At 39.2% G+C, this 57,671-nt stretch carries 58 protein-coding genes and 6 tRNA genes (1 of these 64 running past the window's edge); 14 read left to right on the top strand and 50 right to left on the bottom strand.

Going from position 1 to position 57,671, the window contains the following annotated elements; translation table 11 throughout:
* Positions 1–223: 223 nt before the first annotated feature.
* The 5 genes from CVT14_RS08440 to mqnE are packed head-to-tail and all read right to left on the bottom strand — an operon-like array spanning position 224 to position 4,965.
* On the bottom strand, positions 224–913 hold the full coding sequence (locus tag CVT14_RS08440) for a Tfp pilus assembly protein FimT/FimU (protein ID WP_021090013.1): 690 nt from the start codon (positions 911–913) through the stop codon (positions 224–226).
* A gap of 3 nt (positions 914–916) precedes the next feature.
* The gene (locus tag CVT14_RS08445; RefSeq protein WP_107850115.1) at positions 917–2,134 is read right to left on the bottom strand and encodes an ArnT family glycosyltransferase; all 1,218 of its coding nucleotides are present in this window, start codon (positions 2,132–2,134) and stop codon (positions 917–919) included.
* A 9-nt stretch (positions 2,135–2,143) separates the two neighbouring features.
* On the bottom strand, positions 2,144–2,584 hold the full coding sequence (locus tag CVT14_RS08450; protein ID WP_012001533.1) for a phosphoribosyltransferase: 441 nt from the start codon (positions 2,582–2,584) through the stop codon (positions 2,144–2,146).
* A gap of 12 nt (positions 2,585–2,596) precedes the next feature.
* Positions 2,597–3,889 carry an NCS2 family permease gene (locus CVT14_RS08455; protein ID WP_107850116.1) on the bottom strand — a complete coding sequence of 431 codons (1,293 nt, stop codon included), beginning with the start codon at positions 3,887–3,889 and terminating at the stop codon, positions 2,597–2,599.
* Positions 3,890–3,900: 11 nt separating this feature from the next.
* On the bottom strand, positions 3,901–4,965 hold the full coding sequence (gene mqnE / locus CVT14_RS08460; protein WP_107850117.1) for an aminofutalosine synthase MqnE: 1,065 nt from the start codon (positions 4,963–4,965) through the stop codon (positions 3,901–3,903).
* Between the two features lie 110 nt (positions 4,966–5,075).
* Between mqnE and CVT14_RS08465 the strand changes: the two genes are divergently transcribed.
* The 8 genes from CVT14_RS08465 (at position 5,076) to CVT14_RS08495 (ending at position 11,612) form a co-directional block, all read left to right on the top strand.
* Complete coding sequence (locus CVT14_RS08465) at positions 5,076–7,574, top strand: HD domain-containing protein (protein ID WP_107850118.1); 2,499 nt, start codon at positions 5,076–5,078, stop codon at positions 7,572–7,574.
* A 3-nt stretch (positions 7,575–7,577) separates the two neighbouring features.
* The gene (glmS, locus tag CVT14_RS08470) at positions 7,578–9,389 is read left to right on the top strand and encodes a glutamine--fructose-6-phosphate transaminase (isomerizing) (RefSeq protein ID WP_107805617.1); all 1,812 of its coding nucleotides are present in this window, start codon (positions 7,578–7,580) and stop codon (positions 9,387–9,389) included.
* 128 nt (positions 9,390–9,517) lie between these two features.
* Complete coding sequence (locus tag CVT14_RS08475) at positions 9,518–10,312, top strand: CsgG/HfaB family protein (RefSeq protein WP_012001529.1); 795 nt, start codon at positions 9,518–9,520, stop codon at positions 10,310–10,312.
* 1 nt (position 10,313) lies between these two features.
* Positions 10,314–10,739, top strand: a complete 426-nt coding sequence (locus tag CVT14_RS08480; protein WP_107805616.1) for a gamma-glutamyl phosphate reductase — start codon at positions 10,314–10,316, stop codon at positions 10,737–10,739.
* A gap of 30 nt (positions 10,740–10,769) precedes the next feature.
* Positions 10,770–10,850, top strand: a complete 81-nt coding sequence (locus CVT14_RS11085) for a DUF4172 domain-containing protein (RefSeq protein ID WP_107805615.1) — start codon at positions 10,770–10,772, stop codon at positions 10,848–10,850.
* Positions 10,851–10,884: 34 nt separating this feature from the next.
* Positions 10,885–11,142, top strand: a complete 258-nt coding sequence (locus tag CVT14_RS11090) for a DUF4172 domain-containing protein (protein ID WP_413784380.1) — start codon at positions 10,885–10,887, stop codon at positions 11,140–11,142.
* Positions 11,143–11,151: 9 nt separating this feature from the next.
* On the top strand, positions 11,152–11,301 hold the full coding sequence (locus CVT14_RS10665; protein ID WP_155759004.1) for a hypothetical protein: 150 nt from the start codon (positions 11,152–11,154) through the stop codon (positions 11,299–11,301).
* 44 nt (positions 11,302–11,345) lie between these two features.
* Entirely contained in the window at positions 11,346–11,612 is a 267-nt protein-coding gene (locus tag CVT14_RS08495) for a Fic family protein (protein ID WP_048809787.1), read from the top strand.
* Between the two features lie 39 nt (positions 11,613–11,651).
* On the opposite strand, the gene CVT14_RS08500 is transcribed toward CVT14_RS08495, so the two are convergent.
* Both CVT14_RS08500 and CVT14_RS08505 read right to left on the bottom strand, forming a co-directional pair.
* Positions 11,652–12,146: a hypothetical protein gene (locus CVT14_RS08500; RefSeq protein WP_012001527.1), complete on the bottom strand. Its 495-nt coding sequence runs from the start codon at positions 12,144–12,146 to the stop codon at positions 11,652–11,654.
* Positions 12,147–12,157: 11 nt separating this feature from the next.
* Positions 12,158–13,357 carry a tetrahydrodipicolinate N-succinyltransferase N-terminal domain-containing protein gene (locus CVT14_RS08505; RefSeq protein ID WP_107850119.1) on the bottom strand — a complete coding sequence of 400 codons (1,200 nt, stop codon included), beginning with the start codon at positions 13,355–13,357 and terminating at the stop codon, positions 12,158–12,160.
* Between the two features lie 160 nt (positions 13,358–13,517).
* Between CVT14_RS08505 and CVT14_RS08510 the strand changes: the two genes are divergently transcribed.
* Positions 13,518–14,114: a YagU family protein gene (locus CVT14_RS08510; RefSeq protein WP_012001525.1), complete on the top strand. Its 597-nt coding sequence runs from the start codon at positions 13,518–13,520 to the stop codon at positions 14,112–14,114.
* A gap of 171 nt (positions 14,115–14,285) precedes the next feature.
* Here the strand turns inward: CVT14_RS08510 and CVT14_RS08515 are convergent, their stop codons facing one another.
* From CVT14_RS08515 to thiC, 7 genes are all read right to left on the bottom strand, one after another.
* The gene (locus CVT14_RS08515) at positions 14,286–14,738 is read right to left on the bottom strand and encodes a hypothetical protein (protein WP_012001524.1); all 453 of its coding nucleotides are present in this window, start codon (positions 14,736–14,738) and stop codon (positions 14,286–14,288) included.
* Between the two features lie 156 nt (positions 14,739–14,894).
* The gene (locus CVT14_RS08520) at positions 14,895–15,584 is read right to left on the bottom strand and encodes a hypothetical protein (RefSeq protein ID WP_021084217.1); all 690 of its coding nucleotides are present in this window, start codon (positions 15,582–15,584) and stop codon (positions 14,895–14,897) included.
* A 78-nt stretch (positions 15,585–15,662) separates the two neighbouring features.
* On the bottom strand, positions 15,663–16,070 hold the full coding sequence (locus CVT14_RS08525; RefSeq protein ID WP_021085916.1) for a hypothetical protein: 408 nt from the start codon (positions 16,068–16,070) through the stop codon (positions 15,663–15,665).
* A gap of 25 nt (positions 16,071–16,095) precedes the next feature.
* A complete protein-coding gene (locus CVT14_RS08530) occupies positions 16,096–17,433 on the bottom strand; it encodes a PFL family protein (RefSeq protein WP_107850120.1) in 1,338 nt (445 codons plus the stop codon).
* Positions 17,434–17,442: 9 nt separating this feature from the next.
* Positions 17,443–17,709: an ACT domain-containing protein gene (locus CVT14_RS08535; protein ID WP_002939508.1), complete on the bottom strand. Its 267-nt coding sequence runs from the start codon at positions 17,707–17,709 to the stop codon at positions 17,443–17,445.
* A gap of 147 nt (positions 17,710–17,856) precedes the next feature.
* A complete protein-coding gene (locus tag CVT14_RS08540) occupies positions 17,857–18,957 on the bottom strand; it encodes an Mrp/NBP35 family ATP-binding protein (RefSeq protein ID WP_103573471.1) in 1,101 nt (366 codons plus the stop codon).
* Complete coding sequence (thiC, locus tag CVT14_RS08545) at positions 18,951–20,246, bottom strand: phosphomethylpyrimidine synthase ThiC (protein WP_107850121.1); 1,296 nt, start codon at positions 20,244–20,246, stop codon at positions 18,951–18,953. The genes CVT14_RS08540 and thiC overlap by 7 nt, the downstream gene beginning before the upstream one ends.
* 146 nt (positions 20,247–20,392) lie before the next feature.
* On the opposite strand from thiC, the gene CVT14_RS08550 reads away from it, so the two are divergent.
* Genes CVT14_RS08550 through CVT14_RS08565 form a run of 4 tightly spaced genes read left to right on the top strand, consistent with a single transcriptional unit; the run spans position 20,393 to position 24,033 of the window.
* The gene (locus tag CVT14_RS08550; RefSeq protein WP_107850122.1) at positions 20,393–21,511 is read left to right on the top strand and encodes a bifunctional 2-C-methyl-D-erythritol 4-phosphate cytidylyltransferase/2-C-methyl-D-erythritol 2,4-cyclodiphosphate synthase; all 1,119 of its coding nucleotides are present in this window, start codon (positions 20,393–20,395) and stop codon (positions 21,509–21,511) included.
* Positions 21,508–22,398 carry a response regulator gene (locus CVT14_RS08555; RefSeq protein ID WP_107791672.1) on the top strand — a complete coding sequence of 297 codons (891 nt, stop codon included), beginning with the start codon at positions 21,508–21,510 and terminating at the stop codon, positions 22,396–22,398. The genes CVT14_RS08550 and CVT14_RS08555 overlap by 4 nt, the downstream gene beginning before the upstream one ends.
* Positions 22,376–23,557 (top strand): sulfate adenylyltransferase, encoded by a 1,182-nt coding sequence (locus tag CVT14_RS08560; protein ID WP_107850123.1) that lies wholly within the window; start codon positions 22,376–22,378, stop codon positions 23,555–23,557. The genes CVT14_RS08555 and CVT14_RS08560 overlap by 23 nt, the downstream gene beginning before the upstream one ends.
* 8 nt (positions 23,558–23,565) lie before the next feature.
* Positions 23,566–24,033, top strand: a complete 468-nt coding sequence (locus CVT14_RS08565) for a phosphatidylglycerophosphatase A (protein WP_107850124.1) — start codon at positions 23,566–23,568, stop codon at positions 24,031–24,033.
* Between the two features lie 34 nt (positions 24,034–24,067).
* On the opposite strand, the gene CVT14_RS08570 is transcribed toward CVT14_RS08565, so the two are convergent.
* The 31 genes from CVT14_RS08570 to CVT14_RS08720 form a co-directional block, all read right to left on the bottom strand.
* The gene (locus CVT14_RS08570) at positions 24,068–24,673 is read right to left on the bottom strand and encodes a hypothetical protein (RefSeq protein ID WP_107850125.1); all 606 of its coding nucleotides are present in this window, start codon (positions 24,671–24,673) and stop codon (positions 24,068–24,070) included.
* Positions 24,674–24,757: 84 nt separating this feature from the next.
* Positions 24,758–25,192, bottom strand: a complete 435-nt coding sequence (locus CVT14_RS08575) for a fatty-acid--CoA ligase (RefSeq protein ID WP_103617961.1) — start codon at positions 25,190–25,192, stop codon at positions 24,758–24,760.
* Complete coding sequence (gene ccsA / locus CVT14_RS08580; protein ID WP_107850126.1) at positions 25,193–28,288, bottom strand: cytochrome c biogenesis protein CcsA; 3,096 nt, start codon at positions 28,286–28,288, stop codon at positions 25,193–25,195.
* 45 nt (positions 28,289–28,333) lie between these two features.
* A complete protein-coding gene (locus CVT14_RS08585; protein WP_107850127.1) occupies positions 28,334–28,891 on the bottom strand; it encodes a c-type cytochrome in 558 nt (185 codons plus the stop codon).
* Between the two features lie 93 nt (positions 28,892–28,984).
* Positions 28,985–30,199 (bottom strand): OprD family outer membrane porin, encoded by a 1,215-nt coding sequence (locus CVT14_RS08590; protein ID WP_107850128.1) that lies wholly within the window; start codon positions 30,197–30,199, stop codon positions 28,985–28,987.
* A 267-nt stretch (positions 30,200–30,466) separates the two neighbouring features.
* A complete protein-coding gene (locus CVT14_RS08595; protein WP_107850129.1) occupies positions 30,467–30,904 on the bottom strand; it encodes a hypothetical protein in 438 nt (145 codons plus the stop codon).
* Positions 30,905–31,028: 124 nt separating this feature from the next.
* Positions 31,029–31,616 (bottom strand): hydrogenase-4 component G, encoded by a 588-nt coding sequence (locus tag CVT14_RS08600; RefSeq protein WP_107850130.1) that lies wholly within the window; start codon positions 31,614–31,616, stop codon positions 31,029–31,031.
* An 83-nt stretch (positions 31,617–31,699) separates the two neighbouring features.
* Complete coding sequence (locus CVT14_RS08605) at positions 31,700–32,134, bottom strand: Dps family protein (protein WP_107850131.1); 435 nt, start codon at positions 32,132–32,134, stop codon at positions 31,700–31,702.
* A 152-nt stretch (positions 32,135–32,286) separates the two neighbouring features.
* The gene (locus CVT14_RS08610) at positions 32,287–32,664 is read right to left on the bottom strand and encodes a rhodanese-like domain-containing protein (RefSeq protein ID WP_107850132.1); all 378 of its coding nucleotides are present in this window, start codon (positions 32,662–32,664) and stop codon (positions 32,287–32,289) included.
* Between the two features lie 223 nt (positions 32,665–32,887).
* Positions 32,888–32,964, bottom strand: a tRNA-Arg gene (locus CVT14_RS08615).
* A gap of 78 nt (positions 32,965–33,042) precedes the next feature.
* Positions 33,043–35,121, bottom strand: coding sequence for an elongation factor G (fusA, locus tag CVT14_RS08620; RefSeq protein WP_103572176.1), 2,079 nt, complete (start codon positions 35,119–35,121; stop codon positions 33,043–33,045).
* A 12-nt stretch (positions 35,122–35,133) separates the two neighbouring features.
* Positions 35,134–35,604 (bottom strand): 30S ribosomal protein S7, encoded by a 471-nt coding sequence (gene rpsG / locus CVT14_RS08625; RefSeq protein ID WP_002941142.1) that lies wholly within the window; start codon positions 35,602–35,604, stop codon positions 35,134–35,136.
* A gap of 78 nt (positions 35,605–35,682) precedes the next feature.
* Complete coding sequence (gene rpsL / locus CVT14_RS08630) at positions 35,683–36,078, bottom strand: 30S ribosomal protein S12 (protein ID WP_002941121.1); 396 nt, start codon at positions 36,076–36,078, stop codon at positions 35,683–35,685.
* A gap of 80 nt (positions 36,079–36,158) precedes the next feature.
* A complete protein-coding gene (gene iadA / locus CVT14_RS08635) occupies positions 36,159–37,292 on the bottom strand; it encodes a beta-aspartyl-peptidase (protein WP_107850133.1) in 1,134 nt (377 codons plus the stop codon).
* Positions 37,289–38,701 carry a Na+/H+ antiporter NhaC gene (nhaC, locus tag CVT14_RS08640; protein WP_021085501.1) on the bottom strand — a complete coding sequence of 471 codons (1,413 nt, stop codon included), beginning with the start codon at positions 38,699–38,701 and terminating at the stop codon, positions 37,289–37,291. Before nhaC ends, iadA begins: the two co-directional genes overlap by 4 nt.
* Before the next feature lie 135 nt (positions 38,702–38,836).
* Positions 38,837–39,226 carry a DoxX family protein gene (locus tag CVT14_RS08645; RefSeq protein WP_107850134.1) on the bottom strand — a complete coding sequence of 130 codons (390 nt, stop codon included), beginning with the start codon at positions 39,224–39,226 and terminating at the stop codon, positions 38,837–38,839.
* 133 nt (positions 39,227–39,359) lie between these two features.
* Positions 39,360–43,874, bottom strand: coding sequence for a DNA-directed RNA polymerase subunit beta' (gene rpoC, locus CVT14_RS08650; protein WP_107850135.1), 4,515 nt, complete (start codon positions 43,872–43,874; stop codon positions 39,360–39,362).
* The gene (gene rpoB, locus CVT14_RS08655; RefSeq protein WP_103608434.1) at positions 43,861–48,006 is read right to left on the bottom strand and encodes a DNA-directed RNA polymerase subunit beta; all 4,146 of its coding nucleotides are present in this window, start codon (positions 48,004–48,006) and stop codon (positions 43,861–43,863) included. Before rpoB ends, rpoC begins: the two co-directional genes overlap by 14 nt.
* A 117-nt stretch (positions 48,007–48,123) precedes the next feature.
* Positions 48,124–48,501 carry a 50S ribosomal protein L7/L12 gene (gene rplL / locus CVT14_RS08660; protein ID WP_012001504.1) on the bottom strand — a complete coding sequence of 126 codons (378 nt, stop codon included), beginning with the start codon at positions 48,499–48,501 and terminating at the stop codon, positions 48,124–48,126.
* Positions 48,502–48,529: 28 nt separating this feature from the next.
* Positions 48,530–49,015, bottom strand: a complete 486-nt coding sequence (gene rplJ, locus CVT14_RS08665; protein WP_009294520.1) for a 50S ribosomal protein L10 — start codon at positions 49,013–49,015, stop codon at positions 48,530–48,532.
* 103 nt (positions 49,016–49,118) lie between these two features.
* Entirely contained in the window at positions 49,119–49,820 is a 702-nt protein-coding gene (gene rplA, locus CVT14_RS08670) for a 50S ribosomal protein L1 (protein WP_002941167.1), read from the bottom strand.
* 59 nt (positions 49,821–49,879) lie between these two features.
* Complete coding sequence (gene rplK, locus CVT14_RS08675; protein ID WP_002941145.1) at positions 49,880–50,305, bottom strand: 50S ribosomal protein L11; 426 nt, start codon at positions 50,303–50,305, stop codon at positions 49,880–49,882.
* A gap of 10 nt (positions 50,306–50,315) precedes the next feature.
* On the bottom strand, positions 50,316–50,849 hold the full coding sequence (gene nusG, locus CVT14_RS08680) for a transcription termination/antitermination protein NusG (RefSeq protein ID WP_180385147.1): 534 nt from the start codon (positions 50,847–50,849) through the stop codon (positions 50,316–50,318).
* Positions 50,850–50,861: 12 nt separating this feature from the next.
* Positions 50,862–51,041: a preprotein translocase subunit SecE gene (gene secE / locus CVT14_RS08685; protein ID WP_002941070.1), complete on the bottom strand. Its 180-nt coding sequence runs from the start codon at positions 51,039–51,041 to the stop codon at positions 50,862–50,864.
* 17 nt (positions 51,042–51,058) lie between these two features.
* Positions 51,059–51,134: transfer RNA gene (locus CVT14_RS08690), tRNA-Trp, on the bottom strand.
* A 19-nt stretch (positions 51,135–51,153) separates the two neighbouring features.
* On the bottom strand, positions 51,154–51,312 hold the full coding sequence (gene rpmG, locus CVT14_RS08695) for a 50S ribosomal protein L33 (RefSeq protein ID WP_002941157.1): 159 nt from the start codon (positions 51,310–51,312) through the stop codon (positions 51,154–51,156).
* A gap of 53 nt (positions 51,313–51,365) precedes the next feature.
* The gene (tuf, locus tag CVT14_RS08700; protein ID WP_002941132.1) at positions 51,366–52,565 is read right to left on the bottom strand and encodes an elongation factor Tu; all 1,200 of its coding nucleotides are present in this window, start codon (positions 52,563–52,565) and stop codon (positions 51,366–51,368) included.
* 72 nt (positions 52,566–52,637) lie between these two features.
* Positions 52,638–52,712 (bottom strand) — tRNA-Thr (locus CVT14_RS08705).
* Between the two features lie 124 nt (positions 52,713–52,836).
* Positions 52,837–52,913 (bottom strand) — tRNA-Gly (locus CVT14_RS08710).
* 7 nt (positions 52,914–52,920) lie between these two features.
* Positions 52,921–53,005, bottom strand: a tRNA-Tyr gene (locus CVT14_RS08715).
* A 52-nt stretch (positions 53,006–53,057) separates the two neighbouring features.
* A tRNA-Thr gene (locus CVT14_RS08720) sits at positions 53,058–53,133 on the bottom strand.
* A gap of 257 nt (positions 53,134–53,390) precedes the next feature.
* Between CVT14_RS08720 and CVT14_RS08725 the strand changes: the two genes are divergently transcribed.
* Positions 53,391–53,639 (top strand): hypothetical protein, encoded by a 249-nt coding sequence (locus CVT14_RS08725; RefSeq protein WP_002941090.1) that lies wholly within the window; start codon positions 53,391–53,393, stop codon positions 53,637–53,639.
* On the opposite strand, the gene CVT14_RS08730 is transcribed toward CVT14_RS08725, so the two are convergent.
* The 5 genes from CVT14_RS08730 to CVT14_RS08750 form a co-directional block, all read right to left on the bottom strand.
* Positions 53,636–54,130, bottom strand: a complete 495-nt coding sequence (locus CVT14_RS08730; RefSeq protein ID WP_223227433.1) for a transglutaminase-like cysteine peptidase — start codon at positions 54,128–54,130, stop codon at positions 53,636–53,638. The two genes, CVT14_RS08725 and CVT14_RS08730, sit on opposite strands and share 4 nt — an antisense overlap.
* Positions 54,131–54,254: 124 nt before the next feature.
* Positions 54,255–54,890, bottom strand: coding sequence for a response regulator transcription factor (locus CVT14_RS08735; protein WP_107850137.1), 636 nt, complete (start codon positions 54,888–54,890; stop codon positions 54,255–54,257).
* A gap of 17 nt (positions 54,891–54,907) precedes the next feature.
* Complete coding sequence (locus CVT14_RS08740; RefSeq protein ID WP_107850138.1) at positions 54,908–55,405, bottom strand: DUF5416 family protein; 498 nt, start codon at positions 55,403–55,405, stop codon at positions 54,908–54,910.
* Positions 55,405–56,871 carry an HlyD family type I secretion periplasmic adaptor subunit gene (locus CVT14_RS08745; RefSeq protein WP_021092966.1) on the bottom strand — a complete coding sequence of 489 codons (1,467 nt, stop codon included), beginning with the start codon at positions 56,869–56,871 and terminating at the stop codon, positions 55,405–55,407. The genes CVT14_RS08740 and CVT14_RS08745 overlap by 1 nt, the downstream gene beginning before the upstream one ends.
* 2 nt (positions 56,872–56,873) lie before the next feature.
* On the bottom strand, positions 56,874–57,671 hold the end of the coding sequence (locus CVT14_RS08750) for a type I secretion system permease/ATPase (protein WP_107850139.1). Its footprint extends 1,341 nt past the window's final position; 798 of the gene's 2,139 nt are visible here — the last part of the coding sequence; the start codon falls outside the window, past its right edge; the stop codon is at positions 56,874–56,876.

Below are 57,671 nucleotides of genomic sequence, written 5' to 3' on the forward strand. Positions count from 1 at the left end.
ATAGACTGGCTCAATCGATCACTTGTTTAGATTTCAAAGATTGACTAATAGTTTTAACAATTGTAAGTTAAAAGAACAACGATAAGAAAAAGGCTTTATTAACGTTGAAGTTAAAGGTGGTTTCTCGTTTCGTGAGCTGGAATTATATATGAGGGATGCTTAAATGCAGATTAAAAAATAGCAGCTTTTTGAAAAAAATCAAAAGCTCAAAATTTAATCAAATTTAACTATTTTCTTTTATAGATGCAAAGCCACTTTCTTTTTCTATAGTAATGATTGTTTGATTGCCGCGTTTATCAGTTATTGTTATACTGCAATCTTTTTTAAGAAGTCTATCATAAGGACGCTTTGCTCCACCAGAAGTAGTACTTGCTACTCTCATAGGTCGGCCCATTTCATCAAAAATTATAGTTTGCATTCCACTACAACCATCTTTAAAATCAACTAATGTTATACCAAATCTTTTTCCTAAATTTAATTCCTTATTTATTTTTTTACAAGCATCTGTTGATATTCCACTCCAACCACCGCTAAGGAGCTTTCCACTTTTATAGATATCGTTTGCTACTTCTCTTTCTGAATTTACATTTCCATTTAAACTTTTATCAAAAAAGACACTATACTTCCAAGTCTTAACTCCTGGTTTATCTATAGAGCATTCCTTTAGACTAGTTTCATTAAATGTTATTCCCCATCTTAACTTAAACCATGGCTTAGACTGATTGCTAATAAAATTTTCATATTTATCATCCTGCATAGCGAGATGTTGAGTGTATCTTATATGAGTTAGGATCTGATTTGCAGCTTCTCTTGAGGCATTTCTGTTTAGTTTTGGGATCATAATGGCAGCTAAAATTCCAACAACAACAATAACAAAAATAAGCTCTATCATCGTAAAAGCTCTTTTTTTCATAGCTTATCGTTCCTTGATATTGAAATTTGCAACTACTTTTCCCATTTTTTCTATACTAAATTTTGACTTCTCATCTAAATCGGCACTTGCTAATAAATTTTTAGAGTAGCTTTTTGTTTTTATCCCATAAAATTTAAGCCTAAGCGCAAGCCTTGTATCTTCAGTCGTTATGTCCTGCACTCCAGCCTCTTTTAGCTTATCTGCCAGCTCTTTTGCTACATCAAATTTATAAGTGAGATGTTTTGTAGGATCGCTTAAAAAGAGATAAAAAATTTGATTAAAGATGATCGCTGACCAGTTAAATATCAAAAAAAGCATCACTAAGCTAGTGCAAATTTTATGACCTTTTCTAAATTTTGGCAGTCTCACACGATATGAGTTGAAAAAAACTCTAACCATAAGTGGCGTTGCTATCACGCAAAATGGCAAGAACTGCTCAAGCTCTAGCCTTTGGCGCACAGAGACTATCATACAAAAGCAAAATGAGCAAATGGCGATAAACCACAAAAGATCCTTCTTCTCCTTAACCCAAATTCTATAAATCGTATATACAAAAAAGATAAAGACAAATGGCGAAAATACAGCGGCAAATATGCCAAAAGTATCGATAAAGTGCCCGCTTGGTCTGCCATTTGTTTCAAAACCAAAAAAGTAAAGCGTCAGCAAAAATAAAATGGCACTTAGCCAAGCAAGTGGCGGCTTTCTTTTATAAAGTGCAAATATAAAAAATCCTGCATAAAATATCAAAAAATCACCATCTATGAAAAAGGCTAGGCAAAAAAAGAGGCTAAATAAAATTTTCTTTTTAATATGAAAAAGATATATACATAAAAGCGCCAGAGTTATGCAAATTCCAGCGTTATTTATGATAAGGGCTGAAGCTAGCGTGCCAGGAAGCAGCACAAAAAGTAGAACCGCTATGATCCTGTCAAACTCGAGCTTAATGTAAAACTTGCTCACCTTATACATCAAAACCACGCTTGCGATGTGAAAAAAGATCATCACGCCCCGCACAGCAAGATCATTTTGACCAAAAAAATGGGTGCTTAGTTTTAAGATGTAGCTTAAAAGGCTGCGCTTTTGAAAGAAAATTTCAGCCTCGTTGTAGCTTATACTAAGAGAATTTGCCGCATAAAGTAGAAAAACAAAATCAATCAAACATATCAAAAATACGCTAAAAGCGATGTGTCTGCTAGCAAATTCTCTAACTCTTTCTAACAAATTTAGCCCTTAAATATGTATATCCCAGAAAAACTCAACCCAGTCATGAGCCTCTTTTACCTTAAATTCAGGCAAAAGCAGAGCCTTCTCTTTATAAAATACAGTTGCTATCTTTATATCTAAATTTGGATAGCGTTTAAGCAGCTCTCTTTTTATCTCGACCATGCTCTCGCCGCTATCGATGATATCATCAACAAGCAAAATTTTAGTGTATTTGCTAAGATCTGGCACATTAAAAATTTGTATCGTATCAAGCTTGTTTGTATCCTCGTAGTGGATAGAATTTAAAGTAAATAAATTTCTATTTTCAAGCGCAACGGCTAGTGAGTGTCCAAGCGTTAGGCCACCTCTTGCCACAGCTAGTATCACCTCTGGATCAAACTCATCTTTTATCTGTTTTGCCATCTTTTTGGCATCAACGGCAAATTCATCGTAGCTATAAAATATCATCTTTAATCCTTATCAATGCACTAAAAATACGATAAAACTAATAAACGCTAGCACGACTACACCTAAATTTATATCGCTAAATTCTCTCTTTATGAGCTTAACTATGACGTATGACATAAAGCCAAATGCAAGGCCGTTTGTGATCGAGTAAGTAAGTGGGATGAGCACAACTATGAAAAATGTCGCAACGGCGATGGCTGGATCTTTAAAATTTATACTAGCAAGCTCGGCAAACATAAGCACGCCGACCATTACGAGGATCGGATAGATGGCATTGCCAGGGATAGCTTTAAAAAGTGGCAACATAAATAATGTAAGTATGAATAAAAGTCCGCAAAATACAGCTGTTAGACCGGTCCTGCCGCCCTCTTCTACGCCGCTTGCGCTCTCTACAAACGATGTGGTCGTACTTACACCTACAAGCGAGCCAGCTGCAGTAGCAACAGCATCAGCTTCAAGAGTTTTTTCAAGTTTTACGACGCCATCTTTTTTGTTTTCGTCAAATATCCCAGCCCTTGTGCCAACACCAGCTAGCGTGCCTATCGAGTCAAAAAGATCAGTCACAAAAAATGTGATAATAACCGGTAGCAAGGCTAGGCTAAAGGCACCTTTTATGTCAAGCTCTAAAAATATCGGCGAGATAGAGGCTGGAGTTGAGAAAATTTCTGTTGGATGAGGAGCGATGCCAAGCACCCAAGCTATCACTGAAGTGACAAGCACAGCTAGGATAAACGCACCCTTTATCTTCCATGCCCAAAAGCAAATAACCAAAAATAGCCCCAAAACGCCAAGAAGCACGTTTGGATCTCTGAAATTTCCTATACCAACCAAAACCGCGTCGTTATTTACTATAAAGCCCATTTGCTGAAACGCGACAAAGCTGATAAATGTGCCTATGCCAGCGCTTATCGCTCTTCTTAGATCAAGTGGGATGGATCTTATTATCCACATTCTAAAATTCGTAAAAGACAAGACAACAAATATCACTCCGCTTAGAAAAACAACGCCAAGAGCCGTTTGCCAAGGCACTTTCATACCTATGCAAAGACCAAATGTAAAATAAGCATTAAGCCCCATGCCAACGCTCATCGCAACTGGTGTGTTCGCCCAAAGACCATTTAATATCGTAGAAAATATGGTAATTAGCGCAGTTGCAGTGATGAGTGCCTCATAAGGCATGCCTGTTTTGCTCATAATGATCGCATTTACCGGTACGATATACATCATCGCCAAAAATGTCGTAAGTCCCGCTCCAAATTCCTGCTTCACACTCGTTTTGTTTTGTGCTAAGTCAAAAAATTTCACCCCAAGCTCCTTTAGTAAATTTTAAGTTCGTTATATAAGCTATCACGCTCAACCGGCGTAAAACCAGATGTTTTTATAAGATCGCAAAATGTCTTTAGTGTGACGCCATTTGCGCTGTTTGCGCCGGCTGCACTTTGGATACTCTCTTTTTCTATCGTGCCATCAAGATCATCAGCGCCAAATTCCTGAGCGATCATCGCTAAATTTAAGGTCGATGTGGCCCAGTATGCCTTTATATGTGGGACGTTATCAAGCACTAGCCTCGAAATCGCCATAGTCTTTAAAATTTCAGCCGATCCTAAAAATTTCACATCTTTTAAGTAGTTATTTTCTCTTTGATAAACTAGCGGGATAAATGCATTAAATCCGCCAGTTTCGTCCTGCAAGTCCCTTATCCTTAGCATGTGATCGATCCTATTTTCACGGCTTTCTATGTGGCCAAAAAGCATTGTTGCATTGCTTTGCTTGCCCTTGTCGTGCCACATTTTGTGGATCTTTAGCCAGTTCTCGCTACTAACTTTGCCTTTGCAAATTTTAGCCCTGACCTCTTCGTCAAAAATTTCAGCCCCACCCCCTGGCATGCTATCGACGCCGTATTCAAGCATCTTTTCTATCACCTCATCGTAGCTTAAGCCGTAATGCCTTGATAAAAAATCAACCTCAGCCGCAGTCATCGCCTTTACGTGAAGCTCTGGATGAGCTGCCTTTATCTTTTTAAAAATTTCTAAATACCACTGCCAACCGCTAGTTGCGTTGTGGGCGGAGACGATGTGTATCTCTTTTACGCCGTGACTCACGCTCTCATCAACGATCTTTAAAATTTCTTCGTGGCTCATTAGGTATGGATTTGGATTTTTTCTGTGGGCTGAAAATGCGCAAAATTTACAGATGTCAGCACAGATATTTGTTGGATTGATATGGCGATTTACGTTAAAAAAGACCTTGTTGCCGTGCAGTTTTCTGCGCTTTTTGTCGGCAAATTTAGCCAAGGTAAAAAGATCAAGCTCATAAAGCGAAAAAGCCTCTTGCTTGCTTAATCTCTCGCCACTTTCTAGTTTTTGTAATAGATTCATTATTTATATCGTCCTAAAGCTGAACTTAAGGCTTTATTATAAGCAAATAAAGCTTTGTTTTTGCAAAAATTATGTAACATTTGCCAAGATATTTTTAACAATGGAAACACTAAATGCTAGCTGATAAAAGTGCCAAAAATAGCGATAACTATTCAAAGATCAAAGAGAAATTTCTTGATTTTAAGGCAAATTTGCCAAAACATTTTCAAAAAAATCAAGGCAGAAATTTCACAAATTTCTTAGCCAAAGAGTATGATGATTTTATAAAATCTTATTTAAATGAAACTATGCGAGAATTTTTTGATGAGTTTGTGCCACAAAATGACAGCTTTGCTTTTAGCGTTCTAGCCACTGGCAAATACGCTCAAACGCTACTTAGCGCAAATAGCGAGCTTGAAATTTTGCTAGTTTATAAAAATTTAAAGGGCTATAATATAAAAAATTTCTTAAAAGAATTTTCTGAAATTTTAGATGGCTCTGGCATGAAATTTGTGATAAAAATTGCCGAAGTGGATGAAATTTTTATAAATTTCAAAGATGACCTTAAATTTAAAAGCGAAACCTCGCAACTTCGCTACATCTGCGGCTCAAAAAGCCTCTACCGCTTAGTAAAAAGCGAGATCATAAAGATAAAAGAATTTGATAAAAAAGCCTTTTTAAACTACCATTTAAAGGCATTTTTGCCATTTTCTAGCATAAGCTACTTGGTACAAGAGCCAAATTTAAAAAGTGGCTTTGGCGGGATCGATGAAATTTACCGCTTAAACTGCATACTAAACTGCCTAGATAGCGATGTTTCGGTTAGATCGCAAGCCCTTAAAGTGATGAATGAAAAAGAGATAGCAAGTTTTAATCTAAATGTGGATTTTTTACTAAGCTTGCTAAGTGCTTTAAATTTAACTCAAAACACCGACACTTTCAGCGCTTCAAGCGTTGAGATCACGACAAATTTTATGCAGACAAAGTCCAAAAAACTCCAAGACAACGAAAGCGTCATCAGTCAAAAGATGCTAAGCTCGATGAATAACGTAGCCATTTATTCAAGATTTATCGCGGCTTCGCTTTGCAGGCCATTTTTCAAAAGCGAGCTAAGCTTCGTTCAAAGAAAATTTGCTAGGCTAAAAAATGGATTTTACGAGATAAATGGCGTCATCTATGTGCCACTTCACAAAAAGCCAGCCCTTATCGAGGATCTCATAAATGAGCTTTTGGAGCTAAAAGATGTGGATTATAAATTTGATATAAGCGCGATCTTTTATATCAAGCGAGCCATCATCACAAAAGATGGCTTAGAGCGCGCTATAAGCGAGTTTAAGAAGATATTTTTAAGAGAAAATTCCTACGCTATCTTAAAATCCTTACTTGATGCGCAGATGATACAAATTTTGATAAAACCGATGGAGCACATCTCCCAGCTAGCAGAATATGACGGCTATCACGAATTTACGGTTGATGAGCATAGCATTTTAAGCGTCAAATTTCTTGAAAATATAAAAGATAAATTTATAAAAAATCTCTACGCTGAGCTTTGCTTGGAGGGCAAAACGATGCTAAAGATCGTAACACTTATGCATGACGTTGGCAAAGGACTTGGCGGCAAAGATCATGCAAACATCGGCGCAAACATCTTTAGAGCCTATGCTAACAAGCTAAATTTAAGTCAAAAGGCTATCAACATCGGCGTCATCTTAATAAAATACCACACCCTAATGAGCAACGTCTCAAACAGAGAGGACATCTACTCGCAGCGCGTCATCTTCGCCTTCATATCAAAGCTAGGTGACAAGCAGGTCTTAAAGCTACTTTACATCCTTAGCTACTGCGTGATAAACGCCACAAACGAGAGGCTTTACAACGCCTACACAGCAAAGCTTTTAAGAGAGCTTTATGAAATTTCTCTTAGCGCATTTAGCGATGAAAATTTACTTGATGAAGCGACAAGGCGAGTAAAAAAAGAGCAGTCTATAAAACGAAATAGCGAGTTTTTGGCGCTTGAGCCAAAGCTGCAAGAGAAAATTTTTAAGATCACATCAAATTTGGTCTTTACAAAATATAGCGCGAGTGAGATCATAAATTTAAGCAAAGTAGCTGACAGCCTAAACGAAACAGAAATTTTCATAAACAATAGTAAAAATTTAAGCATTCAAATTTATACAAACAAGAGCCTAAATTTAAGCGCCCTACTCTATGAATTTGCTAAATTTGACCTTGCATATATGGAGATATTTGAGCTTTTTGAGAAGAAATTTTATATCAGGCTTGACTTTAACCAAAATGTAAAAAATCATGAGCTTGAAAATACTAAAATTTTAGCCCTAAAATCCCTAAATAGCGAAGTTTTAAGAGAACCTTTGAAACCAAATATTAACAAAGATGAGATAAACTTCGAGCTAAATCACTCAAAAGATTACGCCAAACTTAGCATCAACGCAAAAGATCAGCGCGGGCTAATGGCTTATGTGATGAGTGTTTTTGACAGGCTTCATTTTCAAGTCACGAGTGCTAGAATTCAGACGGTTAAAAATAGAACGAGAAATCTCTTTTTGATCGAGAAAAACGAGCGACTTGAGAGTAAAGGCGAAGATATATTAAATTTATTAATAAGCGAGTAAAACATGTGTGGAATCGTAGGATACATCGGAGATAGAGAGAAAAAAGAGGTCATTTTAAGCGGGCTAAAAGAGCTTGAGTATCGCGGATACGACAGCGCTGGCATGGCTGTGATGAGTGATGGCAAGATCGACTTTTTCAAAGCGGTCGGCAAGCTTGAAAATTTAGCCCTAAAGACAAAGGACTTCACATCAACTGGCTTTGGCGTGGCGATAGGTCACACACGCTGGGCAACTCACGGCAAACCAACTGAGATCAATGCTCACCCACACCTTGGCGAGCACTCATTTGTCGTTCATAACGGCATCATCGAAAACTACAAAGAGCTTAAAGATGAGCTTGAGGCAAAGGGTGTGAAATTTGTCAGCCAAACCGACACCGAAGTGATCGTGCACCTTTTTGAAGAAATTTTAAAAGAGAAAAAAGACCCTTTTAAGGCTTATGAGGCGACTATCGCAAAGCTAAGAGGCGCTTATGCGACGCTACTTATCACCAAAACTGCACCTGATAAGATATTTTTCGCAAAAGATGCCGCTCCTATGGCGATAGGCAAAAGCGACAAAAAAGAGCTATATTTTGCCTCATCAGATGCCCCACTTATTGGCAACGCAGCCGAAGTGGCCTACTTAGATGATAACAACTACGGCTACGTGAGCTTAGACGAGATCGCTGTTTTTAAACACGGCAAAAAAGCTAGCATAACATTTAACGCACTCCCAAAAGATAAGAGCTATGCCCAAAAAGAGGGTTATACATTTTTTATGGAGAAAGAAATTTACGAGCAAGGCGCTGTTGTGTCTGAAACTATCATGGGCAGGGTCAAAAACCACAAAGTCACCCTTGAAAATTTAGACGATGAATACCTAAAAGGCATCGATGATGTCGTACTTTGTGCGTGCGGTACGAGCTACCATGCAGCACTTGTTGCAAGCTATCTTTTTGAAAGGCTTGCCAAAGTTAGAACAAAGGTCGAAGTGGCAAGCGAATTTAGATATAGAAAGCCTTATCTAAACAAAAACTCGCTCTTCATAGTCATCTCGCAAAGTGGCGAGACAGCTGACACTCTTGAGGCACTTAGGATAGCAAAAGAGGCTGGGCTAAAGACACTTGCGATTTGCAACGTCGATAACTCATCTATCGTTAGACTAGCTGATAATACGCTTCTAACTCGCGCTGGCATCGAAAAAGGTGTGGCTAGTACAAAGGCCTTTGCTACGCAGATCATCGTGCTTTGGATGCTTGTGCTTCAAATGGCATCTGCAAAGGGATCTATCAGCAAAAAAGAGCTTGATCACGAGATCAAAACGCTTCTTCACATCCCACAAATTTTAAATATAGATAACTCTTTGCAAGAGAAGCTTCACCGCCTAAGCAAGCACTATTTGCACGGTCATGGCTTCTTCTTTATCGGTAGAGACATCTTCTATCCGCTAGCACTTGAAGGTGCGTTAAAACTTAAAGAAATTTCATATCTTCACGCCGAGGGCTATCCATCAGGCGAGATGAAGCACGGACCTATCGCGCTTGCAGATGAGAAGCTATTTACGATCGCTTTAATGCCTCAAAACTTACTATATGAAAAGACAAAAAGTAACGTCGAAGAGCTTGCTGCAAGAGATGCTTACATCCTAGCGATAAGCCCACTTGAGTTTGAACTAAGCGATGACTACGTAAAAACAAGCGTTCAAGATCACTATATGAGCGAATTTTTCGAGATGATGCTAGTGCTTCAGCTGCTTGCACTTGAAATTTCCGTTAGACTTGGCAACAACGTCGATATGCCAAGAAACCTCGCAAAAAGCGTAACTGTCGAATAATTTATGTGGCTGGCATCTTGCTGGCCGCTTAAATTTTACTTTTATATTTTTCTTTTAAAATTTAAGTTTTCACAAAATATTATTTTCTTATAATATTTGCACTTCTAATTACATTAAAAAGGATCTTCATGAAAAAGAGATTTTTAGCATCTAAGGTCTTTAGCAGCGTTGCCGCTCTTTGTTTATTTGCTGGATGCGCTAGCAGCAATAGCGGTGTAACTGGTGCCGCAGCAGGAGATACAGCCAAAAATGCCAACACGAAAATCGAGCGTTGCAGCCAAACGCTAGGAACATTATCTTTTTACGAAGATCAAAGTAGCTCATGGTACTCATATCTAACTAGAGATTATCAGCTTGGCTCAACCGTGCCGGTGCTAAGGATCTTAGCTCAGCAAACTGGCTGCTTCGTCATCGTCGAGCGTGGCAGAAGTATGGATAATATGATGCAAGAGCGCGCACTTGAAGCTAGTGGCGAGCTAAGAAAAGGCTCTAAATTTCACAAAGGTCAAGTCGTAGCGGCTGATTACACCATGCAGCCAGAGATCACATTTAGCAAAGAGGATACTGGCGGTATCAGCGGACTTGTAGGCGCTGTCTTTGGCAACGTTGCTGGCAAGGTAAGCGGAGGCTTTTCAAAGAGCGAAACACAGACATCTTTGCTTCTCATAGACAACCGCTCAGGCGTACAGATCGCTGGCGCAGTCGGCAGTGATAGCAACTTTGACTTCTTTGGCATGGGCTCAAATTCATTTTCACGTGTGAGCGCTGGACTTGGTGGCTACACAAAGACACCAGAGGGCAGGATGATCGTAAATGCCTTTATGGACGCGATGAACCAACTTATAGTCGCGCTAAAAGATTATAAAGTCCAAAATGTAAAAGGTGGTCTTGGCAAAGGCGGAAATATAAAAATAGGAGACTAAGATGAAATTTATAGCCATTTTGTTTTGTACATTTACGATGTTGCTAGCTGTAAACTATACTAAAAAGATAGAGATCGGGCTTTGCAAACTTATAAACGAAAGAGAAATGGCTAAATTTTATGGTGATACGAGAAACTACGACGCCCTTAGTAAAAAGATAGACGGATATAAATTTCGTTTTGGATTGAAAGATTTTGATGAGGATAGTTGCCGCATGAGTGGCTACTATCCTGTTGATCCAAACTATGCACCATATCCACCTAACTACCGCCCATACTATCAAAATGAGTACGAAAGATTTGATAGATTTCAACGTGGTTACCGCGGAGGCTACTACGATGGTGACGACTATGATGATGGTTTTGAGCGTGGATATAGACGTGGCTACAATGACGCTAGAAGAGAGTATAGAAGACCTTATAGATAGGCACAAAAGCCATGATTTTAAAGAAATTTGATGCAAAACCTGTGGATATGGCAACATCCTAACTATCCAAATTTTTCTTTCGATAAAAGTGCAATAGACCCTTGCGAATAAACTAGAGCAAAATCACGAAATTTTAAAAGAGATAATAAGCAATATTAGCGGAAACGATCTTTTAAAGGCGCAAATTAGTGCGCTTGAAGATGAAATAATAAGTTCATCTCTCATAGAGGGCGAAAGACTAAAAAGATCAAGCATTCACTCGTCGGTAAAAAAGAGACTAGATGAAAATTTTGACTGGCTAGCCGACACTCATGCGACTAGATATAGTGATAATCAAGTCTTGCTAATACTTGAAGCAAATTTAAACAAAACCCCTATGAACTTCGAGCGGCTACATGGCTGACACAATGCCTTGTTTGAATATAGCCATAGCAAAATTTACAAGATAAAAAGAGCTAAATTTAGAGATGATGAGATGAGCGTCGTCTCAGGCTCACAAGAGAATGTGCAAATCCATTATGAAGCCTTGCCAGCAGAGCGCGTAGAGTATGAAATTTTTTAAATTTTATCAACAAAAATCACGAAAACACCTATGTAAAAAGTGTTTTGGCGCACCTTTGGTTTGTGATCATCTATCCTTATGAGGGCGGCAACGGACGCATGGCAAGGGCTTTTGCGCACTACTGCTTGGCTAGTGAGAGCATTGAGCCATTTTCTATCTCCAGCGTTATTTATGCAAATAAAAAAGATTATTATGAAATTTTAGAGCAGACGACGAAGCTTGAAAATAATTTAAACTTTGACTTCACAGCGTGGATAAAGTGGCATTTAGAAGCGGTAAATAGCGCCATAAAACAAGCCATAAGCTCATAAAAAGATAAAATTTCTATCAAAATTTAAGAGCCAAAGCCCTTAAATTTTATCTTTACTTAGGATTTTTGCGAGCTGCTCTTTGATCTCGTCATCAAATTCGCTAACGCTTATCACGCTCCTACTTTCGCACATCTTAGCGTCATTTACCTCGCAGTAGCCACTTAGCGCGTTTTTATATCCACCTCTTATGCAAGCCTCTCTATCCTCTAAAAATCCAGCTCCGCCAAGGATGAGCACGCCAAGGTCAAAGCCGATCTTAAATTTCGCACTCGCTGAGCTTTTTATCCAGCTTAAAAATATCTCGTCGTACCTTAGACCAAGTGCACCAACGCCGTCTGGCACGACCAAGATATCCACGCCGTAAAGGCTCTCAGCGTAAATTTCAGGATGAAGCCTGACGCCAAATTCATCGACTATTTCAGGCTTTAGAGCGTAGGTTTTGATGTTAAAACCTTCAAATTTATGCAAAAAATCATAAATTTTGGCAAAGCTTAACAAATTTATCTTGTCAAACATCAAAATGCCAACTTTCATGTTAGCTCCTTTTAATGAAGTGCCTCATTTAGCTTGATCGCCCTTTTGCTCGCACTTGCAGTGATCTGGCCTGTTTGGCTATTTTGTCTAAAATGAAGTCCGTTTAGCCCACCAAGCTCTAGTGCCTTGTAAATTTCAGCTTCAAATTTAAACTCTGGATTTAGCTTAGCTAGCTTTTCGCGCTCGCTTGCCAAGATATAGACCTTTGTGCCTTCAAGCACCGCTATGCCAGCATCCACGATGCAGTTATCGCCAAGTGGCACGCCAGTAACTGAGTTTGCGCCAAGCAAGCAGTGTTTGCCGATGCTTACAGGGTTGCCGTTCGTGCCGCTTAGCACGCCAAGTATGCTAGCTCCGCCGCCTACGTCGCTGCCCTCACCCACGACGACAGAGCTGCTGACCCTACCTTCAACCATCACGCCGCCAGTCGTGCCTGCATTAAAGTTGATATAAGCAGCGCCCGGCATGACGACCGTGCCAGGATGCACAGCTGCGCCCATGCGGACTTTGGCAGCGTCTAAAATTCTCGTGTTATCAGCTGGGATGATGTGGCTTAAAAATCTTGGGAATTTATCCACGCTCACGATCGCTGGATACTCGCCAAACATCTTTAGAGAAATTTCGTTTTCTCTTAGCCACTCAAGCTCGATCGGGATATTTTGACTAGTCCATGCGACATTTGGTAACACTCCAAAGGCTCCATCAAGCACGATCGTCCTAGGTGCGACCTTGCCAAGTGAGATCAAGTAGAGCTTGAGATAGACGGCCTCCACGCTAAGTGGCTTTGCATCGTCAAATAAAAATACAAGCTTAAATTTATTCTCATTTAGCTCAAGGTCGTCCTCAAATGCCATCTTCACAGCGTGTAAATTCTCCACGTTTTTATGCGATTTTATATCTTTTTCAAAGACGCTAAAAAGCTTGCTAGCCTTTTTTGCAACCTTTGGCGTGAGATCAGTCACGAACTCGTGAGCGCTAAAATCAACCTCAACATCGCACTTTTGCAAAGCATATATAAAGGCAGATGCGCTTAAAAAGCTCTCTTTATAATTTACAACGGCGTAACTTGCTTGCAAAATTTTGTCGCTATTTTTTTGTCCGCGATCGACTCTTGCGATGCCAAAAGCAACTGGATCTTTGTAGCCATCTTTTTTTCTAAATTCTTCAAAAAATTCCTTAAATTCGTTTGCGTCTTTGAACTCTTTAGACATCTATTCTCCTTTAAATTTTTTCTTAGTCTAGCCAAAAATGGCTAAAAATTTTATGATTTTAAAGGATTTGAGCTTTGATAAATTTATAAATTATAATAATGATTAACCTTATCATAAAGAAAATAGAAATAAAATGCCTCAAATTTTACAAGGAGACAAAATGTCAAATTTAGCTACCAAACCAAAATTTACTCTAGCTGCACTGATCGGTTTAATCGCTGGCGTAGTTTCAGCTTTTGTCAAATGGGGTGCAGAAGTGCCGCTTCCACCAAGAAGCCCTATGGATATGTTTAACGCAGCTTGCGGACCAGAAAGTGCCATCAGAGCGGCTGATGCGATCGACTGCTCTAGAAATTTTCTAAATCCACCTTATGTGTTCTTAAGAGATTATGTTGGTATCGCCGATCCAAACGCCGCTATCTACGAGTTTGCAGGGCATGCATTTAACTACGTGATGCTAACGCACATCATATTTTCAATAGTCTTTGCCGTTGGCTACTGCGTCGTGGCTGAGAAATTTCCAAAGATCACGATGTGGCAAGGAGTGATGGCTGGTATCTTAGCAACTATCGCAGTTCATGGCATCTCACTGCCGCTTCTTGGCCTCACTCCGCCACTTTGGACACTTCCTTGGTATGAGTATGTCTCTGAGTTTGTAGGTCACATGGTCTGGTTTTGGTCGATAGAGATCATCCGCCACGACCTAAGAGCTAGGATCACAAAAGAAAAAGATCCAAGCGACTGCTACAACGCATAGCTTATAAATTTGCTGTTTTGGGCGCAAAACCTAAGACAGCAAAATTTAATCATTTAAAAACTCTAGCGTCTCTTGATCGCAGCCAATACCTAAAAACAAAATTTCATCATTTTTTACAAGGCTTGAAAATCTTAACTAGCTTTTAATGCGTAAAATTAAAAATTTAAGCGTTTAGCACTCACTGCTAAGCTCTAAATTTTCTAAACAAAGTGGCTTTTCACCCTCAAAGATCACCCCTATACCATAAGGCTCACAGATATCAAGCTCACCCTCGGCAAATCTCATCAACCACTGCTTATCACCCGCATAAAAGGTGCATTGTGGCGAGCTAAATGGCAGCTCACAAACTGGCACGTCAAGCAAGCTAAGCTCATCCTTGCTTAAAAAGCACCCTCGCCTAAGCTCATCTTTTAAAAAGACAAGCGCCTCTTTTATATGCTGGTCGATATCGCTGGCGATGCGATCTGCTAGCAAAGCAGTCTCATCATCCACGTCTGCTCTATCTGTGCTAACAAGGCAAAATGGCACCTGTCCAAAATTTTCACTTTTTAGCCCAGTCTCCGCATACCAGATGAAACCATCATCTACCGCGACTTTTTCAAGCTCGCCAAATTTCAAAGTCATTTTTCATTCTCATTTTTTGTGATTTTGCTACTCTTCTAAAAGAGCGAAATTTAAGTAAATCTGTCGTAATTTAAAATAGAGATAGCTTGTAAATTTGCTCTTTTAACATAAAGCAAAAGCTAAATTTACAAGCAAATTTTCAGTTTTTCTCGCTACTTAAAAGCAAAATTTCTCATCAGTGCCATTTTGCTTGCGCATAGCTTTAAAGTTAGCAAGATTGTCTTTGTCTAAAAAGTAATCTTTCTCTTTTTTATTGCGGGCTTCTAGCTTTTCTATGCCTTTTGCAAGGGCTGCTTTTCTATCTTCGTGAGGCGAGCTAAATTCTGGCGAAAACATCGCTTCATAGGCATTTTTCTTAGTCCATTCAAGCGCTTTATCAGCGATCTCTTGTTGCTTTTTGATATCGCAAAATGCATAAGGATTGACCACGTCGCCAACAAGCTTCATAAACGCCCCTATCGCAGCCACCACGTCAGTAAATTTCTCGCCCTCCATGTCTATAACGCCTCTTAGCAAGATCGCACGGTTTTTTGCCGCATAAAACCAAAATACCGCATCATCGCGAAGTCCAAGATCGTATGCGCGAGCTGAGAGAACAAAAAGAGTTATCGGAGAGACCATTTGTGGAGCGTCTTGCACGATCTTTTCTGCTTTTTTAAAGTCCTCTTCTTTGCCACTTTTTAAAAGCTCATCTATCTTGTCATAGACCTTGACATACTCCACCTTGCCAGCATTTGCTGAGTAGTAAGGTGTGACGTAGATGTCGATACTTCTTACTTTGCCATCGTTTGCAAAGCCACATACCGCTCCAAAAAGTAGCGCCGTAAGCAGTGATAAAATTTTCATTTTAGCTCCTTGTTAAATTTTTCTTTTTTTACTATCAAATTTATTAAAAAACTCGTATTTTTACATATCCTTATGAATTTAATACGCCTTTATTAGTCGTAAATTTTTTAAATTTATACCGCCTAAAAATACTCCTCTTTCAGGCTCAGCCCACTCTACGACTATATTGTCTAGATCATCATTTGGCTCGCAATACATTTTTGAGCAATCATACTTTGCTACAAACTTATCACCAATGTTAAAATCCATCTGCGTAGAATTACTTGGTATGTGCAAAGTATATATTATTCGGTATTTTTCGCCCTCTTTTGTCTTTGCTGATGTCATCTTAATAAGAATGTCTTCATCATTATTAAAATTTGATCTATAGATACCATCTTTACCAAGACCTGCTGCTTCAAATTTCATCTCTTTGCTATAAAATGGATATAGTGCCGAGCAACCAGATAAAAGCAAAATCATAAAAAATAGTCCAACTGCTTTCATTTTATAACCATCCTTTTAGAAACTTTTAGTTTTTAAAACTATGAATTGGTGCTGGAATTTGTCCGCCACGAGCGATGAAGTCAGCACTTGAGGCTTTATTTATCTTCATAACAGGCGCTCTTCCTAAAAGGCCGCCAAACTCGATCATATCGCCCTCACGACCCAAAGGTATGATACGAACGGCCGTTGTTTTTTGATTTATAACGCCGATGGCCGCTTCATCAGCGATCATCGCAGCTATACTTTGGCTTGGCGTATCTGCAGGTATGGCGATCATATCAAGCCCCACCGAACATATCGCCGTCATCGCTTCAAGCTTTTCTAAATTTAACGATCCCGCGCGCACCGCAGCTATCATGCCCTCATCTTCTGAGACTGGGATAAACGCACCACTTAAGCCGCCCACTTGATTGCACGCCATGACGCCACCTTTTTTGACCGCGTCATTTAGCAGAGCAAGTGCCGCAGTCGTGCCGTGCGTACCAACAGCCTCAAGCCCCATTTCCTCAAGCACTCTAGCCACTGAGTCGCCAACAGCTGGCGTTGGGGCAAGAGAGAGATCAACGATACCAAATTTCACCCCAAGGCGCTCGCTCGCCATTTGACCGACTAACTGACCGATACGAGTGATCTTAAACGCCGTCTTTTTCACAGTCTCAGCCACCACGTCAAAGCTCTCGCCACGCACCTTTTCAAGGGCTCTTTTGACGACGCCTGGGCCTGAAACGCCGACATTTATCACTACATCAGCCTCGCCCACTCCGTGAAATGCACCCGCCATGAAAGGGTTGTCCTCGACTGCGTTTGCAAAAACCACGAGCTTCGCACAGCCCATCTCTGATGCCGCCGCCGTCTCTTTTATGATGCGCCCCATGTCACGCACCGCGCTCATGTTTATGCCACTTTTTGTTGAGCCGACATTGACACTTGAGCACACTTTTGCGGTTTGTGCTAGTGCTTGCGGGATAGAATTTATCAAAATTTCATCGCCCTTTTGATAGCCCTTTTGCACTAGAGCCGAAAAACCACCTATAAAATCAATACCAACTTCAATAGCCGCCCTATCAAGCGTCTTTGCGATCATCACGTAGTCTTTTGCGCCCGTTGCGGCGCCGATTATCGAGATAGGCGTCACGCTCACTCTTTTATTGACGATTGGTATGCCTAGCTCGGCAGAAATTTCATTGCCCACTCTAACTAGGTCTTTGGCTTTAGTGGTGATTTTTGCGTAAATTTTATCGCAGGCTTTATTAATGTCAGGGTCGATGCAATCAAGCAAACTAATGCCCATCGTGATCGTTCTGATGTCAAAATTTTGCTCCTCGATCATCGAGATAGTTTCGGTTACATTTTTGATATCCATCTTTTGTCCTTAAATTTTGTGCATCGCATCAAAAATGGCTGAGCTTTGGATATTTATCTTTACTTTTAGACTCTCTCCAAGCTTATCTAGCTCCGCTCTTAAGGCTGTAAAGTCTTTATTTTCATCGCTTGAAACCACCGCCATCATCGTGAAAAAGTCACTCAAAATAGTCTGGCTTATATCATCTATGTTTAGCCCTAGCTCGCTAAGCTTTGCTGAGACGCCAGCAACGATGCCAACTCTATCTTTTCCGACTACGGTTACGATCGCTTTCATCTTTTCTCCTGTTAAATTTTAAATTTATTATATAAAGTGCATTTTGGCTCCAAAATTTAAACCCTGCATCAAGCAAAGCTAAATTTTGGTAGCCAAATTTAAACTGGCAAATTTTAAAATTTGCTCTAAATTTTATCTTTTGTAATTTTACTTCGAGCAAGCACTCTTGCCGTCATTTACTGGCTGGATCGCTGAGTTATCAGCCCCGCCGCCGTTATTTATATTTTCTATTATCTCCCAAAGTCTTGCAGCTGCACTCTCATAGCGTTTTGCAGTGACTGAGTTTGGCTCATAGAAGCTAACTGGCTTACCGCTATCGCCTCCCACTCTAACAGCTGGCTCGATAGGAATTTCAGCCAAAATTTGAGTATTGTAAGCTTTTGCTACCTCTTCAGTCGTGCCTTTGCCAAAGATGTCATACTCTTTGCCATTATCTGGGCAGATAAAACCGCTCATATTTTCGATGACGCCAGCGATTGGGATGTGAAGCTTCTCAAACATATCAAGAGCACGCTTACTATCATCAAGTGCTACTACTTGAGGCGTTGTGACGCAGACACCTGCTGTTACTGGCACGCTTTGAGCTAGAGTTAGCTGCGCATCGCCTGTTCCTGGAGGCATGTCGAGAAACAAGACATCAAGCTCGCTCCAAAGCACGTCTCTTAGCAGCTGCTCGATCGCTTTCATTATCATCGAGCCACGCCAGATAAGGCTCATGCCCTCCTCCATCAAAACGCCCATACTCATCATCTCAACACCATGGCTAAGTATCGGCTTTAGCTTGTTGCCAACGACTTGTGGCTGAGTATTTACTTCGCCAAGCATCCTTGGGATATTTGGTCCGTAGATGTCAGCGTCTAAAATTCCCACTTTTTTGCCTAGTTTTGCCATTGAGATGGCTAAATTTAGCGTTGTGGTTGATTTACCAACGCCACCTTTGCCAGAGCTTACCATTACGAAATTTTTAACTTGTGGCGCGATATTTTTGCCACTTTGAGTGTTACTTTTTTCCTCAGGTATCTTTGGCTGGATCAAATTTAGCACGTACTCGTTTGAGCCCATGACACGTTTGATGTCCGTTTTTAGCTCATTTGCCACCTCTGGGCTTGAGCTAACGATCTCTACTTCGATTAAAATTTTCTCGCCGATTTCTACATTTTTTACAAAACCAAAGCTAACTATATCCTTCTCAAATCCCGGATATATGACACCTTTTAGTCTATTTAAGACCTCTTCTTTATTTAACATTTTTCTCCTTTTTCTAGATCTTTTGAAATTTTATATGCACAAAATTTTGGTCCGCACATCGAACAAAAATGAGCGCTCTTAAACGCATCTTCTGGCAAGCTCTCATCGTGAAGCTCTCTAGCCTTTTTTGGATCAAAGCTAAGCTCAAACTGCTTGTTCCAGTCAAATGCATATCTCGCGTCACTCATCGCATGGTCTTTTTCGATGGCTCCAACTTTGCCAAGTGCGACGTCTGCGGCATGAGCTGCTATCTTGTGAGCTACAATCCCCTCTCTTACGTCATTTTCATTTGGCAAGCCAAGGTGCTCTTTTTGTGTCACATAGCAAAGCATGCTAGCACCGTGATATGCTGCCATCGTACCACCAATAGCCGACGTGATATGATCATACCCCGCGCCGATATCGCTAACAAGCGGTCCAAGCACGTAAAATGGGGCGTCATGGCAGAGCTCTTGTTCGATTTTCATATTATACTCAATTTGACTTAATGGCACATGACCAGGGCCCTCTATCATCACCTGCACATCTTTTTGCCATGCACGAAGTGTAAGCTCTCCAAGCACCTTTAGCTCGCTAAGCTGCGCCTCGTCTGTTGCGTCGTAAAGGCAACCTGGGCGAAGTCCGTCGCCAAGCGAGAGTGAGACGTCGTATCTAGCGCAAATTTCTAAAATTTGATCAAAAATTTCATAAAATGGATTTTGCCTATTTAGCTTTGACATGTAGCTAGCGCTTAAACTGCCACCACGGCTAACTATGCCCATTTTACGCTTTTTCACAAGGGGCAAAAACTCACGCAAAAAGCCAGCGTGTATCGTAAAGTAACTAACCCCTTGCCTTGCTTGCTTCTCTAGCACGCTTAAAATTAGCTCATTTGTGATATTTGTAACCTCTTTTGCCTCTTTTAAAATTTCATACATCGGCACTGTGCCAACTGGCACGCTTGAATGCTCTATGATAGCGCTTCTAATGGCATCCAAATCGCCGTCCGTGCTTAGATCCATAACCGTATCAGCGCCAAATTCTAAGCAAATTTCAAGCTTTCTAAGCTCCGCGCAAATGTCGCTACTTAGGCTTGAGTTGCCGATATTTGCATTAACCTTTGTCTTTAGCTTTCTGCCTATGCCCATAGGCTTTAAATTTGTGTGATTTACGTTTGCTGGGATGATGATGCTACCTTTTGCCACCTCATCCATGAGCAAATTTTCGCCTATCCCCTCGACCTTTGCTACATAGCTCATCTGCTTTGTGAGCTCACCTCGCCTAGCATAGTACATCTGTGTCTTTGTCATGACTAGCCTTTTTTTAAAATTTAAAGGCTCATTTTAGTCCTTTTTTGTTTTGATCTAACTAAATGCTAGTCTTAAATTTATTTCTATAAAAAGAAATATTTAGCTTTTAGGTGTATAATTCCGTAACAATCTTCAAAGGAGCTACCTTGCTTGATATCTCACTTATAATGCTAGGAGCAGGAAATTCCAGTCGTTTTGAGCTACCTGTAAAGAAGCAATGGCTTCGCATCGGCAGCGACCCACTTTGGCTATTTGCCACTAAAAATTTGAGTAACTTTTACACATTTAAAGAGATCATCGTCGTTAGTAAAGAGTGCAAATATATGTCTAAATTTGCTCCAAATTATAAATTTGTTGATGGCGGCGAGACAAGGCAAGATAGCCTAAAAAACGCACTTGAGCTAGTAAGTAGCGAATTTGTCCTAGTTAGCGACATCGCGCGCCCTTGTATATCAAGCGAGCTCTTTCACAAGATCATCGAGGCGGCCGCTCAGGCTGACTGCGTGGTGCCTGCGCTAAAGATCGCAGATACTGCCTATCTTGGCGAAAATGCAATAGACAGAGAGAAGGTAAAACTTATCCAAACACCGCAGCTCTCGCGCACAGCACTTCTTAAAAAGGCTCTTAGTAGCGGCGAAATTTACACAGATGATAGCTCGGCTATGAGGGCCATTGGCGCAAGTGTTTGGCACATTTTGGGCGATGAGATGGCTAGAAAGATCACTTTTAAAGAAGATCTTGCCAAAATTTCAGCCCTAAAAGCACCAGAAAATGAGGTTTTTATTGGTAACGGCTTTGACGTGCATGAGTTTGAAAAGGGCCGTCCGCTTGTGCTTTGTGGCGAAAAGATCGACTATGAGTTTGGGCTAAAGGCTCACAGTGACGGCGACGTGGCACTTCATGCTCTGACTGATGCCATTTTAGGGGCTGCTGGGCTTGGCGATATAGGCGAGCTCTTTCCTGATACGGACGCTAAATTTAAAGATATTAGCTCCATTTATCTGCTGCAAGAAGCCTACAAAAGGGTGCAAAGCGTGGGATTTGTGCTAACAAACGCTGATATCACGATAATGGCGCAAAAGCCAAAACTTTCAAAACTAAAATCAAAAATGGAGGCAAACATCGCTCAGGCTCTAAATTTAAGCCAGAGCCGCATAAACGTAAAGGCGACGACGACTGAGGGGCTTGGCTTTGTGGGCAGATGCGAGGGGATCGCTGTCATGGCAAGCGCTAGCCTTAAATTTTACAACTGGACACAAATATGAAAATTTTAATAGTAGAAAACGAAATTTACCTAGCTGGCTCGATGGCTAGCAAACTAGCTGACTTTGGCTATGACTGCGAGATCGCAAAGAGCGTCAAAGAGGCTTTGAAATTTGAAAATTTTGACGTAGTGTTACTTTCTACCACACTCCCTGGTCAGGACTTCTACCCAGTCATAGAGAAATTTAAAAGCTCTATCATCATCTTACTCATCGCCTACATCAACAGCGACACCGTGCTAAAGCCGATACAAGCGGGTGCGGTGGATTACATCCAAAAGCCATTTATGATAGAAGAGCTTGTTAGAAAGATAAGACATTTTGAAGAGTTTAGAGGCTTTAAAAACGAGATCAAAAACTACGAAAACTATATAAATTTCGCCCTAAAAGACTACGAGATACCTTGTTTTGAAGCCAAAAAGATCAAATTTCCACTTCTTTTAAAATCAAGCAAAAATGGCTACAGCGATAAATTTATCTTTAACTACGTAAAGGCTGGGAATTTGCCATTTTTGTTTTTAGGCAAAGCCTGTTTTAGCGAGCTTGAAAAAGCACTTGCTCAAAGTGGCGACGAGCTAATATACATCACAAATCTTGAAGAGCTAAAAGAAGATGAAAAAGAGAAAATTTTAGAGCTTTGCAAAAAGAAAAAAGTGGCCATACAAACTAGCGATTTTGCGCAAAGTGCGCCATTTGAGGAGCTTGAACTCTCCATCCGAGATAAAAACTTTGATATCGGTGAGATCGTCACGATCGATGAATATATAAAATATATCATAGTTAATTATCAAGATAAATTCCCCGACACCGAGCTAAGCAAAAAGCTTGGAATTTCTAGAAAATCACTTTGGGAAAAGAGAAAGAAATATGACGTCAGCAAGAAAAAATAGTGAAATTTCTATAAACACCGAAGTTTATGGCGCCTTAGAGCTTATCAAAAACAAAATTCTCTCAAATTTTAGCGCCCTGATGGACGACGAGCAGATCAAAGAGGTGGCAAAAAAGGGCTACTTTAACGGCGAGCCGATGCCCTACTCTTTTGGCTTTGCTCCATTTGGCGAGGTCAATCAAAATATCGCTAGCAAGCTGCATGCTGGGCAAAGAGTAAATTTAAATATGGACGGCAAGATCGTTGGGCACATCGACGTGGCAAAGGTCTTTAAATTTGACGAGAGCATGCGAGCTAAAAATATATTTTTAGCAAATGAATCAAACAGCGAAATGTCACTAAATTTAGGCAAATACGGCATAAGCGGCGAGTTTGAGCTATATGATGAAAGCCTCCAAATAAGCAAAGATACGCTAAATGAGCTGATAAAAGAGAGTGGCGCCAAGAAAATAACAGCTGTCTTTTTAACAGCTGACCCATTTAACCGCGCGCATGAACGCCTAGTTAGGATGACTATCGATAAGGCCGATCTTGTGGTCGTTTTTCTCATCAGAACGCGCGAAGAGAGGCACATAGACTATGAGATCAGAAAGCAAGTGCTTGACTTTTTTAACCAAAACTATCTGCCGACAAAAAAGGTCTTTGTCTTTGCGCTGAAAAACACAACCCTTTTTAGCTCGCACGCCAACCCAACGCTTGAGTGCATCGCAGCTTCAAGACTTGGCGCAAACAAGCTAGTCATCGGACAAAATCACTCTGGCATTGGCATGTTTTTTGACCACAACGAAGTTCATACGATACTTGATATCTACAAAAACGATCTAAATTTAGATGTGATCGTCCTGCCAGAGCTAGTTTATTGCAACAAGTGCAAGACGCTAGTTAGCACCAAAAGCTGCCCGCACGGACAGCACCACCAGATCAAATACCACCCAGATGTGATCAAAGAGCTGCTTTTTAACGGCATCATGCCACCAGCTATACTAGTAAGGCCTGAAATTTCAGCGCTCATTTTAAGCAAGCTCTATGTAAATCGCTTCAAAGATATACAAAAGCTCTGCGACGATCTCTTTGTAAATTCTGGACTGCTTGAAAACAAGACCGACCGCGACTTTTACGAGGAGCTCATGAAGCTCTACCAGACATCATCACTCACTTAAGGAAATTTATGCAAAAGCTATTTTTGACATTTTTTGGATTTGGACTTTTACCAAAGGCGCCTGGCACTTGGGGCTCGGTGGCTGGAGCTGTGGCAGCTTATTTTGTGTTATATTTTTTCTCAGCGACCACGCTTTTGCTAGCTAGTATTTTGCTGTTTTTGGTGAGCATTAGTGTTATTGATGATTTTGAAAAAAAGGCAAATTCGCACGACGAGAGCTTTATCGTGATCGACGAGGTTGCTGGCGTTTGGCTTGCTATCGCCATTAGCGGAGCGACGATCTCTCAGCTAGTGCTCTCTCTCGTGCTTTTTAGGGCGCTTGATATCAAAAAACCATCGATCATTGGCCGGATCGACCGCAACGTAAAGGGCGGACTTGGCGTTATGGGCGATGATATGGTCGCTGGATTTTTCGCTGGTATTATTAGCGCGATGATATATGGTGTGGCTATGAAATTTGGCGTAGTTTTGCCGTAAGCTGAGCTAGCTATCTTGCTGGCTCTTTTTAGATTTAGCCTTCTCTGCTCTTTTTCCATTTTAGAAATTCATCCCACTCTTCTTTTGAGACTAGAACTTTGTCGCTAAAATTTTTCTCATCCCTGCCTGCAAATTTATCTTTGTCGTAAATTTTTCTAAAGACGATCATATTATAAAGTGAAAATTTTAGCTCTTCAAAAAGGCTTAAATTTTTGACATTTTCAGGGGTTATCTCATTGCCATTTTTGTCACGTCCTTTGCCACCTAAAAATAGCAAATAAACAAGCGGAGTCATGAAGTTAAATCTTAAAAGTAACGCCCAAAAGCAGTTTAAAAAGCCGTGATTGTATTTAATGCAAACGTAAAAACCAAAAACGGCGTAAATGGCTATTATAAAAAGCATAGTGTAAAAAATATAAGCTAATCCATCATCGTTTGAAACGTCAAAATTCTCGCATATTGCACAAAAGATAGCTACAAAGGTGGGAAATATCACGAGCGGGAAAACTAGATGCAGTCCGACTAGATCAAATTTACTCAGATAGACTTTTATATTTCGCCTGCCAGCAAAGATCATCAATAAAATAGCTAGCACTATCGGCGCAAAGACTAAACTAGCATAGAGATCACTTATATCCAAGTTGCGCTCCTATTTTTGCTTTGTAAATTTGAGTTTTGCTAAAAACGCTTTGCACTCTTAAATTTAAATAAAACAGAGCTAAATTTACCTGCGATTTTTGCGGTTTTCTATGCCTATCCTCTCGCTATCTTCGATCTCTGCAACATAGCTTGGATTTTTCTTTTTAGCCTCTTTGTCTAAAAAGCTAATAAGCTTTGCATCGGCATTTTGATGAGAGCAGATGAGGATTATAAAATTTATGTAGTTGCTAGCTTCTTTTGGAGCGACCTGATTTTTTTTCGCTGGTATTATAAATTTCTCTCCAAAAATTTGTATAAGCTCGAAAAGCTCGTTTTTGCTTAGAGTTTTATCGCTAGCAAGCTCTTCAAGCTTTTCGATCGTGATCTCTTCTTCACCCTCAGCTTCTAGCTCTCTTGCCAAGACTTGATGATCTTTGTTCTTTAGCAAAATATAGATTAGCGCGCAAATGGCCACTATAAGCAAAAAGACAAAAAAGACTATCAAGCCTTTAAGAAGCATCTATAGCCTTGTGCAAAGAGAGCGTTTCGTAAATGCAAGAACGCTCATCGCTATCATAATGGCGATGCTTATCCAGACGAAATCAGGCACTGGAAGCGGATCTCCAGCTGCGTATGAGTGCATGCCAGCTAGATAGAAATTTACCCCAAAATAGGTCATTATGATCGACCAATAGGCAAAAAATGATGCAACAGCAAATGCGTATTGATTATTAAGCTTTGGTATAAATCTCATGTGAAGCACCGCCGCATAGACAAGGATCGAAACTAGCGCCCAAGTCTCCTTGCTATCCCAGCCCCAGTATCTACCCCAGCTCTCATTTGCCCAGACGCCACCTAAAAAGTTTCCAAGCGTGAGTAAACTAAGACCAAGTATCATCGCCATCTCATTTATACGTGTCGCTTCAGTGATATTGCGTGCAATCTCTGCATTTGGCTTTTTCTTGTTTTGCAAGATGATAAGCAGCAAAGTAAATCCACCAAGCAACGCACAAAGGCCTAAAAATCCATAACTTGCAGTTATGATAGAGACGTGGATAGTTAGCCAGTAGCTCTGAAGTACAGGCACAAGTGTCGTGATCTGCGGATCCATCCAGCTAAGGTGTGCAACAAATAGCGTAACACCAGCCAATATAGATGTAAGCGCAAGTGCGATCGGACTACGTTTTGCAAAGATGATGCCAGATAGACCAAGCGCCCAAGCGATATAGACCATCGACTCGTAGGCGTTACTCCAAGGGGCATGCTCAGCGATATACCAGCGAAGACCAAGTCCAGCTGTGTGCGCAAGAAAAGCTAGTAAATTTATAATATACACAGCTTTAACTATGCCATTTATCTGCACTTTTGGCGCTAACATCTTAACAAAAACAAATAGTAAAAGCGCAAGTCCAGCCAAAAGATATATCGGCGTCAAGCGGTCAAATACTTGAAATTTATTAAATAAAATTTCTATGTCTATTTTTTTCTCACTTGGCATGACGGCAGAGCCGTATTTGTGCTGATAGGCTGAAATTTTCTCAAGCGCCGCATCCGCCTTACTCCAGTCATTATCCTTTGAGGCTGCATCAACAGCTGAAAAATACTCTCTCATCATGCCAACTACTAGCTCAGCCTCTTTTGGCGAGAAGTACATCATTGCACTAGCTGGCGAATACCAAGAATTTGACGGGTCATCTTGTTTTGGGAAAATTTTGAAAATTTCACCGATAAATATCATATAAAATACATTTAGTCTCTCGTCGATCTTTATCACATCTTTGTCAAAAGTATTGCGTGAGCCTGGGTGTTTGCGGTTTGCTATCTCAGCAAATTTTGTTAGTTTATACTCGCTTCCACCATCTTTTGTCGCTTTAAAAAATTCATCAAAGCTTGCGTATCTTGCATTCTCATCGACGCCTAGCTCTTTTTTTAGCTCCTTGCTTTGACCAAGTGCGATGATTTTCTCATTTCGCCAAAAATCAGGCGTTACCATTATAGAAAGCATCGCTTGGTTTGAATTTAGGCTACCTATGCTCTCACCTCTATGAATTTTGTTTAAAACCTCTTTGCTAAGCGTATCAAATGGCTTCATCCTGCCATCTGGACTTTGCACGATGAGTCTAGCAAGCTTGTCTGCATGCTCTTTGCTGATATGCGGCAAGAAATCCTCCGCCTTTAGCGAGCTAAAATTTAAGCCTAAAAGTAAGACAGCTATGAGCGCAGCCACTTTTTTACCGCCTTTTGTTGATTCATTATCTATTAGTTTGGCTAGCTTTCTAAAGCGGCTGTTAGGATTTATGACATTTAGCAAGAAGCCAAGACCTAGCAAAAAGTAGCCGATATATGTCGGGATCTTACCTGGGTCTTTATTGACAGAGAGGATCGTGCCTTTCTCGTCGGTGTCGTATGAACTTTGGAAAAATCTATATCCATCGTAATCAAGCACGTGGTTCATATAAATTCTATAGTCAAACCCAGGATCATTCGTACCATCTTTTACTACAACCTCACTTGAGTAGCTCATAGGCGAATTTGAGCCAGGATATCTTTTTAGCTCAAAGTCTTTTAGATAGAGGCTAAATGGGAGTTTTATCTGCTGAGCTCCCCATGAGGCGTTAAATTTCTGTCCAGCCACGGCAATACGTGAAGGCTCCATTAGGTTGTAAAATACATGCATCTCTTTACTCTCACCTTTATAGTTTAGCTCAGCTATCAACGCATTAAACTCGCTATCCTTTGAGCTAACTAGCTTTCTTGTAGCGTGCGCTGAGACTAGCCTTGGAGCGAAATTTATATTTGAGATAGTATATAAGCTACCTGTGCCAAATTCATTCACACTGCCAGCTTTTAGCTCAGTTTTAGAGCTATCCGCCATAGTAAATTTTGAAAGATCGGCATTTGAAGTAACTGTGAAATTTCCATCATTTAGTCTAAAAAGAACGTATTTTTTATTTTCATCTGGCTTGGCATTAAAGATAAAGCTGATATCTCCAACCCTTGCCTCTTCTTCTTCAAGTAAAAATATCTCTTCACTCTCGCTCTCGTTTGAGACTACAAACTCAACGACAGGCTTTCCGCTATCATCATTTACAAATTTATAACTTGCATTTGGCACAAATTCTTTAAATTTTAAACTGGCCTCACCGTCTGCTGTTTTTAGCTTTAGATCAAAGCCCTTCTTTACATCAGCAAGTCCTAAAGGCATAGCCGAGCTGATTTCTTCGCCTTTGTCGTTAAGCGCTGTTAAATTTATATATGAAACCTTCGTGCTAACAACGTTTGAAGCAGTGTCTTCACGTATATGCATATCAGCTTCAAAGCCAAGGTATCTTGTGATGCCAGCACCTATTAAGATGACGATAAAACCTATGTGAAAGATAAGTGATGGGAGTTTTTTAGGATCGATTAGGTTGTATCTAAAGATGTTAAAGGCTAAATTTATACCAAGAATTAGTTGGATAAGCGCGAACCAGCCAGCCCCATAAACATAGTACCAAGCTGCTTCAGTGCTGGTTTTGCTCTCTATTATTGTGGCGGCTCCACTAGCTATGGCAAAGATTATCATCAAAACGATAGCTGAGCCCATACTTAAAAATAATGTTTTTGGATTTAACATCTGCTTCCTTTTATTTATATTGTGGCAAAGCTACCGAAGTGAAATTTATCTTAAATAACTGCCTTGCTTTGTTTCGGTTGAAACTGGTTTATTTTCGTTTGTATCTTGATCTGCAAGTGCGTCTTTACCTTTTAGATAAGCTAGTATTGCACCTAGATCATTGTTTGAGACGATCTTAGCCTGGTTTTGCATTACGTTTTTACCGCTACCACCAAAGCTTGAGTCACTTCTATAAGAGATGATGCTGTCTTCTATATCTTTAGCATCCATGTTTTTAAGTGGTGTAGAGCCAAATGGTCTTTTGTCTGCGCTTTCGCCATGGCAGCTAGCGCATTGTTTTTCATAAAGCTCTTTTCCTAAAGAGACACTATATCTACCTTTTCTATCAATGCCAAATTTTAAAATTCTATTGTCTTTATAGCGTCTTGGATCTTCATCGACATAGACATTTACTTTTTCATTTCTGTCATTAGCCTGCTTTTTTGCCATTTCGGCAAGCTCTTTACCAAACTCGCCACGAGCTTCTATATAATAAACCTGAGAAGCTGCAAAGGCATTTGCCACCAAAAAACACGCCAAAAAAGAAATTTTGATATTTTTCATGAGTTTCCTTGAAATTTTGCTCTAAATTTAAAAATCCCGGATCAGATTGCTCCGACCTGGGATTATATCATAAGTTGATTAACGAGCTATGAATTAGAATGAGTATTTAGCTTCAAATCTAAATTTGTCAGCTTTGTTTTTATCTCCGTCATGCTCTTTTTCTGTTTTAAAGGCATAGAATGAGCTAAATTTCAACTTTTTGTTGTATTGATAAGCAAATCTTGGAACAAATTCCTCAACTTTGGTCTTCTCATCTGTTTTGTAACTACCTTTGATATAGTCTAAACCAGCTGTAAATTTATCAAATGTATATGCACTTGTTGCATAGAAGTAACTACCCTTACCTTCTGCACGTGTCCAGTCAAATACATCTTCGCCAGCGTCGATTAAGCCACCTTGATCTTCAAATGTAAATGCTGAATATTTACCATCTTGATAGTTTTGAGTTTTGTAGCCAATATAGCCAGCAGCTAAATCAAGACCAAATAGTGAAGTTGAAAGTTCGCCAGCATAGAAGTTACCATCATCGTAACCAAGAGCATTTTTTGCACTTGTATCAGCTTGGCTATGTGCATAATTAATTCTTGCACCTAAAGATATATCGTTAGTTATAGCAAAATTTCCTGAAACATCAGCTGCAAGAACATCAGCTAGGTTAGTTAATGTGCCATACCATAGTTGGAAGTTGATAGGATCGTATGAACCAGCAATACCAGCTGCATATAAGTTACCAACGTCATAAGTACTCAAATAACCAGTAGCTTTATATAGATCTCCACCACTTTCAACATCATCACCCTCAAGAGCATCAAAAGCTAATGCTGTTAGAGTAAGACCTTCGATGTCTTTATTTTCCACTCTTACGCCTGTACCAACTGCATCATCAGTAAAGTATGAACCGATGACTTGCTTACCAGCTGTTATAGTAGTACCGCCGATCTTATAGCCAAGATAGAATTGGTGAACACCAAATCCTTTAGTTGTATTTGTTTTATCTGTACCAGCGCCAGCGTTATCACCTGATCCATCAGTAGCATTGTATCTTAAGCCAATAACACCAAAGAAGTTATCATCGATAGCAGCTTTAAAATTTGTGATCATTTTAAAGTTATGACCAGCTTTATTTCTATCTTGTGAAGGTGTTGCTGAAGCATCAGCACTCTTATCTCTAGTATTTGTATATCTATATCTTGCAAATCCTGAAAGATCTACGTTTTTTATAGCTTCTTCAAGTGGAGTTGCACTTGCAACGCTTGAAAATGCACCTAAAGCAACCAATGTAGCTAAACTAATTTTTGTTAGTTTCATTTTTTCTCCTTTTAAGGTTTTGTGATGACGATTATAATCAATAAATTTTAATATGAAGCTTAAAAAATCATAAAATTTTGTACTTTTGTTACCGATCGTTTACCGATTTTGACCAAAAAGAGGTATATTTTGATAATTTATCTTTCACAAATGAGACTTTTAAAATGGGGATAAAAAGAAAAAGGGGCTGTTGCTCTGCCCCTTAAAAGGAGTTCTAGTTTTGATTGCTGATGAAATTATATATGCTGGCAGTAAATCAACGGTAATCTAAAAAGAAATTTTCTCCTCTTTTGGTACTTCGATATTCGTTTTTATATTTTTTCTTTTTACAACTACTTCATTTTGTGGTTTTCTTATGCCATTATATGCACCTCTGGAGCCACCCTCTTTTATAAGAAGCATGTCTATAAGCTTATCTGCATAAAAAGTAGCATAGACAAGATCACCCTTATCATAATAATATCTGTTTGCACAAAAATTTGCTTTGTTTAGTTTGTGATTTTTCACATCGCTGGCTACTATCTCGTAGCAGTATTTCGAATCTTTATAGCTGACATCTTTTATGAAGCCTTTGATGGAGCTTTTTGCAGGTATAGTTTTAGTGGCTTGCCTTGGTTGCTTACGGACTGGTGGGTTGTCATCAAAAAATGAACATCCCAAAAACATAGTAGCAACTGTTAGAGGAAGTAAAATTTTAGCTTTCATCTTTTCTCCTTGATATAAAGAGCAAAGTATAGCTTTTAAGATTAAATAAAATTTGCGAGTTTTTAAAATTTGAGTTTTGTGCTTACATTAATATATAAATTTCTTGGGAGAGATCCCAAGAAATTTAGGCTGATACGTTTAAGACGTTACCACCAAGCTCGGCGATCTTTTTATCAAGTGTTTCAAGGGTCTTTTCGATAGTCTTTTGTGAAATTTCAGGAAGCTCTCCGCCCCAAATTTTCTTTGCATCCTCAAAGCCCTTTGCCACGCCATCTCTACCAGCTTTTAGCTTCTCTAAATCATCACCTGCGCCATTTAGCACAAAACCAGCTATCCTATCAGCTGTATTTGCGATGCCAAAAAAGCCATTTTCACTAACTAGCTCGCTCGCCTCATCGCTACTTAGCTCTCCTAGAGCTTTGCCGTTGTAGCCTATGCCTGCTAGATCAAGTCCAGCTAAAATGTCTGATAAATTTTCGGGCACACTAAAGCTTAGACCACCTTGAGCTAGTAAATTTGAACTAGCATTTTGAGTAATATCTTTTTGATACTGCAAAAAGTAGCTATTTGATATCTCTTTTGCACTTAAATTTGAAACCTCAGGCTGCTTTTTAGAAACCTCTTTTTCATCTTTGTGAAGTGAAATTTCTGATTTTACATTTTCTTTTACGCTTGAAGTGCTGTATGAGCTTACGATTTGACTGATTTGCATATTTGGCTCCTATAAGTTTATAAAAACTATATCACCAAAAGGTGGAATTTATTTAGAGTAAAGCGGGAGAGCTCCCGCTGTGATTATTTACCAAGTGTTGCGTTTAGCATCCAGATGGCTTTTTCAAATTTAGCTATTTGATCTTGTGCGTACATCTGAGTTGTTGTGTCGCCTTCTGCAAGCTCATCAAGCTTTTTAAACTCGCCCAAAAGGTGCTTGTAATCAGCCAAAACAATATCCAAAACTTCAGTCGGAGTGTAGCTCTCTTTTGGCTCGTGTTTGATGTGAGCGACTTTTGCTAGCTCTTCGGCCTTAACAATAGGTCTGCCACCAAGCATAAGAGCTCTCTCAGCTGCATCATCAAAAATCTCACTCATATCCTCATAAGCTTTTTCGGTATACTCGTGGACGCTAAAAAATTGAATACCTTTTACGTTCCAGTGAAGATCATGAAATTTGATATAAAGTGCGTTTGCATCAGCCTGAATTGTGTTTAACTGTAAAATAATTTTTGACATTTTGTCTCCTTCTTTATTGTTTAAATGTGATGAAATTATATTGACTTAGAGTTAATCACTGGTTAATCAAATAATAAAATTTATTATTTAGTATAAATTTTGACTACAAAATAAATTTATCTTGTAGTCAAATGTAGAATTTAGAAATTTGTCTATTTTTTATAAGGTGTAGTTTTGTAGCCTTGTTCGATCAAACTACTCATGCCACCATCTAAATTTATAATCTTAAGATCTGTGCTATCTATCGCTGCAGCTGCTGCTGTGCTTCTTCTGCCACTTCTACAAACAAGAGCGATAGGCTTTTTGATATCAACCGCTTTTGAAAGCTCATCTAAAAATGCACTCTTATTGCTTGGATCAAAAGTGATGGTCTTCGCACCAGATATGATGCCAGTCTCTTGCCATTCAGATGGAGTTCTAATATCAACAATCTGATCATATTTTTTAATCTCATCTGGACTTATATTAACAGTTTTAACATCAGCTGACAACATGCAACAAACGGCTCCTAAAAGTAAAATTTTTTTCATCTACTCTCCTTAAATAAATTTTTGAAATGTTAGCATAGATTATTAAATATATAAAATTTTTGTTGATAAATTTTATTGTTAATGAGATCATACAAATAATTCATTAAAAAAATAAATTTATTTATATGCCAAACACAACTACTTATAAAAATAAGAATTCTAAATATAAATGATTTAAAGCACTCTATAAAAAATTGTTATTGCATGGTATTAAAAGCAGGAGTGGTGTCCCCAGCGAGGTTCGAACTCACGACCTCAGAATTAGGAATTCTGCGCTCTATCCAGCTGAGCTATGAGGACAAATTTGCAAGTTAGTTTAAATTTTTACTCAAGTAGTTAAATTTTAAAGGGCAGATCGCTCTGCCCTATTTTGGCTAATTAGCCATTTCTCTTTTTAATAATCTCTTCACTTACGTTTTTAGGAACTTCTTCGTAGTGATCAAATTCCATAGAGTAAGTCGCACGACCTTGAGTCATTGAGCGAAGATCTGTTGAGTAGCCAAACATTTGAGCAAGTGGACAATAAGCTGCAATGATTTTTATACCATTTCTATCATCCATTGAATTTACTTGGCCACGGCGCTTATTAAGGTCACCGATAACATCACCCATATACTCTTCTGGAGTCTCAACTTCAACTTTCATCATAGGCTCAAGGATAACCGCACCTGCTTTTCTAGCGCCCTCTTTAAAGCCCATAGAAGCAGCAAGTTTAAATGCCATTTCAGATGAGTCAACTTCGTGGTAGCTACCATCAAAAAGTGTAACTTTAACATCTTCAACTGGATATCCTGCAAGAACACCACTTTGAAGCGCTTCTTTACAACCTTTTTCAACAGCTGGGATGTACTCTTTTGGAACAACACCACCTTTGATGTCGTTAACAAATTCAAATCCACTAGCAGCTGGAAGTGGCTCGATGCGTAAGAATACGTGACCGTATTGACCACGACCACCTGATTGTTTAGCATACTTATACTCTTGCTCAACTGCCTTACGGATAGTCTCGCGGTATGCAACTTGTGGCTGACCAACTTCAGCATCAACTTTAAATTCACGAAGCATACGATCGACAATGATCTCTAGGTGAAGCTCGCCCATACCACTAATGATAGTTTGTCCGCTCTCTTCATCAGTGCTAACTCTAAAGCTTGGATCTTCTTGAGCTAGTTTTTGAAGAGCGATCGCCATTTTTTCTTGATCTGCTTTTGTTTTTGGCTCAACCGCAACACTGATAACTGGCTCTGGGAAGTCCATTCTCTCAAGGATAACTTTATCTTTTTCACTTGCAAGAGTATCGCCAGTTAAGGTATTTTTTAGACCAACAACAGCGCCGATCTCACCAGCGAAAAGTTCTGTAATCTCTTCACGTTTATTTGAGTGCATTTTTAGTAAGCGGCCGATTCTCTCTTTGCAGTCTTGAACTGTGTTGTAAGCATAGCTACCACTTTCAAGGCTTCCTCTATAAACACGGATAAATGTTAGCTGTCCAACAAATGGGTCAGTCATAATTTTAAACGCAAGAGCGGCAAATTCACCATCATCTGTACTTTCAACAGTCACTTCAGTGCCATCTTCGTAAACACCATTTATCGCTGCGATCTCATCTGGAGCTGGTAAATAATCAACTACTGCGTCAAGTAGAGGTTGTATACCTTTGTTCTTAAACGCAGTTCCGCAAAGCATAGGTGTGATAGTCATTCTTAAGCAGCCTGCTTTTATACCTTTTTTAATCTCTTCTTCAGTTAGTTCTTCGCCTGCAAAGAATTTCTCCATCAAACTATCGTCTGTCTCAGAAACAGCTTCGATTAGTTTTGCACGGTATTCTTCAGCCTTGTCTTTAACTTCAGCTGGAATTTCTTCTTCAACATAGTCTGTTGGCTTTTTCTCGTCATTCCAAACGTATGCTTTCATTCTTACAAGATCAACCACACCTTTGAAGTTATCTTCAGCACCGATAGGAATTTGGATAGGTACTGGATTTGCTTTTAGTCTTTCTCTAATCTGCTCTTCAACTCTAAAGAAATTTGCACCAATTCTGTCCATTTTATTAACAAAAACAATTCTTGGTACATGATATTTATTTGCTTGTCTCCAAACAGTTTCAGACTGTGGCTGAACACCACCAACAGAACAAAATACCGCAACAGCACCGTCAAGAACACGCATAGAACGCTCAACTTCAATAGTAAAGTCAACGTGTCCCGGAGTGTCGATTAGGTTTACTTGGTAGCCCTTCCAAAATGCTGTAGTTGCAGCTGATGTAATAGTAATACCACGCTCTTTTTCTTGCTCCATCCAGTCCATAGTAGCAGCGCCATCATGAACCTCACCTATCTTATGGCTCATACCAGTGAAAAACAAAATTCTCTCACTAGTAGTTGTCTTTCCAGCATCAATGTGAGCCGCAATACCGATATTTCTTACCTTATGTAAAGGCGTTTTTCTCTCTGCCATACTAATTCTTTCTTACCAGCGGTAGTGAGCAAATGCTTTATTAGCCTCTGCCATCTTGTAAGTATCTTCCTTCTTCTTGAAAGATGCACCTTTTGAATTTGCCGCATCTAAAAGCTCATTTGCTAGTTTATCAACCATTGTTCTTTCGCTTCTTTTTCTAGCAAAAGTTATAAGCCAGCGGATAGCAAGAGCTTGTTGGCGAGCTGGGCGAACCTCAACTGGTACTTGATAAGTAGCGCCACCAACACGGCGTGATTTAACTTCTAAAATAGGTTTTACATTTTCGATAGCGTCGTTAAAAACGTCGATGCCTTTAACCTCAGCATTTTTCTTTTCGATAGCTTTAATAGCACCATACATTATCTCTGTAGCGACGCTTTTTTTGCCATCATACATAAGAGAATTAATAAATTTAGTGATTATTTTATTTCCGTAAATCGGATCAGGTAAGACTTCCCTTACAGGAGCTTTTCTTCTTCTCATTTTGATCTTTCCTTCAAATTTTTATGAAATTTTACTCAAACGTTTGCAAATTTAAGCAACGTCTGCGAACCTAATTTTTTACTTTTTTGGAGCAGCAGCGCCAGCTTTAGGGCGTTTTGCACCATATTTAGAACGAGAAACTGTTCTTTTTGCAACACCAGCAGTATCAAGTGCACCACGAACGATGTGATATTTAACACCTGGTAAGTCTTTAACCCTACCGCCGCGAACTAAAACGATACTGTGTTCTTGTAGGTTGTGACCTTCACCGCCGATATAGCTGATGACTTCAAAACCGCTTGTAAGCCTAACTTTGGCAACTTTCCTCAAAGCTGAGTTTGGTTTTTTAGGAGTTGTAGTATAAACCCTAGTGCAAACTCCTCTTCTTTGAGGGCACTCTTTTAACGCTGGAGATTTTGACTTAACAGTCACTTTCTTGCGTTCATTTCTGACCAATTGATTTATGGTTGGCACAATAATTCCTTTCAACTAAATTTATTAAAAAGACCTAATTTTATTTAAAAAAAGCTTAAATAACGGTTAATAAGTTAGACTTATTCATACGTTCCTTTTTTTATAAAACCACTGCCATCTTTTAAAATTTTACCCTTTGCAACGACAAATTTAATATCAAGCTCGTCACTAACTAGCAAGATATCCGCATCAAAGCCCTCTTTTATCTCACCTTTTTTATTTTGCAAGGCCACACTTCTTGCCACGTTTGTCGTAAAATATGGCAACGCTTCCTCGATACTAAAGCCATCTTTTACAAAATTTATAAACTCTTCATATAAGCTCTTAACGCTAGCGATGCCTATTTTTAGTAAATTTCCATCGCCATCATAGCTAGAGTAGCTGCCAAAGCCGTCTGAGCTAATTGTTATCTTATTTGTCGGTAAATTCTCTTTTTTGACGCACTTTACAGCCTCAAGTGGCGTAAGCCCTGGCATGCAGGTAAAGTCGATATAGCCGCCATCTTTTATAAATTTAAAGCTTTGTTTAAAAAGCTCCTCGTTTCTATTTACGTGTGTTGGCTGAAGTAGCGTGATTGGCATGTCGTACTCATTTAGCACTTCATAGATCAAATTTAAGCCCTTTTTGCCGTCGCCCATGTGAAGTGTGGTGTGGCCTGACTTTGAGCTGATCATACCAGCCACCCTGCCAGCAGAGACTATGTGAGCGAGCTCATCTTTGCTCACGCTTGATGAGCGGTGGTCGCTTATGGCTAGCTTGGTGCCGATTATGGGATCAACAAAGACAATATCTTTTTCGATCTCGCCAGTTATCGTTGGCGTTTTAGAGCTGTATGCGCCAGTGTGAGCATAGCATGTGATGCCCTCGTCGTTTAGCGCGTGTGCTTTTGCGACTAAATTTTCAACGCTTCTTGTCGTGCTGTCAGTTCCAAGTAGTCCTACGACTGTCGTTATGCCAGCTTCTATTAAATTTGATAGCATGATCTCAGGTACTCTAGTCTTAAAGCCGCCCTCGCCGCCGCCTCCAGTGATATGCACGTGCTTATCGATAAGGCCTGGTATAGCCGTGAAATTTGAAGCGTCGATCACCTTTACATTTGGCAAATTTGGCTCTAAATTTTCAGCTATGCAGACGATCTTGCCATTACATATAAATATATCTTTTTTGCCAAGAAATTTTGGCGAGTAAATTTTGGCGTTTTTTATAAGTATCATTTGGCATCCTTGTTTATCTTAGCTATGCCGATGCCAGTGAGTGCTAAAATAATAGCAAAAACAACGCCCATGTAGTTTAGTATCGCCCATGGCAAATACTCTACCGTTGGCACACCAAGTGTAGCTGTCATATATGCGCCTGCTGCTGACCAAGGGATGAGTGGGACGATCACGGTGCCAGAGTCTTCAAGTGTTCTTGAGAGGTTTTTGGCTGCTAAATTTTTCTCTTTATAGAAGTCTTTAAACATCTCGCCAGGGATGAGGATAGAAAGATATGAGCTACCTGTGACAAATGCGACAGTTAGGCATGAGCCGATAGTCGAGATGATGACGCCTGCTGTTGATTTAACCCTTGCCATGATGGTGTGAAGTACCTTCGTAAGCATGCCAGTTTTTGAGATTATACCAGCAAAGCCCATAGCGCAGATGACTAGGATAGTGGTTGAATTTACCGAGCTCACGCCGCCTCTATTTAGAAGCTTAGTGATATCTTTTGAAAACTCCATATTAATGCCGCTCATAGTGACGTTAAAGCCAGTCATCACTGAGATAAAGCCATTTTTAAAGCTAAAATCTTGAACGATAACGCCAAGAAGCACTGAAAATAGCGAAGCTATGATCATGACAGGTATCGTTGGCCACTTTAGCACCGAACCAGCCAAGACAAAAAGCACAGGCAAAAGTAAGATGATATTCCAGTGAAAAATTTTATCAAGCTGACCTTGAAGTGCTAAAACCGACTCTGAAACATTTGCGCCACTACTTGCAGCCTCGCTACCAAAGAATAGATAAGCCGCTATCGCAACGATAGTTGCTGGGATGGTTGTATAAAACATATGTCTGATGTGCTCATAAAGCTCTGAGCCAGCTGCTATCGGAGCTAAGTTTGTTGTGTCTGAAAGCGGAGAGAGCTTATCGCCAAAGTATGCTCCTGCGACTACCGCGCCAGCAGTCGCTGCTAAATTTACATCAAGACCTTGAGCTATGCCCATGATGGCGACGCCAACTGTGCCAGCAGAACCCCAAGATGTGCCAGTTACGGTTGAGATGATAGCTGCGATGACAAAAGCTGTTAGGACTAGATACTGCGGACTTATAAGATCCACGCCGTAGTAGATGATCATAGGGATGGTGCCTGAAAATACCCACGAGCCAATAAGCAGACCGACCGCCCAAAGTATCATAAGAGCAGGCAATGAGCTAGAAATTTTCTCTATCACTCCTTCTTGAAGCTCGCTCCAGCTATACCCTAGCCTCCAAGCGATGCCGCCAGCCACTAGGGCTGCTATCAAAATGATCGGCTCAACCTTTAGCTTCATATAACCAACGCCAAGCGCAAGACCTACGATCATAACCAAGATAGGCGTAAGGGCTAGCAGAAACGAAGGCTCTTTTTTTATAGAGTTCATCAGGTGTCCTTTAAATTTGAGATATTTTTGAATTTAAAGGCTATAAACTTAAATTGTTATAAAAAAATAAAATAAATTTAAATTTTAAATAAAATGTGTGAAAATTTAGCACATTTAATATGTGCTAAATTTAGATTAGTCTTGCTTGATAGCGTATTTGCCACTACCAGTCGAGATGATGCAAAGTGACATAGCGATATAAAGATATATAAGCTCTGCTTTAAAGCCATTTACATTAGTTAGCTCAAGTAAATTTGATAAGCCAAAATACGAATACAAAATGACAAGACTTGAGCCAAAAACTAGGAGCGCGCCAAGCCTTGAGTAAAAGCCAACAGCGATCATTATAGGGGCTAAAACCTCGCTAAGATAGGCAAAATACGCCAGAAAACTAGGTAGTCCAGAATCAACTAAAATGCTCTTTACGCCACCAACTCCGTGTAAAATTTTGCCAAAGCCATGCATAAAAAGGCAAATTCCAAGACCTAAGCGTAGAAATAAAAGTCCAAGATCGACATTTTTCATAATATCTCCGTTACATATTTTTAGTTAAGGATTTTATTTAATATTGATTAACGGCTTGTAAATTTTGAAATTTTGTAAATTTAAGTGGGTAAATTTATAGAAGGATTAAGCCCCAAAAGCGGGGCTTAATATATTAGTTTTCTTTGATCTTTATCTTTTTATCCTTATAAAAACCAGTACCAACTGGGATCATACGTCCAAGGATGACATTCTCTTTTAGATCTTCAAGATAGTCAAATTTAGCAGCGATTGAGGCTTCTGTTAAGACCTTAGTTGTCTCTTGGAATGACGCAGCAGAGATCACACTATCACTTCCGATAGCCGCTCTTGTAACACCAAGAAGGATCGGCTCTGCGATAGCTGGCTCGCCACCCATCTTCATGATGCGCTCGTTCTCTTCTTTAAATTTGTTTCTTGAAACCATGTCGCCAACGATGAAATTTGTATTTCCACTATCGACGATTTTGACTTGGCGAAGCATTTGAGAGACGATGATCTCGATGTGTTTATCAGCGATCGCAACACCTTGGCGACGATAAACTTGCTGAATTTCACTAATCAAATAGTAGTGAAGCGCCTTTTCGCCAAGAATTCTTAAGATATCGTGGCTTGAGATAAGTCCGTCTGTTAGTTTCTCGCCAGCATGGACAAATTCGCCGTCTCTTACTTGGATCTGGCGACTCTTCTCGATCAAATACTCAGCTGTCGTGCCATCTTCTGCTTGGATGATGATGCGCTCTTTTGAGCGAAGTGGCTTGTCAAATCTAACAACGCCGTCGATCTCTGCAACGATAGCTGTATTTTTAGGACGCCTTGCTTCAAATAGCTCACTAACTCTTGGAAGACCGCCGGTGATATCTTTTGACTTAGCAACAGCTTTTGGAGTCTTAGCCAAAATATCAGCCTGAGCCACTTCATCGCCACTTGACACAAAGATCGCAGTTTTTGGATCAAGCGGATACTTGATCAAATGTCCGCTCTTTGTAGTGATAATGATCGCTGGTTTTACGCCACTTGGCAAATATTCGTTGATGACAAGACGTCTTTGACCAGTTGCCTCGTCAGCTTGCTCGGTCGCGCTATATCCTGGCTCGACATCCTCAAAGCTAACCACACCAGCTTCTTCTGCGATAGTTGGAGTTGAGTATGGATCCCACTCAGCGATTATTAGCTTGTCATCTTTTTCAGGTAGTGAGACCACTGTCGCTCTTTCTACCGCATCATTGTCTGATACTTGGATGATAGAATTTCTTGGGATGTAGTGGCGAACTGCCTCACGTCCGTCTTTGTCAGAAACGACAACAAAGAAGCCTTTTTCAGTTACTTTGTGACCTTTTTTGATATCTTTTAGTCTATCAAGAAAATCACCTTTTAGTATGAAAAATTTAACCACACCATTTGCATCTGCTGTGATCTTTCTAGTTACTGGATCGCCGTCTGAAATTTTAAGCTCACTAGCATAAGGGATACGATTTGGAATGTTCCAACCCTCTTTGATGATCTCGACGATACTCTCGTTCTCTTTTACCTTATCGCCATTTGCATAAGGGATATACATCTTGCCTTCAATCTTGCCGCTAACGCCAGCTAGTTCGTTTGGCTTAGCAAGGTCGTTTCTTCTGATTGTATATTTAACCTCTTCTTTTTTGCCTTTGATCACGATATTTACGTCTTCGTGAGCATATTCGATCTCGATTTTACCATCGATTGTTGATTTTATCTTTGGCTCAACAAGTAGTACAGCTGCACTTCTTCTGTTTGCAACGATCTTCTTGCCGTTGTTCTCGTATGTGCTAAGGTTGTAATACCTAATAAAGCCCTCTTTTTGAGCGATGACTTGGCGGTCTTGCTGCTCAGTAGAAGCCGTACCACCAATGTGGAATGTTCTTAGCGTTAGCTGAGTACCTGGCTCACCGATTGATTGAGCTGAGATGATACCGACAGCCTCGCCTGGTTTTACAAGTTTGCCCTCACCCAAATTTAATCCATAACATTTTGCGCAAACGCCTTTTGGTGCCTTGCACGTGATAGGAGTTCTAATGCTTACTGATTTTATGCCAGCTTCTGTTATCGCCTTAGCTTTCTCCTCATCAAGCAATGTGCCTTCGCTAAATAAAATTTCATTTGTTATAGGATCGATCACATCATCTGCTAAAACACGGCCTAATACTCTCTCTTCAAGGCTTTCGATTAGCTCACCACTCTCTGTGATATCTGTGATCTCAACACCCTCGTGCGTACCGCAGTCGTGCATAGTGACTTTAACGTTTTGAGCAACGTCGATTAGCTTTCTTGTTAGGTAACCAGCGTTGGCAGTTTTTAGCGCGGTATCAGCAAGACCTTTTCTAGCTCCGTGGGTTGAGTTGAAGTACTCCATTATGTTTAGACCTTCACGGAAGTTTGAAATGATCGGTGTTTCGATGATCGAGCCGTCCGGTTTTGCCATAAGACCACGCATACCAGCTAGCTGGCGAATTTGCGCTGCACTACCTCTCGCACCTGAGTCAGCCATCATATAAATTGAGTTAAATCCGCCCTTATCGCTTTGGATAAGCTTCATCATCTCGCTTGCAACGCTGTTATTTGTATCTGTCCAGATATCGATGATCTTGTTGTATCTCTCACTATCTGTTAAAAGACCAGCGCCATATTGCTTTTGAATTTCACGAACTTTTTTCTTAGCTTCATCGATATATTTTTGCTTGCTATCTGGCACGATGATATCTGCGATAGAGATAGAAATTCCCGCTTTTGTAGCATATCTAAAACCTAAATTTTTAAGCTTATCAAGGAAGTCGGCCGTTACTTCAAGGCCGCCATTTCTATAAACATAATCAACCAAATTTGCAATGTCTTTTTTCTTCATGATCTTATTCCACATATTATCAGGAACAAAATCAGGTAGTATCGCTCTCAAGATCAAGCGACCAGCTGTTGTGAAGATGATCTTATTATCAACCATTGTCTTAATTTTTGCGTGAAGGCCAAGTGTATTAGCCTCTTCAGCGATCATTACTTCATCGACGCTTGAGAAAATTTTATTTGCACCTTTTTCATCGTTTCTCTCCAAGCTTAAATAATAAATTCCCAAAACCATATCTTGTGAAGGGACTGTGATAGCCTTACCGCTTGCAGGAAGCAAGATGTTCATTGAGCTAAGCATCAAAATTTTACATTCAGCGATAGCTTCCTGCGATAGTGGCACGTGAACAGCCATTTGGTCACCGTCAAAGTCAGCGTTGAACGCCGCACAAACTAGTGGGTGAAGCTGGATCGCCTTGCCCTCAACAAGAACTGGGTGAAACGCTTGGATAGAGAGCTTGTGAAGTGTCGGAGCACGGTTTAGCATGACTGGATAGTCTTTAACGACCTCTTCTAGGCACTCCCAAACCTCATTTGTCTTATCTTCTATCATCTTTTTAGCTTGCTTAACGGTTGTCGCATAGCCTTTTTCTTCAAGGCGAGCAAGCAAATGTGGCTTAAATAGCTCTAAAGCCATCTTCTTTGGAAGACCGCACTGATCCATCTTTAGCTTTGGACCAACGACGATAACAGAACGTCCAGAGAAATCAACACGCTTACCTAACAAATTCTGGCGGAAACGACCTTGCTTACCTTTGATGATCTCACTTAATGATTTTAGTGGGCGTTTATTTGCACCTTTTACCGCATTTGCTCTACGGCCATTGTCAAATAGTGCATCAACAGCCTCTTGAAGCATTCTCTTTTCGTTTCTGATAATAATTTCAGGTGCGTCAAGCTCAAGTAGGCGTTTTAGACGGCTATTTCTATTTATTACACGGCGATATAGATCATTTACGTCTGAAACAGCAAATTTACCACCATCAAGATTAACAAGAGGTCTAAGATCAGGCGGAAGAACTGGTAAATTTGTTATCATCATCCACTCTGGGCGGTTGCCCGAATTTAAAAAGCTCTCGATAACCTTTAGACGTTTTACGATAGTTTTTTTCTTGGCCTCAGAATTTGTAGCCTCCATCTCTTCTTGTAGCTGATTTAAAATTTGAGTTAGGTCAAGCTCAGCTAGCATATCATAGATGACCTCGCCACCCATTCTAGCACTAAAGCCAGTCTCTTCATATCTTGAAGCTAGACTTTGATATTGCTCTTCGTTTAAAACGTCATATTTTTCAACTTTTTTAGAATTTTCATTGTCATAGTAAGCCTCACCAGCATTATCAACAATATATGCCTCATAGTAAAGTACGCGTTCAAGGTCTTTCATCTTAATACCAAGAAGCGCACCTATACGGCTTGGCAAGAAATTTACATACCAGATGTGAGCCACTGGAGTTACAAGCTCGATGTGACCCATGCGAGAGCGACGAACCTTAGATGTTGTTACTTCAACGCCGCACTTTTCGCACTTGATGCCTTTGTAGCGCATCTTTTTATATTTACCACAAAGACACTCGTAGTCGCGGATCGGTCCGAAAATTTTGGCACAAAACAAGCCATCACGCTCAGGTTTTAGCGTGCGGTAGTTGATAGTTTCTGGTTTTTTAACCTCGCCATAGCTCCAAGATTTTATCTTCTCAGGACTTGCTAAACGAAGTTGAAAAGCTTCAAAATCACGAGGTCTATGCTCTTCTTTTATCTCAACTGGTTTTAAATTAGTTAGTTTCATTTGTCTCATCCTCATCATATACTTCCACATCAAGAGCTAGTGATTTTAGCTCGTTTGTTAGAACAAAGAACGTCTCAGGGATACCAGTCTCAGGAACGTTTTCACCTCTTGTTAAAGCTTTGTAAGCAGAAAGTCTTCCCTCGACATCGTCTGATTTTACAGTTAGCATCTCTCTTAGTGTATGAGCAGCACCATAAGCCTCAAGTGCCCAAACCTCCATCTCACCAAACCTTTGACCACCAAATAGCGCCTTACCGCCGACTGGTTGTTGTGTAACAAGGCTGTATGGTCCAGTACTTCTTGCGTGAACTTTTTCATCAACCAAGTGGTGAAGTTTTAGCATATACATACAACCAACATTAACGCGTTCTCTTATCTTTGAGCCCGTGCGTCCGTCATATAGCTCAGTTTTGCCGTCGCTATCTATCTTTGCCATCTCAAATAATTTTGCAAATTCGTCAGCCTTAACGCCTTCAAAAATTGGAGTTGCAAATCTTACGCCATTGCTCCAATCTTTTGCATACTCAAGAAGCTTCTCATCGCTCATCTTACCAAGAGCTTTTTTAGCGTCCATTAGCTTAGCAACGCTTGCGATCTCTATCATCTTAGCTCTTAGCTCTTTTATCCACTCGCCCTTTTTGGTCTCAAAAATTTCATTGATCTGCTCGCCTAAGCGGTAACCAACGAGACCAAGGTGGCTCTCTAAAATTTGACCGATGTTCATACGGCTTGGAACGCCTAGTGGGTTTAGCACAATATCTACGATCTGTCCGCTTGGAAGATAAGGCATATCGACTTCTCTAACTATATTTGAAACGATACCTTTGTTACCGTGACGTCCAGCCATCTTATCGCCAACTTTTAGTTTGCGTTTTGTAGCTATGTAAACTTTTACAAGTTTTACAACACCACTAGGCAAAATGTCATCTTTTTCTAAAATTTCTATCTTAGCGTCGTGCTCTTCTTTAAGCTTTTTCTTCTCATTTTGGAAGTAATTTTTTAGTTCATCATATTTCTTCTGGATATCTTTTGAAAAGCTCTTTACAATAGCATTTAGGGTAAATCTGTTGATATTCTCAAAGTCAGCCTTATTGATCTTTGAGCCTTTTTTATACTCTTTTTTATTTACCTCTTGATCGCTCGCTAGTGGATTTTTGGAAAGAAGCGCTGTAACTTTTAGCATCTCTTCGCGATCTAGCATAAGCAATCTATCGTGATGCTCTTTTTCTAAAAGCGTCTTTTCTTCTTCGTAGGCTTTGTTTGTTCTGCTATCTTTTTCATAACCTTTTTTGGTGAAAATTTTAACATCAACAACCACACCTTCCATTGAAGCCGAAGCATAGAGCGATTTATTTACTACGTGTCCAGCTTTTTCACCAAAGATCGCACGCAAAAGTCTTTCTTCTGGAGTTGGCTTAACTTCGCCTTTTGGTGATACTTTACCAACAAGGATCATGCCAGGCTTGATCTCTGTACCGATTTTAACGATACCGCTTTCGTCAAGGTGCATAAGCTCCTCTTCTTTGACGTTTGGTATATCTTTTGTTATCTCTTCAACACCGTCTTTTAGCTCACGAGCCTCGATCTCTTTTTCATAGATATGAACGCTTGTAAAGGCATCTTCACGTATCATTTTTTCACTAATAACGATCGCATCCTCGTAGTTGTAGCCATTCCAAGGCATAAACGCGATTAGTGCGTTTTTACCGATAGCTAGCTCGCCTTTTTCCATGCTTGGACCATCAGCTATGATTTGATTGGCAACGATCTCATCGCCTTTTTTAACGATAGGGTGTTGTGAAAATGTCGTATTTTGGTTTGTTCTTAAATTTTTCTCTAAAGAGTAGTGATCTATATATGGACCAGCTTCATCTTCACCAAGGATAAAGATATTTTTATTATCAACCTTTTCAACCACGCCGCCTCGTTTTGCTTTTACGCTCTCCCAAGCATCTCTTGCGATAACACTCTCCATACCTGTTCCAACGATAGGAGCAGTTGAACGAAGTAGTGGCACCGCTTGACGCTGCATGTTTGATCCCATAAGCGCACGGTTAGCGTCATCGTGCTCAAGGAATGGGATAAGCGAAGCTGCAACACCAGCTATCATACCAGAGCAAAGGTCGATCAAGGTAACATCTTCTCTACGAGCAAGCATCATCTCGCCCTCTTTTCTAACCTCGATCAAGTCCTCAACGATATGCCCATTTTCATCAAGCTTAGTTGATGCTGGAGCGATAACATTGCCCTCTTCTTGAGTCGCTGTTAGATAGACTATCTCATCAGTCACTTTGCCATCGACGACCTTTTTATAAGGCGCCTCAACAAAGCCAAGGTCATTTACTTTTGCATAAGTTGAAAGAGTGTTGATAAGACCGATATTTTGACCTTCTGGAGTCTCAACTGGACAAATTCTGCCGTAGTGAGTTGGGTGAACGTCACGCACCTCAAATCCAGCACGCTCTTTTACCAAGCCGCCCTCACCAAGCGCAGATAGACGGCGCTTATGTGTAACCTCGCTAAGTGGGTTTGTCTGATCCATAAACTGACTTAACTGACCGCCTGTGAAAAATTCCATGATTGTTGCCGTGATCATTTTTGGATTGATAAGATCATAAGGCATGATCTCATCAGTGTTATTGCTTAGGCTTGTAAATTTATCACGGATAGCCTTTTGCATCTTAACAAAACCAAGGTGAAGCTCACTAGCAAGTAGCTCGCCGATCGATCTTATACGGCGGTTGCCAAGGTGGTCGCGGTCGTCAATGTGGCCTTGTCCGTTTTTAACTTTTATAAGATATTTTGCAGTTTTGATGATATCTTCACTAGTTAGCAATGTAACGTACTCTGGCACATCAAGTGAGAGCTTGTGGTTCATCTTCATACGACCAACTTTTGTTAGGTCATATCTTTCAGGGTTAAACAATATATCATTTACAAAGCTTTTTGCAGCCTCTTTAACTACCGGCTCGCCAGGTCTCATGACCTTGTAAATTCTAATCGCAGCAAGGTCATTTTCATCATCTACACCCTCAGTTTGTTTTAAAACCTTAAGCATATCGTTGTCGGCGATAAATGAATTTATTATAGCGTCGTCAACACCAGCTGCAGAGTTGTTTATAATATCGATGCTTTCATGCTCAGCTAAAATTTTTGCAAGTTTATTCTCATCAAGAGCAGATAGTGTGTCATATAAAATTTCGCCGCTTTCTGTGTTTATCACAGGGTTTGCCAAATATCTACCAATAAGTGCTTCGATAGGATACTCGACAAATTTAACGCCATCTTCGATTAATTTATCAGCTTTTTTCTTTGTTAGGCGCTTCCCAGCTTGGTGAAGAACCTCTCCATCTTCATTTTTTATATCATACTCAACTCTTCCTAGATAATCCTCTGGATTGAAAAGAGTTAAAAATTTATTATTTTTAATAACCAAATTTTGTATCGGATAAAATAGCTTAATAATGTCTTGTTTTTTATATCCTAATGCCCTAAACAAGATAGTTACAGGCACTTTTCTGCGCTTATTTATCCTAACATATAAAATATCTTTTGTATCATATTCAAAGTGCAACCAAGAGCCGCGATCTGGGATTATTTGAGCTGTATAGATAAGTTTATTTGCAACAGTCGCACTCTCTTCTTGTTTAAAGATAACGCCAGGGCTTCTATGAAGTTGATTTACAACAACACGCTCAACACCATTTATAATAAATGAAATTCTATCTGTCATCAATGGAATTTCACGTATAAAAATTTCTTGCTCTTTTATATCTTTAACGCCGACTTTATCACCAGTCTTATCATCTTTTTCATGGACGATAAGGCGTATTTTCATCTTTAAATTTACAGAGTATGTAAGACCTCTTTCTATACACTCTCTGATTGTATATTTTGGTTTTCCAATTTCTGAGCTAACATATTCTAAAGTCAAACGATTTTGCGGATCATGTATAGGGAAAATCGACTTAAAAACTTTTTCGATACCGCTTTCTGTCTGATTGTTATTTAGATTTAAAAAATTATCAAAGCTCTTTTTTTGTAGTTGTAGTAGGTTCGGAACGTCTATCTCTTTAACGACATTAGAGAAGTCAACTCTAAGACGATTTCCTGAGTATAAGCTATTTAACATTGCATCTACCTCGTGGTAATTTTGAAAGAAAAGTATAGCCTTTTACAAGGCATCTAAAATTTAAAAAAGAGAGAGCCTCTGCCCTCTCTTGAAATATTAAGCCTAAATAATAAAAAATTATTTAAGTTCAACCTTAGCACCAGCCTCTTCAAGCTCTTTTTTAGCTGCTTCAGCTTCGTCTTTACTAACGCCTTCTTTAAGAACAGATGGAGTTCCTTCAACTGCGTCTTTAGCCTCTTTAAGACCAAGACCTGTAAGTGCTCTAACAACCTTAATAACGTTGATTTTCTTATCACCAGAATCAACAAGAACGATGTTAAATTCTGTTTTTTCTTCAGCAGCAGCTGCACCACCAGCAGCAACTGCACCACCAGCTACCATTACAGGAGCTGCGCTAACACCAAATTTCTCTTCAAACTCTTTTACAAGTTCGCTAAGTTCAAGTACAGAAAGATTAGATATAAACTCTAATACGTCTTCTTTTGTAATTGCCATTTTTAATCCTTATTATTATTTAATTTAATTAAGCTGATTGTTCTTTTTTCTCTTTAAGCGCATTCAAACCAATTGTGAAATTTTGAATTGGCGCATTCCAAACTTGCAAAAGCATCGCAATAAGCTCATCACGGCTAGGCATTTTAGATAGAGCTTTAACTTTATCAACACTTGCAACTTCGCCATCAATATAAGCTGTTTTAATTTTGAAAAGATCAGAATTTGACTCTTCAAATTTTGCGGCTACTTTAGTTACTGCTAATTGATCTTCACTCCAAAGATAGATATTTGTATCTTTGAGTTCCATTCCGACTTTATCAGAATTTTTAAGAGCAATATTTGCAAGAGTATTTTTAATAACTTGAACTTTTACATTTTGTTCTTTTGCAGAATTTCTTAAAACTTCAAGTTTTTTAACTGAAAGACCACGATAGTCACAAACTACAATAGCTTCAGCAGTTTTAAATTCACTCTCTAATTTTGCAACAACTTCAGTTTTTTCGTTACGTGTCACTTTTTCTCCTTTCCGACCGGTAATTTCAAGCAGAGCGGGTCGAATCAATTAAGCCCAATGGCCTCGGCTATCTCCAATCTAAGATATAAATTTGTCTAAATTTTTATTTTAAGTCCATAACTTCTTGAGTATCAAGAGTTACAGAAGGGCTCATTGTTAAAGACAATGAAGCATTTTTTACATATCTACCTTTTGCAGTCGCAGGTTTATGTTTATTAATAGCTTTAATAAATGTTGAAATATTTTCATTTAATTGCTCTTTAGTAAAATTGACCTTACCAAGACCTGCATGTATATTTCCTTGCTTATCAACACGGAAATTTACTTGTCCACTTTTTGCATTATTAACAGCTTGTGCAACATCCATTGTAACTGTTCCAGTTTTTGGATTTGGCATTAAACCTTTCGGTCCTAAAATTCTACCAACTTTACCTACAAGACCCATTAAATTTGGAGTAGCTATAAGAACATCAAAGTTCATTATACCCTTCTGGATATCCTCAACTAGATCATCGGCACCAACTATGTCAGCACCAGCAGCTTTTGCCTCATCAGCTTTAGCATCTTTTGCTATAACAGCAACTCTTACAACTTTGCCTGTACCAGCTGGTAAAACAACTGAACCACGAACCATTTGATCTGCATGTCTTGGATCAACGTTTAATTTTAACGCAATCTCAACTGTCTCATTAAATTTAGCAGAAGCTAGAGTTTTAACTGTATCGATAGCCTCGCTAAGATTATAAATTTTGTCTTGCTCTACTTTTTTGAGCAATTCTTGAAATCTCTTACTAGTTTTTCCCATAAATTTCTCCGCATATAAATTGCTTCCGTCTTTTGAAAATCAACCTGACGGTAAAGGTTTTAGTCTACTACTTCGACACCCATTGAACGAGCTGAACCAGCGATAATCTTAGCTGCTTGCTCTTTATCATTTGTATTTAAATCAACAAGTTTTTTCTCAACAATTTCTAAAACTTGAGCTTTTGTTAATTTGCCTACTTTATTTTTTAAAGGATTATCTGTTCCTTTTGTTATACCCGCAGCCTTTTTAATAAGGTCTGTAGCAGGTGGTTGCTTTGTGATAAATGTAAAACTTTTATCAGCATAAACTGTTATAACAACCGGGATATTAAATCCAACCATATCTTTTGTTTTTTCATTAAAGGCTTTACAAAATTCCATAATATTAACGCCTTTTTGTCCTAATGCTGGACCAACTGGCGGGCTAGGATTTGCTTTTGTTGCGGCAATTTGTAATTTTATTTCACCTATAACTTTTTTAGCCATTTCTTGCTCCTTAAATTATCTTCTCAACTTGTGAATACAAAATATCAACAGGGGTACTTCTACCAAAAATAGAAACATTGAGTCTAAGCTTACCATGTATCATATCGTATTCTTCAACGATACCTGTAAAGTTAGCAAAAGGACCTTCTGTTATGCGAACGCTTTCACCATCCTCAAAAAATATTTTAGGTTTTGGTGCCGCTCTTTTTTGAACTTTCTCCAAGATAGTATTTATATCTTTTTCAGTCAATGGTGTAGGCTTTTTAGCCTCACCGATAAAACGTCCAACCTTTGGCAAAGACTGAATCTTATGCCAAAGAGCTGTATCAAGATCTAAACATGCAAAAGCATATCCAGGATAAAGAGTTCTTTCATTAATTTTTTGCTTACCGTTTTTTATCTCTATTACGTCTTCTGTTGGAACTATAACTTCTTTTAGTTGATCTTCAATACCGTGATCTCTAACTAAATTTTCAATTCCTCTTTTTACTGCCATTTCGCTACCAGCGTAAGTTTGTATAGCATACCATTTATGTGACATTATTTTTCCCTTACCCTATATAACTTTAGAAAGAACAAAGGACATAATAACATCAACAAGAGCTAAAAAAAGTGAAACAACAGCGACCACGATAAAAACTGCAATAAAAGCATTTCTAATTTGTTCTTTAGTAGGAAAGATAACTTTCATTATTTCCAATTTAGATAGCTTTATATAATTTATAAATTTTTCCATAATCTTAACCTTAATTGTGGCAGGGCAAGAGGGATTCGAACCCCCAACCATTGGATTTGGAATCCAGCGCTCTACCGTTGGAGCTATTGCCCTAATAGCTACTTATTCTTAATTAGCTTTTTAACTTAACTTCTTTATGAACAGTATGTTTTTTTAATCTTGGGCAATATTTTTTGAGCTCAACCTTATCTGTAGTGGTTTTGCTGTTTTTTGTAGTAGTGTAATTGATATCACCACACTCAGAGCATTTTAAACCGATTTTAATTCTCATATATATTCCTTATAGAAAGCCAAAGGGTTTCCCCTTTGGCATAATTTTATAAATTAACCAAGTATTTTTGAAACAACACCTGAACCAACAGTTCTACCACCTTCACGGATAGCAAAACGGGTACCTTCTTCAAGTGCAACTGGAGCGATAAGCTCAACAGAAATTCTTACGTTATCACCTGGCATAACCATCTCTGTACCTTCTGGCAATGTAATAGAACCAGTAACGTCAGTTGTTCTTACATAGAATTGTGGTCTATAGTTATTAAAGAAAGGAGTGTGGCGACCGCCCTCTTCTTTAGTTAGAATATAAACCTCACCCTCAAATTTTGTGTGAGGAGTAATTGATTTAGGTTTGCAAAGAACCATACCACGTTCAACGTCTTCTTTTTTAGTACCACGAAGAAGAACACCAACGTTATCGCCAGCTTCACCTTGATCCATCTCTTTTCTAAACATCTCAACACCAGTAACTGTTGTTGTTTGTGTAGGTTTGATACCAACGATTTCTATTGTGTCACCAACTTTAACAACACCTTTCTCAATTCTACCTGTTACAACTGTACCACGACCTGAAATTGAGAAAACATCTTCGATTGGCATAAGAAGATCTTTGTCCGTAGCACGAACTGGAGTTGGGATATAGCTATCAACCGCATCCATTAGTTCCATAATTTTTGCTGACCATTCGCCATCTTGTCCAGCTTTTGCCTCTTCAAGAGCTTTAAGTGCTGAACCAGAAACTATTGGAGTATCATCCCCTGGGAAGTTGTACTCGTTAAGTAGTTCGCGAATTTCCATTTCAACTAGTTCAAGTAACTCAGCGTCATCAACCATATCTGCTTTGTTCATGAAAACAACGATATAAGGGACACCAACTTGGCGAGATAGCAAGATGTGCTCTCTTGTTTGTGGCATTGGGCCGTCTGCTGCAGAAACAACTAGAATAGCACCGTCCATTTGAGCAGCACCTGTAATCATGTTTTTTACATAGTCGGCGTGGCCTGGGCAGTCAACGTGAGCATAGTGACGTTTTTCTGTCTCATACTCAATGTGTGAAGTAGCAATTGTAATACCACGCTCTTTCTCTTCTGGAGCATTATCAATATTATCATAATCTTTTAGCTCAGCAAGACCTTTGCGTGAAAGAACAGCAGATATTGCAGCTGTTAAAGTAGTTTTACCATGGTCAACGTGACCGATAGTGCCTATGTTTACGTGTGGCTTGTTGCGTGAAAATTTTTCTTTAGCCATCTTTTCCTCCGTTATGATATGTGTCTTTATCTAATTCAAATTCGTATAGTAATATAAAATCATATAAACCAGTGGAGCTCATAGCGGGACTTGAACCCGCGACCTCTTCCTTACCAAGGAAGTGCTCTACCTCTGAGCCATATGAGCGAAAAACGCTTGGCTGAGATGATTTTAATCAACATACAAACAACTAAAAATTCATGAAAATAAAGATGGAATAACTGTGTTTAGTAAAATCTAGATACAGCTCCCAGTTTACTTTCCCAAATTTTGGAGCGGGAAACGGGGCTCGAACCCGCGACCCTCAGCTTGGAAGGCTGATGCTCTAGCCAACTGAGCTACTCCCGCATAACAATGGTGGTGAGACGTGGATTCGAACCACGGAAGACATAGTCAGCAGATTTACAGTCTGCCCTCGTTGGCCGCTTGAGTATCTCACCTTAAACATTAATAAGTTATTTTGGTATTTTCTGGTCAAACACTGTTACAAAATGGAGCTGGTGAACGGACTTGAACCGCCGACCCACTGCTTACAAGGCAGTAGCTCTACCAACTGAGCTACACCAGCACCTGTTTTGTGAAGTGGCAATTATAGCCCAAAATAAAATAAAAGTCAAGGAGATTTTGAAAAATATTTTATCTAATTTTTTTGCAATAAAAAATCTATAAATTTTATAAAAAATTTCAAAAATAGCCCACTAATCTGAGCCACTTTTACCAAAAAACAAAGATAAATTTTACATATATAAAATTTCATTTTTTATAATTTTATTTTTTTTAAAAGCTAAAATTTCTATAATTACGAAAAAATACAAAGGATTTAATATGCAATTTTTACCTTGGGCGGTAATTTTACTGCTAATTTATGTGATCTACTTCTTAATGATCCGCTATGAAAAAAAGATAGCGACACTAAGCAAAATGATCGAGCAAAATAGTGATGGTATCAAAGAAAATAGAGACCTTATAGGTCAAAACAGATCACTAATCGAGAAAAATAAACACAACATTGAGAAAAATACTAAAGATATTACAACAAATGTTGAAAAAATAGACATCGACTTGGAAGATTAATTCTTCCAAAATTTCTCTTCTTTTTCCTTTTTTATCAAATTTTCATAAGTTTGCATTCTTATATTTACAGGCTCTAAATTTATACCATCTTTTTTTATCTTAAAATATTTCCCGTCCATCAAGCAATACTCTGGCACTAAGTCATAGCGCTTCGAAAGCGGCAAAACTCTAAAGCTTAGATTGTCCAGTATCAAAGGCTCTTTGTTTAAATTTTCCCAAACAGCTAGCACCATATGATATTTTTTTGTATTTTTTTCCTGAACTACTAGAAGGCATTTTTGATTATCCACGCCAAGATCTTTTAGGCTATCGCGCTTTGATATCGCGTACTCTTCGCAGTCTCCGCCACCTCGCCTTAAAAACTCACCCCTAGTGCTCCATACATCGACATTTGTATTGTAAAAATCATCATATCTTGGCATCAAAGAATTTAAGTATGAATTTATGAGTTCTAACTTTCTTATAAAGCTTTCGTTTTCTATTTTTTTCATAAAATTTGCATAGTGATTTAGGATATTTTTACAAATTTGATTTTTACATTGAGATATATTTTTTGGAGAAATTTCAAAATTATTTGCAAAAAGAGAAGAAACAAAAAAGAAAAGAAGCAAAATTTTACGCATGCAGCTGCTTCATCAAAAGCACAAGACCTATTCTATCTTTCACATTTAGCTTGCTGTAAATCGACGTAGTGTGCGCCTTTACCGTCCTTAAAGTAATGCCTGTTTGCTCTGAAATTTCATTGTTTGTTAGACCTTGGTAGATTAAGTTTGCGATCTCTTTTTCACGTGAGCTAAGCTCACTTAGATCAGACTTTTTCTCCAAAGTTTCACTTTCATTATTTATATATGAGCCAGTTAGTTCTCCGATCATCGCTTGGATAAATTCTGGATAAAGCCAAACTTTGCCATTTAAAATCGTCTCAAAGGCATCTTCAAAGTGTGTCTTTCTCATGTGTGAGTTTGCATATCCTTTGACACCAAGAGCCAGCAGATGTTTACCTTCACTAAATTTTGGTTCGTTTGCAAGGATTAGACATTTTATATTTGGAAAACTTTCATGAATGGTTTTAATATTTTCATCAAGGCTATCTTTAAAAGCATTTGTATCGATACCGACGATATCAACCTCATCGCTTAAATTTGCAAAAAAATCCTTTTTATTGTGAGTAAATTTCACATTATCATCTGAAAAATACCCTCGCCAAAGATTATTAAGCGAACCATTTTGAGTAAAAAAAACCACATTCATAATTATATTTCCTTATATCACATATAGGTTTGCTCGTAAATTTTTGACTCATTTACGAAAACGATCAAGTAGCGCTCCTTGCCACTATTTGCCTCAAATTTATAACTAAAAGTGGATAAGAATTTCTCAACCACTTCATTTCTCTCTTTTAAAAAGATACTCATCTCAAAACAACCATTTGATATAGCGTATCTATATGGCACGCTAAGAGATAGTAAATTTAGATCAAAGTCCAAGCTATCGCTGCTTTCATCGTAGCCGCTAATTGATATCTTGATGCTGCTTACTAGCTCATCTTCTATCTTTAGTCCAGCTAAGCTGATATGCTCTTCTCTTTTTAAATTTATCATCTCATCAAAGCTTTTTTCACAGTCTTTAAAGAGAAATTTGACGATCTCTCTTCCGATTAAATCGCATATTTTGCCATCATTTACAATGACAAATTCATCAGCCAGCTTTGCTCTTGAAATTTGATATTCGATAAAATTTCGCTCAAAGCTAGCTGACTTTTGCATTATCGCTCCGTTAAAGCATTCTGTTTTGCTTTTAAGATAGGTTTTAGCAGATAGTCAAGTATCGTCTTTTTACCAGTGATGATATCAGCTGAAACTATCATACCAACCTTGATCCTAAGCGGTTTCTCTTCGCTACCAAGATAGTTTTTCTCAGTTTCTATCCTGACTAGATAGTAGCTCTCGCCTGTTTTTTCATTTGTCTCAGTATCGGCACTGATCTGCGTTACTTTGCCTTTTAAACCGCCATAAATACTAAAATCATACGCCGTAAATTTAACCATCGTATCAAGTCCAGGTCTTAAGAATGCAACGTCAGCTGGCTTAACCTTTACCTCAGCGATGAGCTTATCTTCTAGTGGGACGATCTCAGCGATATTTTCACCAGGCTTGATAACGCCTGAGACTGTATGCACCATCATCTTACTAACGATACCATTTACCGGAGATCTTACATAAGTTCTTTCGACCCTGTCGCTTAGGCTGATTTGCGACTCGTTTATCCTTGCGATCTCAGCAGAGACTTCGTTTAGCTCTTTTTTTGCATTGTTTTTAAACGCCAGCTTTGCCTCTTCTATCTTATTCTTCGCCTCTTTTATGGTTGATTCGACCCTTGGCACGGCAAGCACAGATGCGTCAAGCTCGCCCTTTAGGTCATTTACACGTCTTTGAAGCTGGATATACTCGACCTCACTAACAAGACCTTTTTTAAAGATAGGCTCCATGATCGCCTTCTCTTTTAAGACAAGATTGTAACTATTTTGAGTTTGAGAAATTTTGTTTCTAAGCTCGGTTAGCTCACTTTGGCGCTGGTGAATTTGCTCTGTTAAAATTCCTATTTGCTCATTTAAGTGATCGATGTTTGAGTTATGCAAGCTTATCTCGTATCTTACAGCTTTGCTATTGTTCGCATCTCTTGTTTCGTTGTAGTCAAATTCTTTATCATTTGCTTCAGCATCAAGCCTCATAAATTTAGCCTGAAGCTCATCAAGTCTTAGCTTTGACTCACCGTAGCTACTTGTAAAGTTTTTATTATCAAGCCTGATGAGGATCTGATCTTTTTTAACCTCATCGCCCTCTTTTACAAAAATTTGATCTACGATACCGCCCTCAAGGTTTTGTATCGCTTGGTTTTTACCTGATGGGATGATCTTGCCACTACCTCTTGTTATCTCATCTATCTGTGCCCATGAAGCCCACAAAAGTAGCCAAAATACAGTTATGCTAACTGCATAAAGTATCTTTTTTGAGGTCGATGGAGCCTTTGCCAAAACCGCTTCTGAGAGGCTTGACATAAATTTCAAGTCATAGGCATCGTAGTTTTTAGCTTGGATGTTTGACTTGATGCCATCTACGCTATTTAAAATTTGATCTCCAGCGCTCTCTTGCTCTTTTATGTCGCTTTTTTGGACTGGCTTTTCGTCTGGCTTTAAATTTTCATTTTGTTGATTTTTTATATCTTCTTGCATAATCACTTCCCACTAAGTCTAGCTAAAACTTCGTCTCTTGGACCATCTAGTAAAATTTTGCCGTTATCCATCACTATGAGCCTATCAACAAGATCAAGCATCGATGTTCTGTGAGTTACTAAAATCATAGTTTTATTTACGGTATTTACCTTTAAATTTGCTTTTAGCTTGCTCTCAACTGTATTGTCTAGTGAATTTGTAGGCTCGTCAAGCAAGATGATAGGACTATCTAGCAAAAATGCTCTAGCCACAGCTATACTTTGACGCTGACCGCCGCTAATGCCATCACCTCTTTCAAATACTGGCATATCAAATCCAAGTGGATGGGCATTGACATATTCATCTACGCCACTTACTTTAGCAGCTTTAATGATCTGCATATCATCGACATAAGGAGCTTTTTGAACGATATTTTCTCTAACCGTTCCTTTAAATAGCACAACATCTTGTGGCACGTAGCCGATATTTCTTCTAAGGTCAGCTGGGTCTATCTGGTTGATATCTATACCATCAATTAGCACTGAGCCTTCGGTCGGTGCGTAAAGACCTAGGATTATCTTTTGTAAGGTTGTCTTACCAGAGCCATTTCTACCGATGATGCCTACTTTCTCACCTGGCTGAATGACAAAATTTATCCTATCAAGTGAGCCCTTTGTAGTGTCTGGATAAGTAAAGCTAACGTTTTTAAACTCTATCTTGCCCTCAAAAGAATTTCTTCTAACAAATTTCTTGCCCTCAGGCCTTTCAACTGGCATCTGCATGACCTTGCTAAGGCTTTGGTAAGCTGTCTTTGTCTGCTC

This window comes from Campylobacter concisus, assembly GCF_003048445.1.
GTDB lineage: Bacteria > Campylobacterota > Campylobacteria > Campylobacterales > Campylobacteraceae > Campylobacter_A > Campylobacter_A concisus_BF.

Excerpts from the sequence above, each read along its gene's own strand:
- CVT14_RS08440 (WP_021090013.1), bottom strand. The coding sequence starts at position 913 with ATGAAAAAAAGAGCTTTTACGATGATAGAGCTTATTTTTGTTATTGTT.
- CVT14_RS08450 (WP_012001533.1), bottom strand. The coding sequence starts at position 2,584 with ATGATATTTTATAGCTACGATGAATTTGCCGTTGATGCCAAAAAGATG.
- CVT14_RS08465 (WP_107850118.1), top strand. The coding sequence starts at position 5,076 with ATGCTAGCTGATAAAAGTGCCAAAAATAGCGATAACTATTCAAAGATC.
- glmS (WP_107805617.1), top strand. The coding sequence starts at position 7,578 with ATGTGTGGAATCGTAGGATACATCGGAGATAGAGAGAAAAAAGAGGTC.
- CVT14_RS08475 (WP_012001529.1), top strand. The coding sequence starts at position 9,518 with ATGAAAAAGAGATTTTTAGCATCTAAGGTCTTTAGCAGCGTTGCCGCT.
- CVT14_RS08480 (WP_107805616.1), top strand. The coding sequence starts at position 10,314 with ATGAAATTTATAGCCATTTTGTTTTGTACATTTACGATGTTGCTAGCT.
- CVT14_RS11085 (WP_107805615.1), top strand. The coding sequence starts at position 10,770 with ATGCAAAACCTGTGGATATGGCAACATCCTAACTATCCAAATTTTTCT.
- CVT14_RS08500 (WP_012001527.1), bottom strand. The coding sequence starts at position 12,146 with ATGAAAGTTGGCATTTTGATGTTTGACAAGATAAATTTGTTAAGCTTT.
- CVT14_RS08505 (WP_107850119.1), bottom strand. The coding sequence starts at position 13,357 with ATGTCTAAAGAGTTCAAAGACGCAAACGAATTTAAGGAATTTTTTGAA.
- CVT14_RS08510 (WP_012001525.1), top strand. The coding sequence starts at position 13,518 with ATGTCAAATTTAGCTACCAAACCAAAATTTACTCTAGCTGCACTGATC.
- CVT14_RS08515 (WP_012001524.1), bottom strand. The coding sequence starts at position 14,738 with ATGACTTTGAAATTTGGCGAGCTTGAAAAAGTCGCGGTAGATGATGGT.
- CVT14_RS08520 (WP_021084217.1), bottom strand. The coding sequence starts at position 15,584 with ATGAAAATTTTATCACTGCTTACGGCGCTACTTTTTGGAGCGGTATGT.
- CVT14_RS08525 (WP_021085916.1), bottom strand. The coding sequence starts at position 16,070 with ATGAAAGCAGTTGGACTATTTTTTATGATTTTGCTTTTATCTGGTTGC.
- CVT14_RS08530 (WP_107850120.1), bottom strand. The coding sequence starts at position 17,433 with ATGGATATCAAAAATGTAACCGAAACTATCTCGATGATCGAGGAGCAA.
- CVT14_RS08535 (WP_002939508.1), bottom strand. The coding sequence starts at position 17,709 with ATGAAAGCGATCGTAACCGTAGTCGGAAAAGATAGAGTTGGCATCGTT.
- CVT14_RS08540 (WP_103573471.1), bottom strand. The coding sequence starts at position 18,957 with ATGTTAAATAAAGAAGAGGTCTTAAATAGACTAAAAGGTGTCATATAT.
- thiC (WP_107850121.1), bottom strand. The coding sequence starts at position 20,246 with ATGACAAAGACACAGATGTACTATGCTAGGCGAGGTGAGCTCACAAAG.
- CVT14_RS08555 (WP_107791672.1), top strand. The coding sequence starts at position 21,508 with ATGAAAATTTTAATAGTAGAAAACGAAATTTACCTAGCTGGCTCGATG.
- CVT14_RS08560 (WP_107850123.1), top strand. The coding sequence starts at position 22,376 with ATGACGTCAGCAAGAAAAAATAGTGAAATTTCTATAAACACCGAAGTT.
- CVT14_RS08565 (WP_107850124.1), top strand. The coding sequence starts at position 23,566 with ATGCAAAAGCTATTTTTGACATTTTTTGGATTTGGACTTTTACCAAAG.
- CVT14_RS08575 (WP_103617961.1), bottom strand. The coding sequence starts at position 25,192 with ATGCTTCTTAAAGGCTTGATAGTCTTTTTTGTCTTTTTGCTTATAGTG.
- ccsA (WP_107850126.1), bottom strand. The coding sequence starts at position 28,288 with ATGTTAAATCCAAAAACATTATTTTTAAGTATGGGCTCAGCTATCGTT.
- CVT14_RS08585 (WP_107850127.1), bottom strand. The coding sequence starts at position 28,891 with ATGAAAAATATCAAAATTTCTTTTTTGGCGTGTTTTTTGGTGGCAAAT.
- CVT14_RS08590 (WP_107850128.1), bottom strand. The coding sequence starts at position 30,199 with ATGAAACTAACAAAAATTAGTTTAGCTACATTGGTTGCTTTAGGTGCA.
- CVT14_RS08595 (WP_107850129.1), bottom strand. The coding sequence starts at position 30,904 with ATGAAAGCTAAAATTTTACTTCCTCTAACAGTTGCTACTATGTTTTTG.
- CVT14_RS08600 (WP_107850130.1), bottom strand. The coding sequence starts at position 31,616 with ATGCAAATCAGTCAAATCGTAAGCTCATACAGCACTTCAAGCGTAAAA.
- CVT14_RS08605 (WP_107850131.1), bottom strand. The coding sequence starts at position 32,134 with ATGTCAAAAATTATTTTACAGTTAAACACAATTCAGGCTGATGCAAAC.
- CVT14_RS08610 (WP_107850132.1), bottom strand. The coding sequence starts at position 32,664 with ATGAAAAAAATTTTACTTTTAGGAGCCGTTTGTTGCATGTTGTCAGCT.
- fusA (WP_103572176.1), bottom strand. The coding sequence starts at position 35,121 with ATGGCAGAGAGAAAAACGCCTTTACATAAGGTAAGAAATATCGGTATT.
- rpsG (WP_002941142.1), bottom strand. The coding sequence starts at position 35,604 with ATGAGAAGAAGAAAAGCTCCTGTAAGGGAAGTCTTACCTGATCCGATT.
- iadA (WP_107850133.1), bottom strand. The coding sequence starts at position 37,292 with ATGATACTTATAAAAAACGCCAAAATTTACTCGCCAAAATTTCTTGGC.
- nhaC (WP_021085501.1), bottom strand. The coding sequence starts at position 38,701 with ATGAACTCTATAAAAAAAGAGCCTTCGTTTCTGCTAGCCCTTACGCCT.
- CVT14_RS08645 (WP_107850134.1), bottom strand. The coding sequence starts at position 39,226 with ATGAAAAATGTCGATCTTGGACTTTTATTTCTACGCTTAGGTCTTGGA.
- rpoC (WP_107850135.1), bottom strand. The coding sequence starts at position 43,874 with ATGAAACTAACTAATTTAAAACCAGTTGAGATAAAAGAAGAGCATAGA.
- rpoB (WP_103608434.1), bottom strand. The coding sequence starts at position 48,006 with ATGTTAAATAGCTTATACTCAGGAAATCGTCTTAGAGTTGACTTCTCT.
- rplL (WP_012001504.1), bottom strand. The coding sequence starts at position 48,501 with ATGGCAATTACAAAAGAAGACGTATTAGAGTTTATATCTAATCTTTCT.
- rplA (WP_002941167.1), bottom strand. The coding sequence starts at position 49,820 with ATGGGAAAAACTAGTAAGAGATTTCAAGAATTGCTCAAAAAAGTAGAG.
- rplK (WP_002941145.1), bottom strand. The coding sequence starts at position 50,305 with ATGGCTAAAAAAGTTATAGGTGAAATAAAATTACAAATTGCCGCAACA.
- secE (WP_002941070.1), bottom strand. The coding sequence starts at position 51,041 with ATGGAAAAATTTATAAATTATATAAAGCTATCTAAATTGGAAATAATG.
- rpmG (WP_002941157.1), bottom strand. The coding sequence starts at position 51,312 with ATGAGAATTAAAATCGGTTTAAAATGCTCTGAGTGTGGTGATATCAAT.
- tuf (WP_002941132.1), bottom strand. The coding sequence starts at position 52,565 with ATGGCTAAAGAAAAATTTTCACGCAACAAGCCACACGTAAACATAGGC.
- CVT14_RS08725 (WP_002941090.1), top strand. The coding sequence starts at position 53,391 with ATGCAATTTTTACCTTGGGCGGTAATTTTACTGCTAATTTATGTGATC.
- CVT14_RS08730 (WP_223227433.1), bottom strand. The coding sequence starts at position 54,130 with ATGAAAAAAATAGAAAACGAAAGCTTTATAAGAAAGTTAGAACTCATA.
- CVT14_RS08735 (WP_107850137.1), bottom strand. The coding sequence starts at position 54,890 with ATGAATGTGGTTTTTTTTACTCAAAATGGTTCGCTTAATAATCTTTGG.
- CVT14_RS08740 (WP_107850138.1), bottom strand. The coding sequence starts at position 55,405 with ATGCAAAAGTCAGCTAGCTTTGAGCGAAATTTTATCGAATATCAAATT.
- CVT14_RS08745 (WP_021092966.1), bottom strand. The coding sequence starts at position 56,871 with ATGCAAGAAGATATAAAAAATCAACAAAATGAAAATTTAAAGCCAGAC.